This is a genomic window from Enterobacter sp. BIDMC 29 (genome assembly GCF_019378755.1).
Taxonomy (GTDB): domain Bacteria; phylum Pseudomonadota; class Gammaproteobacteria; order Enterobacterales; family Enterobacteriaceae; genus Enterobacter; species Enterobacter ludwigii.
Genome location: NZ_CP080000.1, coordinates 1,386,400 through 1,442,538, shown reverse-complemented (window position 1 = coordinate 1,442,538; position 56,139 = coordinate 1,386,400). Strand labels below are relative to the sequence as shown.

Annotated in this window: 57 protein-coding genes (1 of these 57 only partly in view); 24 read left to right on the top strand and 33 right to left on the bottom strand. The window is 55.1% G+C overall.

Annotated elements, in window-relative coordinates:
* A protein-coding gene (locus JTA15_RS06480; protein WP_219372993.1) for a PhzF family phenazine biosynthesis protein crosses the window boundary here: on the bottom strand, positions 1-513 show its 5' portion. Its footprint begins 288 nt before the window's first position; the window shows 513 of its 801 coding nt (coding positions 1-513); it begins with the start codon at positions 511-513; its stop codon lies off the left edge, out of view.
* Positions 514-540: 27 nt separating this feature from the next.
* A complete protein-coding gene (locus JTA15_RS06475; RefSeq protein ID WP_032681018.1) occupies positions 541-1,329 on the bottom strand; it encodes a PhzF family phenazine biosynthesis protein in 789 nt (262 codons plus the stop codon).
* A gap of 177 nt (positions 1,330-1,506) precedes the next feature.
* On the opposite strand from JTA15_RS06475, the gene JTA15_RS06470 reads away from it, so the two are divergent.
* A complete protein-coding gene (locus JTA15_RS06470; RefSeq protein ID WP_020884157.1) occupies positions 1,507-2,703 on the top strand; it encodes a sugar transporter in 1,197 nt (398 codons plus the stop codon).
* A 58-nt stretch (positions 2,704-2,761) separates the two neighbouring features.
* Here the strand turns inward: JTA15_RS06470 and JTA15_RS06465 are convergent, their stop codons facing one another.
* Positions 2,762-3,427 carry a MarC family NAAT transporter gene (locus tag JTA15_RS06465; protein WP_025204209.1) on the bottom strand — a complete coding sequence of 222 codons (666 nt, stop codon included), beginning with the start codon at positions 3,425-3,427 and terminating at the stop codon, positions 2,762-2,764.
* A gap of 256 nt (positions 3,428-3,683) precedes the next feature.
* On the opposite strand from JTA15_RS06465, the gene marR reads away from it, so the two are divergent.
* From marR to marB, 3 genes are read left to right on the top strand one after another with little or no spacing between them, the layout of a single operon-like run.
* The gene (gene marR / locus JTA15_RS06460) at positions 3,684-4,118 is read left to right on the top strand and encodes a multiple antibiotic resistance transcriptional regulator MarR (protein WP_020884159.1); all 435 of its coding nucleotides are present in this window, start codon (positions 3,684-3,686) and stop codon (positions 4,116-4,118) included.
* Between the two features lie 20 nt (positions 4,119-4,138).
* Positions 4,139-4,519, top strand: a complete 381-nt coding sequence (gene marA, locus JTA15_RS06455) for an MDR efflux pump AcrAB transcriptional activator MarA (RefSeq protein WP_008502237.1) — start codon at positions 4,139-4,141, stop codon at positions 4,517-4,519.
* A 32-nt stretch (positions 4,520-4,551) separates the two neighbouring features.
* Positions 4,552-4,770 (top strand): multiple antibiotic resistance protein MarB, encoded by a 219-nt coding sequence (gene marB, locus JTA15_RS06450; RefSeq protein ID WP_014170042.1) that lies wholly within the window; start codon positions 4,552-4,554, stop codon positions 4,768-4,770.
* A 37-nt stretch (positions 4,771-4,807) separates the two neighbouring features.
* On the opposite strand, the gene eamA is transcribed toward marB, so the two are convergent.
* On the bottom strand, positions 4,808-5,707 hold the full coding sequence (gene eamA / locus JTA15_RS06445; RefSeq protein ID WP_020884160.1) for an O-acetylserine/cysteine exporter: 900 nt from the start codon (positions 5,705-5,707) through the stop codon (positions 4,808-4,810).
* A 247-nt stretch (positions 5,708-5,954) separates the two neighbouring features.
* Here eamA and ydeE point away from each other — a divergent pair, with 247 nt between their 5' ends.
* Positions 5,955-7,148, top strand: coding sequence for an efflux MFS transporter YdeE (gene ydeE / locus JTA15_RS06440; protein ID WP_059305981.1), 1,194 nt, complete (start codon positions 5,955-5,957; stop codon positions 7,146-7,148).
* Positions 7,149-7,196: 48 nt separating this feature from the next.
* Here the strand turns inward: ydeE and zinT are convergent, their stop codons facing one another.
* The 8 genes from zinT to JTA15_RS06400 all read right to left on the bottom strand — a co-directional run bounded on the left by zinT (position 7,197) and on the right by JTA15_RS06400 (position 15,213).
* The gene (zinT, locus tag JTA15_RS06435; protein WP_025204211.1) at positions 7,197-7,835 is read right to left on the bottom strand and encodes a metal-binding protein ZinT; all 639 of its coding nucleotides are present in this window, start codon (positions 7,833-7,835) and stop codon (positions 7,197-7,199) included.
* Positions 7,836-7,887: 52 nt separating this feature from the next.
* Positions 7,888-8,586, bottom strand: a complete 699-nt coding sequence (urtE, locus tag JTA15_RS06430) for an urea ABC transporter ATP-binding subunit UrtE (protein ID WP_219372992.1) — start codon at positions 8,584-8,586, stop codon at positions 7,888-7,890.
* Positions 8,587-8,595: 9 nt separating this feature from the next.
* Positions 8,596-9,393, bottom strand: coding sequence for an urea ABC transporter ATP-binding protein UrtD (gene urtD / locus JTA15_RS06425; protein WP_014170037.1), 798 nt, complete (start codon positions 9,391-9,393; stop codon positions 8,596-8,598).
* Positions 9,393-10,466, bottom strand: coding sequence for an urea ABC transporter permease subunit UrtC (gene urtC, locus JTA15_RS06420; protein ID WP_193162110.1), 1,074 nt, complete (start codon positions 10,464-10,466; stop codon positions 9,393-9,395). The genes urtD and urtC overlap by 1 nt, the downstream gene beginning before the upstream one ends.
* On the bottom strand, positions 10,466-12,040 hold the full coding sequence (urtB, locus tag JTA15_RS06415) for an urea ABC transporter permease subunit UrtB (RefSeq protein ID WP_219372991.1): 1,575 nt from the start codon (positions 12,038-12,040) through the stop codon (positions 10,466-10,468). The genes urtC and urtB overlap by 1 nt, the downstream gene beginning before the upstream one ends.
* Before the next feature lie 24 nt (positions 12,041-12,064).
* Complete coding sequence (urtA, locus tag JTA15_RS06410; RefSeq protein ID WP_020884166.1) at positions 12,065-13,336, bottom strand: urea ABC transporter substrate-binding protein; 1,272 nt, start codon at positions 13,334-13,336, stop codon at positions 12,065-12,067.
* A gap of 203 nt (positions 13,337-13,539) precedes the next feature.
* Positions 13,540-14,643, bottom strand: a complete 1,104-nt coding sequence (locus JTA15_RS06405; RefSeq protein WP_040017460.1) for a cobalamin-independent methionine synthase II family protein — start codon at positions 14,641-14,643, stop codon at positions 13,540-13,542.
* Between the two features lie 156 nt (positions 14,644-14,799).
* Positions 14,800-15,213 (bottom strand): rhodanese-like domain-containing protein, encoded by a 414-nt coding sequence (locus JTA15_RS06400; protein ID WP_025204217.1) that lies wholly within the window; start codon positions 15,211-15,213, stop codon positions 14,800-14,802.
* Positions 15,214-15,286: 73 nt separating this feature from the next.
* Here JTA15_RS06400 and ftrA point away from each other — a divergent pair, with 73 nt between their 5' ends.
* Complete coding sequence (gene ftrA, locus JTA15_RS06395; RefSeq protein ID WP_032670382.1) at positions 15,287-16,288, top strand: transcriptional regulator FtrA; 1,002 nt, start codon at positions 15,287-15,289, stop codon at positions 16,286-16,288.
* Between the two features lie 158 nt (positions 16,289-16,446).
* Here the strand turns inward: ftrA and JTA15_RS06390 are convergent, their stop codons facing one another.
* Positions 16,447-16,809 carry a hypothetical protein gene (locus JTA15_RS06390; protein ID WP_020884170.1) on the bottom strand — a complete coding sequence of 121 codons (363 nt, stop codon included), beginning with the start codon at positions 16,807-16,809 and terminating at the stop codon, positions 16,447-16,449.
* A gap of 242 nt (positions 16,810-17,051) precedes the next feature.
* Here JTA15_RS06390 and JTA15_RS06385 point away from each other — a divergent pair, with 242 nt between their 5' ends.
* Positions 17,052-17,282, top strand: a complete 231-nt coding sequence (locus tag JTA15_RS06385; RefSeq protein ID WP_219373235.1) for a DUF2554 family protein — start codon at positions 17,052-17,054, stop codon at positions 17,280-17,282.
* Here JTA15_RS06385 and JTA15_RS06380 read toward each other — a convergent pair whose 3' ends face one another.
* Positions 17,283-19,247, bottom strand: coding sequence for a U32 family peptidase (locus JTA15_RS06380; protein ID WP_219372990.1), 1,965 nt, complete (start codon positions 19,245-19,247; stop codon positions 17,283-17,285).
* Positions 19,248-19,327: 80 nt separating this feature from the next.
* On the bottom strand, positions 19,328-19,855 hold the full coding sequence (locus JTA15_RS06375; RefSeq protein WP_014170026.1) for a helix-turn-helix domain-containing protein: 528 nt from the start codon (positions 19,853-19,855) through the stop codon (positions 19,328-19,330).
* A gap of 92 nt (positions 19,856-19,947) precedes the next feature.
* Here JTA15_RS06375 and JTA15_RS06370 point away from each other — a divergent pair, with 92 nt between their 5' ends.
* Positions 19,948-21,114: a benzoate/H(+) symporter BenE family transporter gene (locus JTA15_RS06370; protein ID WP_073396774.1), complete on the top strand. Its 1,167-nt coding sequence runs from the start codon at positions 19,948-19,950 to the stop codon at positions 21,112-21,114.
* On the opposite strand, the gene JTA15_RS06365 is transcribed toward JTA15_RS06370, so the two are convergent.
* Positions 21,094-21,966 (bottom strand): helix-turn-helix domain-containing protein, encoded by an 873-nt coding sequence (locus JTA15_RS06365; RefSeq protein ID WP_025204220.1) that lies wholly within the window; start codon positions 21,964-21,966, stop codon positions 21,094-21,096. The genes JTA15_RS06370 and JTA15_RS06365 overlap by 21 nt on opposite strands.
* 173 nt (positions 21,967-22,139) lie before the next feature.
* Between JTA15_RS06365 and JTA15_RS06360 the strand changes: the two genes are divergently transcribed.
* Positions 22,140-23,036 (top strand): DMT family transporter, encoded by an 897-nt coding sequence (locus JTA15_RS06360; protein ID WP_219372989.1) that lies wholly within the window; start codon positions 22,140-22,142, stop codon positions 23,034-23,036.
* Positions 23,037-23,069: 33 nt separating this feature from the next.
* Here JTA15_RS06360 and JTA15_RS06355 read toward each other — a convergent pair whose 3' ends face one another.
* Positions 23,070-23,744 carry a DUF3313 domain-containing protein gene (locus JTA15_RS06355; protein ID WP_020884175.1) on the bottom strand — a complete coding sequence of 225 codons (675 nt, stop codon included), beginning with the start codon at positions 23,742-23,744 and terminating at the stop codon, positions 23,070-23,072.
* 135 nt (positions 23,745-23,879) lie between these two features.
* Complete coding sequence (locus JTA15_RS06350) at positions 23,880-25,475, bottom strand: ABC transporter substrate-binding protein (RefSeq protein WP_219372988.1); 1,596 nt, start codon at positions 25,473-25,475, stop codon at positions 23,880-23,882.
* 111 nt (positions 25,476-25,586) lie between these two features.
* On the opposite strand from JTA15_RS06350, the gene pepT reads away from it, so the two are divergent.
* On the top strand, positions 25,587-26,816 hold the full coding sequence (gene pepT / locus JTA15_RS06345; RefSeq protein WP_020884177.1) for a peptidase T: 1,230 nt from the start codon (positions 25,587-25,589) through the stop codon (positions 26,814-26,816).
* On the opposite strand, the gene tehB is transcribed toward pepT, so the two are convergent.
* Both tehB and tehA read right to left on the bottom strand, forming a co-directional pair.
* The gene (gene tehB / locus JTA15_RS06340) at positions 26,813-27,406 is read right to left on the bottom strand and encodes a tellurite resistance methyltransferase TehB (RefSeq protein WP_219372987.1); all 594 of its coding nucleotides are present in this window, start codon (positions 27,404-27,406) and stop codon (positions 26,813-26,815) included. The two genes, pepT and tehB, sit on opposite strands and share 4 nt — an antisense overlap.
* Entirely contained in the window at positions 27,406-28,407 is a 1,002-nt protein-coding gene (gene tehA / locus JTA15_RS06335) for a dicarboxylate transporter/tellurite-resistance protein TehA (RefSeq protein WP_047366212.1), read from the bottom strand. The genes tehB and tehA overlap by 1 nt, the downstream gene beginning before the upstream one ends.
* A 122-nt stretch (positions 28,408-28,529) precedes the next feature.
* Between tehA and ydcK the strand changes: the two genes are divergently transcribed.
* On the top strand, positions 28,530-29,510 hold the full coding sequence (gene ydcK / locus JTA15_RS06330) for a YdcK family protein (protein ID WP_025204226.1): 981 nt from the start codon (positions 28,530-28,532) through the stop codon (positions 29,508-29,510).
* Here ydcK and rimL read toward each other — a convergent pair.
* The 4 genes from rimL to JTA15_RS06310 form a co-directional block, all read right to left on the bottom strand.
* A complete protein-coding gene (rimL, locus tag JTA15_RS06325; protein WP_063214482.1) occupies positions 29,505-30,053 on the bottom strand; it encodes a 50S ribosomal protein L7/L12-serine acetyltransferase in 549 nt (182 codons plus the stop codon). The two genes, ydcK and rimL, sit on opposite strands and share 6 nt — an antisense overlap.
* A gap of 47 nt (positions 30,054-30,100) precedes the next feature.
* Entirely contained in the window at positions 30,101-31,756 is a 1,656-nt protein-coding gene (locus tag JTA15_RS06320; protein ID WP_025204228.1) for a glucan biosynthesis protein D, read from the bottom strand.
* A 242-nt stretch (positions 31,757-31,998) separates the two neighbouring features.
* Entirely contained in the window at positions 31,999-32,772 is a 774-nt protein-coding gene (locus JTA15_RS06315; RefSeq protein ID WP_025204230.1) for a transporter substrate-binding domain-containing protein, read from the bottom strand.
* Positions 32,773-32,782: 10 nt separating this feature from the next.
* On the bottom strand, positions 32,783-33,952 hold the full coding sequence (locus tag JTA15_RS06310) for a pyridoxal phosphate-dependent aminotransferase (protein ID WP_063924965.1): 1,170 nt from the start codon (positions 33,950-33,952) through the stop codon (positions 32,783-32,785).
* Between the two features lie 113 nt (positions 33,953-34,065).
* Here JTA15_RS06310 and JTA15_RS06305 point away from each other — a divergent pair, with 113 nt between their 5' ends.
* Positions 34,066-34,923: a LysR family transcriptional regulator gene (locus JTA15_RS06305; protein WP_050736771.1), complete on the top strand. Its 858-nt coding sequence runs from the start codon at positions 34,066-34,068 to the stop codon at positions 34,921-34,923.
* On the opposite strand, the gene JTA15_RS06300 is transcribed toward JTA15_RS06305, so the two are convergent.
* The gene (locus JTA15_RS06300; protein ID WP_025204232.1) at positions 34,895-36,400 is read right to left on the bottom strand and encodes a carboxylesterase/lipase family protein; all 1,506 of its coding nucleotides are present in this window, start codon (positions 36,398-36,400) and stop codon (positions 34,895-34,897) included. The two genes, JTA15_RS06305 and JTA15_RS06300, sit on opposite strands and share 29 nt — an antisense overlap.
* Before the next feature lie 42 nt (positions 36,401-36,442).
* On the bottom strand, positions 36,443-37,786 hold the full coding sequence (locus JTA15_RS06295; RefSeq protein ID WP_014170009.1) for a VOC family protein: 1,344 nt from the start codon (positions 37,784-37,786) through the stop codon (positions 36,443-36,445).
* A 644-nt stretch (positions 37,787-38,430) separates the two neighbouring features.
* Between JTA15_RS06295 and JTA15_RS06290 the strand changes: the two genes are divergently transcribed.
* The 8 genes from JTA15_RS06290 (at position 38,431) to JTA15_RS06255 (ending at position 44,960) form a co-directional block, all read left to right on the top strand.
* The gene (locus tag JTA15_RS06290; protein ID WP_020884187.1) at positions 38,431-38,610 is read left to right on the top strand and encodes a general stress protein; all 180 of its coding nucleotides are present in this window, start codon (positions 38,431-38,433) and stop codon (positions 38,608-38,610) included.
* Between the two features lie 91 nt (positions 38,611-38,701).
* Positions 38,702-39,196 carry a ferritin-like domain-containing protein gene (locus JTA15_RS06285; protein ID WP_020884188.1) on the top strand — a complete coding sequence of 165 codons (495 nt, stop codon included), beginning with the start codon at positions 38,702-38,704 and terminating at the stop codon, positions 39,194-39,196.
* A gap of 23 nt (positions 39,197-39,219) precedes the next feature.
* A complete protein-coding gene (locus tag JTA15_RS06280; RefSeq protein WP_020884189.1) occupies positions 39,220-39,423 on the top strand; it encodes a hypothetical protein in 204 nt (67 codons plus the stop codon).
* Between the two features lie 25 nt (positions 39,424-39,448).
* Complete coding sequence (locus JTA15_RS06275; RefSeq protein WP_014170004.1) at positions 39,449-39,955, top strand: ferritin-like domain-containing protein; 507 nt, start codon at positions 39,449-39,451, stop codon at positions 39,953-39,955.
* 16 nt (positions 39,956-39,971) lie between these two features.
* Positions 39,972-40,844, top strand: coding sequence for a manganese catalase family protein (locus JTA15_RS06270; protein WP_020884190.1), 873 nt, complete (start codon positions 39,972-39,974; stop codon positions 40,842-40,844).
* A gap of 68 nt (positions 40,845-40,912) precedes the next feature.
* Positions 40,913-42,316 carry a cytochrome ubiquinol oxidase subunit I gene (locus JTA15_RS06265; protein WP_014170002.1) on the top strand — a complete coding sequence of 468 codons (1,404 nt, stop codon included), beginning with the start codon at positions 40,913-40,915 and terminating at the stop codon, positions 42,314-42,316.
* Positions 42,316-43,326, top strand: a complete 1,011-nt coding sequence (cydB, locus tag JTA15_RS06260; protein ID WP_032678126.1) for a cytochrome d ubiquinol oxidase subunit II — start codon at positions 42,316-42,318, stop codon at positions 43,324-43,326. Before JTA15_RS06265 ends, cydB begins: the two co-directional genes overlap by 1 nt.
* 44 nt (positions 43,327-43,370) lie before the next feature.
* Positions 43,371-44,960: an alpha-amylase family protein gene (locus tag JTA15_RS06255; protein WP_255580222.1), complete on the top strand. Its 1,590-nt coding sequence runs from the start codon at positions 43,371-43,373 to the stop codon at positions 44,958-44,960.
* Here the strand turns inward: JTA15_RS06255 and JTA15_RS06250 are convergent, their stop codons facing one another.
* From JTA15_RS06250 to JTA15_RS06235, 4 genes are read right to left on the bottom strand one after another with little or no spacing between them, the layout of a single operon-like run.
* Entirely contained in the window at positions 44,961-45,947 is a 987-nt protein-coding gene (locus tag JTA15_RS06250) for an SDR family oxidoreductase (protein ID WP_025204235.1), read from the bottom strand.
* Between the two features lie 17 nt (positions 45,948-45,964).
* On the bottom strand, positions 45,965-46,483 hold the full coding sequence (locus JTA15_RS06245) for a 2-oxo-tetronate isomerase (RefSeq protein WP_014169998.1): 519 nt from the start codon (positions 46,481-46,483) through the stop codon (positions 45,965-45,967).
* Positions 46,484-46,494: 11 nt separating this feature from the next.
* Complete coding sequence (locus JTA15_RS06240; protein ID WP_219372986.1) at positions 46,495-46,941, bottom strand: DUF421 domain-containing protein; 447 nt, start codon at positions 46,939-46,941, stop codon at positions 46,495-46,497.
* A gap of 9 nt (positions 46,942-46,950) precedes the next feature.
* Positions 46,951-47,454, bottom strand: coding sequence for a hypothetical protein (locus JTA15_RS06235; protein WP_219372985.1), 504 nt, complete (start codon positions 47,452-47,454; stop codon positions 46,951-46,953).
* Between the two features lie 138 nt (positions 47,455-47,592).
* Between JTA15_RS06235 and JTA15_RS06230 the strand changes: the two genes are divergently transcribed.
* The 4 genes from JTA15_RS06230 to JTA15_RS06215 all read left to right on the top strand — a co-directional run bounded on the left by JTA15_RS06230 (position 47,593) and on the right by JTA15_RS06215 (position 52,705).
* The gene (locus JTA15_RS06230) at positions 47,593-47,982 is read left to right on the top strand and encodes a YdeI family stress tolerance OB fold protein (protein ID WP_020884197.1); all 390 of its coding nucleotides are present in this window, start codon (positions 47,593-47,595) and stop codon (positions 47,980-47,982) included.
* A gap of 64 nt (positions 47,983-48,046) precedes the next feature.
* Positions 48,047-48,931, top strand: a complete 885-nt coding sequence (locus tag JTA15_RS06225) for an SDR family oxidoreductase (protein ID WP_014169994.1) — start codon at positions 48,047-48,049, stop codon at positions 48,929-48,931.
* Between the two features lie 186 nt (positions 48,932-49,117).
* Positions 49,118-50,041 (top strand): LysR substrate-binding domain-containing protein, encoded by a 924-nt coding sequence (locus JTA15_RS06220; RefSeq protein ID WP_014169993.1) that lies wholly within the window; start codon positions 49,118-49,120, stop codon positions 50,039-50,041.
* A gap of 282 nt (positions 50,042-50,323) precedes the next feature.
* On the top strand, positions 50,324-52,705 hold the full coding sequence (locus JTA15_RS06215; protein WP_219372984.1) for a glucose/quinate/shikimate family membrane-bound PQQ-dependent dehydrogenase: 2,382 nt from the start codon (positions 50,324-50,326) through the stop codon (positions 52,703-52,705).
* Positions 52,706-52,762: 57 nt separating this feature from the next.
* Here the strand turns inward: JTA15_RS06215 and JTA15_RS06210 are convergent, their stop codons facing one another.
* The 3 genes from JTA15_RS06210 to JTA15_RS06200 all read right to left on the bottom strand — a co-directional run bounded on the left by JTA15_RS06210 (position 52,763) and on the right by JTA15_RS06200 (position 56,043).
* A complete protein-coding gene (locus tag JTA15_RS06210; RefSeq protein ID WP_219372983.1) occupies positions 52,763-54,454 on the bottom strand; it encodes a methyl-accepting chemotaxis protein in 1,692 nt (563 codons plus the stop codon).
* Between the two features lie 161 nt (positions 54,455-54,615).
* The gene (locus tag JTA15_RS06205) at positions 54,616-55,734 is read right to left on the bottom strand and encodes an S-(hydroxymethyl)glutathione dehydrogenase/class III alcohol dehydrogenase (protein ID WP_014169990.1); all 1,119 of its coding nucleotides are present in this window, start codon (positions 55,732-55,734) and stop codon (positions 54,616-54,618) included.
* A gap of 33 nt (positions 55,735-55,767) precedes the next feature.
* The gene (locus JTA15_RS06200) at positions 55,768-56,043 is read right to left on the bottom strand and encodes a metal/formaldehyde-sensitive transcriptional repressor (protein ID WP_014169989.1); all 276 of its coding nucleotides are present in this window, start codon (positions 56,041-56,043) and stop codon (positions 55,768-55,770) included.
* Positions 56,044-56,139 lie beyond the last annotated feature (96 nt).

Sequence of the window (56,139 nt, the reverse complement as noted above, 5' to 3'; positions counted from 1 at the left end):
AATCATTGCCGAGATATCCGGCGTAAGGGCCTCTATCTGCTGCTGGTTCTCCAGCACCACCATGTAGTCGCGCCCGACACGCACCTCTTTTGCCCGCTCAATGCCCAGCGCGCTCAACAGCAGCGCTGGCGGATTGTCGACGACCGCCGTCGGCCAGGCCGGGAAGTTGAGCGTCAGCCAGTCACCGCTGCGTTTTACCGTCAGCTCGCCGACGAAACGGGTGGTGAAGGTGATTTCCGTGTGTGGATAATCAAGGTATTCGAAAATGACATGCGATGCCGCCAGTGTGGCATGTCCACACAGGTTAATTTCGTCAAGGGTAGTGAACCAGCGCAGCTCGAATCCGCCGTCAGTGCGTACGAAAAAGGCCGTCTCAGACTGATTGTGCTGTTGCGCCATGTTGAGCAGCGTCTCGTCCGGCAGCCACTCTTCCAGGGGGCAAACCGCCGCTGCGTTGCCGCCAAACGCCCTGTCGCTGAAGGCATCGACCAAATAGAAATCAATTTCCTGCATTGTCTCTTCCTCTTTTGTTATGGTTATTTAGCGCAGAAAGACGGTGCCTTTCAGATAAAGCGAGGCCTGCCCGCTCATCAGCACGCGTGAACCTTTCAGTTCGCAGCGCAGATCACCGCCACGAGCCGACACCTGGCGGGCAAACATCGCTGTTTTACCCAGTTTTTCACTCCAGTAGGGAATAAGCATTGTATGCGCGGATCCGGTGACCGGATCTTCCCAGACGGCAACTCCCGGTGAGAAAAAGCGGCTCACAAAATCATAATCCCCCTCTCCCCGCGCCGTCACGCTGACCTTATGTTCGCCAGGCGTCATTGCCGAGATATTCGGCGAGAGCGCCTCAACCTGCTGGCGGTTTTCCAGAACCACCACCCAGGCTCGCCCCTTACGGGCTTCTACGTAATGGCCGATCCCCAGCGCTGCAAGCATCGCCGGCGGGGGCGTCTCTTCCTGCGTCGGGCATGCCGGGAAGTCCAGCGTCATCCAGTCCCCTTCCCGGCTAACCGTCAGCTGGCCAGAGGCGGTATCAAAGTGGATACGCGGGTCAGGATAGTTGAGTTCATTAAACAGGACGTACGCGGCTGCCAGTGTGGCATGTCCGCAAAGGTTGACTTCGGTAAGGGTGGTAAACCAGCGTAACTCAATTCCCGCTTTACTGCAGACGAAAAACGCCGTTTCCGACTGATTATGCTGCTGTGCCATTCTGAGCAGTGTCTCATCAGGCAACCATGCGTCTAACGGGCACACGGCCGCCGGGTTTCCACCAAACGAGGCATTGCTGAACGCATCTACCAGATAAAAATCAATCTCCTGCATTGTCTTACCGCCTGTTTTTGTTGTGATGTTCTTTTATATTCAATGAAAACCATTCCCCCGGCTACCGCTTTTACCAGGTGAATTTTGAGATCTACATCACATAATGGTTGAGTTTTCGCCGGTTGACGTTTTAAGATCGTCTCCTCTTCTTTTCAGCAACGAATCTCCGACATCGCTATGACAACGAACACAGTTACCCGCAGAGTCGCGTGGCTACGCGTGGTCACGCTGGCAATTGCCGCGTTTATTTTTAATACCACAGAATTTGTTCCGGTTGGGCTGTTGTCTGACATCGCTGAAAGTTTCCAGATGGAAACCGCGCAGGTGGGCATTATGTTGACCATCTATGCCTGGGTGGTGGCACTGATGTCACTGCCGTTTATGCTGCTGACCAGCCAGATGGAACGGCGAAAGCTGCTGATCGGGCTGTTTGCCCTGTTTATCGTCAGCCACGTCCTGTCGTTTCTGGCGTGGAACTTTACGGTGCTGGTCATCAGCCGAGTCGGTATCGCCTTTGCCCATGCCGTATTCTGGTCGATCACCGCGTCACTGGCCATCCGCCTGGCACCTGCGGGAAAACGCGCGCAGGCGCTGAGCCTGATAGCCACCGGCACGGCACTGGCTATGGTCCTGGGCCTGCCGATTGGCCGTATCGTTGGGCAATACTTTGGCTGGCGAACCACGTTCTTCGCTATCGGCATGGGGGCAATGATCACCCTGGTCTGCCTGATTAAACTGCTGCCGAAGCTGCCAAGCGAACACTCCGGCTCGCTGAAAAGCCTGCCGCTGTTAATGCGTCGTCCGGCATTGCTGAGTATCTATCTGCTGACGGTCATTGTGGTCACGGCACATTACACCGCCTACAGCTATATCGAGCCGTTCGTTCAGGTCGTGGCCGGCTTTAGCGCCAACTTTGCCACCGTTCTGCTGTTGATCCTGGGGGGCGCGGGCATTATTGGCAGTATTCTGTTTGGTAAGCTCGGCAATCAGCACGCGTCGGCGCTGGTCAGCAGCGCCATTGGTTTACTGCTGGCGTGCCTGGTGTTACTCATGCCAGCAGCGGGCAGCGAGGGTCATCTGGCCGTCCTGAGCCTGTTCTGGGGAGTGGCGATCATGATTATCGGTCTGGGTATGCAGGTGAAGGTGCTGGCCCTCGCGCCGGACGCAACGGATGTGGCGATGTCACTGTTCTCGGGGATTTTCAATCTCGGTATTGGCGCGGGCGCGCTGCTGGGAAATCAGATTAGCCTTCACGTGTCGATGTCGGCGATTGGCTATCTGGGTGCCATTCCGGCACTGGTGGCGCTCATCTGGTCCCTGCTCATCTTCCGTAAATGGCCGGTCGCACTGGAAGAACAGGCCCATCACGGGTAGACCGCAGTCAACGTAAAACGGCAACCGAGGTTGCCGTTTTGCATTACCGGGCGGGTGATTAATGGTACGTCTTAATAATCTCCAGCACGCCGTTGATAATAAACTGCACGCCCATACACACCAGTAAGAAGCCCATCAGGCGGGAAATCGCCTCAATACCGCCCTTACCGACCCAGCGCATGATCGCGCCTGAACTGCGCAAGGATGCCCATACGATGATACCAATCAGTGCAAAAATCAGCGGGGGCGCAACCGTGATGACCCAGTCCGGGAAGGTCGAACCATCCCGCACCGTTGACGCGGAGCTGATGATCATCGCAATCGTTCCTGGCCCCGCCGTACTGGGCATCGCCAGCGGGACAAAAGCAATATTCGCGCTGGGCTCGGTTTCCAGCTCTTCGGATTTGCTTTTGGCCTCAGGTGACTCATGCGCTTTCTGCGCAGGGAACAGCATACGGAACCCGATGAAGGCAACAATCAGTCCGCCAGCAATACGCAGACCCGGGATGGAGATTCCGAAGGTGTTCATCACCAGCTGTCCGGCGTAGTAAGCCACCATCATGATGGCAAACACATAGACTGAAGCCATCATCGACTGATGGTTACGCTCGGCGCTGTTCATGTTCCCTGCCAGCCCCAGAAAGAGCGCAACCGTCGTTAGCGGGTTAGCCAACGGCAGCAATACCACCAGCCCCAGACTAATTGCTTTAATCAAATCCAACATAGTGCGTCGTTGTCCTTATCCATGTTTATCACCGCAATTATAGGGTGAAAGTGTGACGTTCAGCCATTCGCTCAACGTAACGATTATTTACGGTCATTAACGATAACCCTTCGTTATCTATTTGAATTGAAAGCATGCAAAAAAAGTTCATGAAACGTTTTAGCAATTCGTGGCATCCGCTGATCCATTCAGTTGACTTATACTTGCCTGAGCAATAATATCTGCCGTGACTAAACTACTTGCCAGGGCAACCATTGTGAAAAGCACCAGTGATCTCTTTAACGACATTATTCCGCTGGGTCGTCTTATTCATATGGTTAACCAGAAAAAAGATCGCCTGCTCAATGACTATCTGTCACCGCTGGATATCACCGCCACGCAGTTCAAAGTGCTGTGCTCCATTCGCTGCGAAGTGTGTATCACGCCGGTTGAGCTGAAAAAGGTGCTCTCTGTCGATCTGGGTGCGCTAACCCGCATGCTCGATCGTCTCGTTTGCAAAGGATGGATAGAACGAAGCCCTAACCCGAATGACAAACGCGGCGTCCTGGTGAAACTCACCAGCGATGGCGCGGCTATGTGCGAGCAATGTCATCAACTAGTAGGACAAACACTGCATCAGGAACTAACAAAAAACTTAACGGCAGATGAAGTGGCAACGCTTGAGCTTTTGCTTAAGAAAATACTGCCGTAAACAGAAAAAGAGGTATGACGATGTCCAGACGCAATACTGACGCTATTACTATTCATAGCATTTTGGACTGGATCGAAGATAACCTGGAATCGCCGCTCTCCCTTGAAAAAGTGTCAGAGCGTTCAGGTTACTCCAAATGGCACCTGCAACGGATGTTCAAAAAAGAGACCGGCCATTCATTAGGTCAATATATTCGCAGCCGCAAGCTGACGGAAATTGCCCAGAAGCTTAAAGAAAGCAATGAGCCGATCCTTTATCTGGCGGAACGTTACGGTTTTGAATCACAGCAAACCCTGACGCGTACGTTTAAGAACTACTTCGACGTGCCGCCTCACAAATACCGTATTACCAGCGTGCCGGGTGAATCCCGATACCTGTATCCACTAAAACATTGTAGTTAATCATCGCCTGTAAAGACGTAACCGAGGAAATCATGAAAGTTACAGCCTCCGCCGCCCTCGCCTTGCTGGTGCTGTTTTCCAGCCAGACCTTCGCGGAGCAAACCCCTCGTGCAACGCAGCAAAATAATCGTGACACGATGATTTTGCCGTCAGCACATGACCAGTCACCTTATGACTTCAACCACATGGGTGCTGGTAGTGACAAATCCGACGAGTTAGGCGTGCCTTATTATAATCAGCACAGCTTCTGATTCGTTTTTGCCCCGCGGATGCGGGGTTTTTTTATGCCTATCCTCTTGCCCGCGTTACCCGACGCACGCGCAAACCAAACACGTTGATGTACAGCCCGGCCATGATCAGCACGGCCCCCAGCAGCTGCAGCGCACTCAGCTTTTCATCGAGCAACAGCGCGGCGCTGGCCAACCCTACCACCGGAACCAGCAGGGATAACGGCGCCACGCGCCAGGTTTCGTAGCGACCCAGCAGCGATCCCCAGATCCCGTAACCAATAATGGTGGCCACAAACGCCAGGTAGATCAGCGATAAAATGGTGGTGAGATCGATTTCCACCAGGCTTTTCAGCATCACGTCCGGCCCATCAAAAATGAGCGCCGCAACCATAAACGGAACAATGGGGATCAAGGCGCTCCAGACCACCAGCGACATCACCTTCGGGCGCGCCTCATGCTGCATAATCAGCTTGTTGAAGATATTCCCGCAGGCCCAGCTCAGCCCCGCCGCCAGCGTTAACATAAAGCCCAGTAACGCCACGTGCTGCCCGTTCAGGCTGGCTTCTATCAGCACCAGCACGCCGAACACCGCAAGGGTGATCCCCGCCAGCTGTTTACCCTGCAGACGCTCGCCAAAGACAAACGCCCCGAGAATAATGGTAAAGAACGCCTGAGCCTGTAACACCAGAGAAGCCAGACCGGCGGGCATCCCGAACTTAATGGCGCAGAACAGAAACGCGAACTGGCCAAAGCTGATGGTCAGGCCGTATCCCAGTAAGAGTCTGAACGGAATTTTCGGGCGCGCGACAAAGAAGAGCGCCGGGAAGGCCACCAGCAGAAAACGCAAACCGGCCAGCATGAGTGGGGGCATGTTATGCAACCCAAGCTTGATGACCACAAAATTCAGACCCCATACGATGACCACCAGCAACGCCAGCAGCCCGTCTTTTCGCGTCATACTCTGCCCCTGAATGATTAAATTTTTGTAAACACTTCAAGGTAACGAAAAAAACATGCCACGAGAAGATCATTATTTCTGGCAGTCAACTGAAGCACTTACGGATAAATTAGGTGCTATACAAGCCCCTTATGTCGTGATACTCCTGATATATACCTAAAATAATACACGTTGCAGGATGGCGGCGAGCAAGCGCGGCCAGAATCTCTGCGGCTCAAAAAAACAAACGCAATTGTCAGGCAGGAATATGAAACCATCACTCAGGCGCTCAACCGCAGCGCTGCTGGCGTCGTCGTTATTATTAACCATTGGTCGTGGGGCAACGCTGCCGTTTATGACCATCTATCTCACGCGCGTATTTAATATGAGCGTTGAGAATATTGGTTATGCCCTGACCATTGCGCTTACCGTCGGTGTGGTATTCAGTATGGGGTTTGGCATCCTCGCCGATAAGTTTGATAAAAAGCGCTACATGCTGATTTCAATCGTCGCCTTTATTGCCGGGTTTGTTGCCATCCCGCTGGTGGATAACGTCACGCTGGTGGTGCTCTTCTTTTCCCTGATTAACTGCGCCTATTCGGTATTTTCAACGGTGCTGAAGGCCTGGTTTGCCGATGTGCTGACCTCGAGCCAAAAAGCGCGCGTTTTCTCACTAAACTATAGCTTCCTGAACATTGGCTGGACGATCGGGCCGCCGGTGGGCACCTTACTGGTGATGTACAGCCTGCAGCTGCCGTTCTGGCTGGCCGCTTTTTGTGCCGCACTGCCGCTCGGTTTTATCCATTTCTTCGTGCAAAAAAGCGTTGCGCTCGATGCCACCGAAGAGAAAATGCCGTGGCAACCGTCAGTACTGCTTAAAGACCGCGCGCTCTTCTGGTACACCCTTTCCGGCCTGCTGGCGTCGTATGTGGGCGGGTCATTCGCCAGCTGTATTTCGCAGTACGTGCTGGCTGCGAATGCCGACAGCAACTTTGCGCAAAACGTGGTCGCTGTGGTGCTGCCGGTGAATGCTGCGGTGGTCGTCACCCTGCAATACGTTATCGGTCGCAAGATCTCCGCCAGCAATATACGTCCGCTGATGACGGCGGGAACACTCTTCTTCGTCCTGGGTCTGGGCGGTTTTATGCTCTCCGGGGAAAACCTGGTCTACTGGGGCATTGCGGCAGCGGTGTTTACGCTGGGTGAGATTATCTATGCACCGGGCGAATATATGCTGATCGACAATATTGCCCCGCCGGGTATGAAAGCGAGTTACTTCTCTGCCCAGGCGCTGGGCTGGCTTGGGGCGGCGGCAAACCCGATGATCACCGGTATTATCCTTACCAACCTGCCGCACTGGTCATTGTTTGCGATCATGATGGTTGCCATCGTGATTGCCTGGCTGATGATTTTGCGTGGGATGAGCGTGAAGGCGTGGTGCGAAATGCCGAAAGTGGCTTAAGTCCTCAACGCCGGGCGGCATGACGCCCACCCGGCATCGGGCAGGCCATTAATGGTGCAGCATCTCGTCGACCACCTGCTGTTTGTACATTTCGTTCGGGTAGTACGTCGGCCAGTTATCCATCTCTTTTAGCAGCGCCTCGTGGGAGGTGTTGCCCATAAAGATATGAAAATGGGAAGAGGCTTTTGGGGCGATGGTATGGTCGCTGAACTGGACAAACTTCGGCGCCTTGCTGTCCGGATCTTTACACTCGAACAGATAGCGAACCCCTTTCTTACCTGATGCATAAGTCAGGATCTTATAGCCGCTGTAATCATACTGGCAGCGACCGATGGCCTTACCTTTGTGGAATTCCATCACGTTGTTTTCGATGCCGATAGCCTCAACGTCCGTCGCATACCCTGTGCGATAGTAAGCTTTCACCTCGTCGAAGGATTTTTTATCCTTCTGCGCTTTTTGTTTAAAAACCGGATCCAGCGCGCCATCGAGCAAAAACGGATAGACGGATTGCCATGTCCCATCCCAGTCAGACAGCTTTCTGTCTTTGACGTCTTTATCCTCAAAGACGCCGTTCGCCGCCTTCTGTTCCGCTTCCGTCATCTGATGACCATGCGAATGGGCAAACAGCTGACCGCTTACCAGCAGCGCCCCCAGAGTCATTGCAAATTTGCCAATATGTGCAGCCAAAACAAACTCCTCACTCCGTTTTATAAGAATGAGGATGTTATAATATAACATTTCAAATCGCAACCAGTCCGCGAACGCCCTCTTGTTCCATTGTATCGCCCCGTCCACGCTGAATGATGGTCCCGCGCGACATCAGCAGATAGCTGTCGGCAAGCTCAGCGGCGAAATCGTAAAACTGCTCTACGAGCAGGATTGCCATATCCCCTCTGTCCGCCAGCTTGCGGATAACCAGGCCTATCTCTTTGATCACCGACGGCTGAATACCTTCCGTGGGTTCATCGAGGATTAACAGCTGTGGCCGGCTCGCCAGGGCGCGACCAATCGCCAGCTGTTGCTGCTGACCGCCGGAGAGATCGCCTCCACGACGATGCTTCATCTCTTTAAGCACCGGGAACAACTGCCAGATATCCTCCGGGACGCGCTTTGCGTCGCGGGCGGGGAAGCGTGACAGCCCGAGCAACAGATTCTCCTCGACCGTTAAGCGTGGAAAAATCTCACGCCCCTGCGGAACATAGGCCACACCCGACTGCACGCGCTGGTGCGGTTTGCTGTGGGTGATTTTTTTTCCCTGCCAGATAATGTCTCCTGTTTTTACCGGGATCAGGCCCATCAGACACTTGAGCAGCGTGGTTTTCCCCACCCCGTTGCGGCCCAGCAGGCAGGTCACTTCACCGGCCGCCGCTTCAAAACTGACCCCGCGCAGAATATGACTGCCGCCGTAATACTGATTCAGTTCGTTCACCTGTAACATGACGGCTCCTTAGCGTCCCAGATAGACTTCTATGACCTGCTCATTGGCCTGCACCTGGCGAAGTGACCCCTCCGCCAGCACGCGTCCCTGGTGCAGCACCGTCACGTGATCGGCAATGGTTTCGACAAAGCCCATATCGTGCTCGACTACCATCAGGGAGTGTTTGCCCGCAAGGGTTCTGAACAGCTCAGCCGTATAGTCGGTCTCCGCGTCGGTCATTCCGGCCGCCGGTTCATCCAGCAACAGCAGATGCGGGTCCTGCACCAGCAGCATGCCAATCTCCAGAAACTGCTTTTGCCCGTGCGAAAGCAGCCCGGCGCGGCGATTGCGCTCACCGCCAAGCCGCAGCAAGAGCAGCATCTCGTCAATACGGTCCCGCTGCTCGCCGTTGAGTCTGGCCCGCAGGCTCGCCCAGACGGACTTGTCAGTTTTCATCGCAATCTCAAGATTTTCCCACACCGTGAGCGCTTCAAAGACCGTGGGCTTCTGGAACTTACGTCCGATGCCCTGGCGGGCAATCTCGGCGGGTTCGAGCGCCGTCAGGTCGATGGACTGATCGTACAGCGCTCTGCCGCTTTTAGGCCGCGTTTTGCCGGTAATCACGTCCATTAATGTCGTTTTTCCCGCACCGTTGGGGCCAATCACGCAACGCAATTCACCCACGCCAATGTTCAGTGAGAGGTCCGTCAGCGCCTGAAAACCATCGAAATTCACGTTGATGGCTTCAAGCTGCAGTACCGGATCGGTCTGGTCGCGATAGCGATCCCCGGGTAACTGGCGGGTAAATAATCCTTCGGCTGGCTGCATTAGTGTTCTCCCTTACGAAACAGACCGTAGACACCGCGCGGTAAAAACAGCGTCACGGCGATGAAAATCAGCCCCAGAAACAGCTGCCAGTATTCCGGCAGGGCGACGGTAAAGATGCTCTTCGCACCGTTCACCAGCGCCGCGCCTATTACCGGGCCGACCAGCGTGCCGCGCCCCCCCAGCGCAACCCAGATGGCCGCTTCAATTGAGTTGGTTGGCGACATTTCACCCGGGTTGATAATGCCCACCTGCGGCACATACAGTGCACCGGCCAGACCGCAGAGTACGGCTGAAAGTGTCCACACCAGCAGCTTGAAACCACGGGGATCGTACCCGCAAAACGTCAGGCGGTTTTCGGCGTCACGCACTGCGGTCAGAATGCGACCGAACTTACTTTTCGCCAGCGCGAAGCCTGTGCCCAGCGCTACCAACAACAGCATCACGGTAGCCAGAAACAGCGCAATACGGGTGGTGGTCGCGGTAACGGAAAACCCGAGCAGCGTGGTAAAACCGGTAAAGCCGTTATTCCCGCCAAAGCCGGTTTCATTGCGAAAGAACAGCAACATCCCCGCGTACGTCAGCGCCTGGGTCATGATCGAAAAATAGACCCCTTTGATTTTTGAGCGAAAGGCAAACCAGCCAAACACCAGCGCCAGCAGTCCTGGTACCATCACAATTAATACCAGAGCCCAGACAAAGTGCTGCGTCCCCCACCAGAACCATGGCAGTTCGCTCCAGGAGAGAAACGACATAAACGCGGGCAGCCCGTCACCCGCCGCCTGGCGCATCAGGTACATGCCCATCGCATAGCCGCCCAGCGCGAAGAAGATACCGTGCCCCAGGGAGAGCATTCCGGCATAGCCCCACACCAGATCGAGCGCCACGGCGACAATGGCATAGCAGAGGATCTTACCCGTGAGCGTGAGCATCCAGGTCGAGATCGCCAGCGGATGCGTTGCGGGCAGTAAGGCGAAAAACGGTAAAACCAGCAGGCAGGCCACGATCAGGCTACCGGCTATCTGCGTCGTGCGTGGCGCTTTGCGCGCCAGCGTTAAGGTAAGCGGCTGGCTCATCAGTCAGTAACCCTCCCTTTCAGTGCGAATAACCCCTGCGGACGTTTCTGAATAAACAGAATAATCGCCACCAGGATCAGGATCTTGCCCAATACCGCCCCCATTTGCGGTTCGAGAATTTTATTAAAGATCCCCAGCCCAAACGCCGCGGCCACGCTACCTGCCAGTTGACCCACCCCGCCAAGCACCACCACGAGGAACGAGTCGATGATGTAACCCTGGCCCAGTTCTGGCCCAACGTTGCCTAACTGCGATAACGCCACGCCCCCCAGACCCGCAATCCCCGAGCCAAGCCCAAAGGCCAGCATATCGACGCGACCTGTCGGTACCCCGCAGCAGGCTGCCATGCTGCGATTTTGCGTCACTGCGCGCACGTTCAGTCCAAGACGGGTTTTGTTCAGAATGAGCCACGTGAAGAACAGCACCAGCAGCACAAAACCCAGTACCACAATGCGGTTCCACGGCAGCGTCAGATTGGCAAACACCTGCACGCCACCGGACAGCCATGCCGGGTTTGCCACCTCCAGGTTCTGGGCGCCAAACGTCATGCGTACCAGCTGAATAATCATCAGGCTGATACCCCATGTCGCCAGCAGCGTTTCCAGCGGTCGGCCATACAAATGACGAATAACGGTACGCTCGAGCACCATCCCGATGCTGGCGGTCACAATAAACGCCACCGGCAGCGCAACGATCGGGTAGAGCGCCAGCCACTGTGGGGCGAGCCCGGCCATCACCTGCTGAACCATCCAGGTGGCGTACGCGCCCAGCATCAGCATCTCCCCGTGGGCCATGTTAATCACCCCCAGCAGGCCGTAGGTAATTGCCAGCCCCAGCGCGGCGAGCAACAGTACCGACCCCAGCGAGAGTCCCATAAACGCCTGCCCAAGCAGATCGCCCCACATCAGGCGATGCTCAATCAGTTTCAGACTTTCGGCAGCGGCAGCACGCACGCCGGCATCCGGCTCCGATCCTGCCTGCGTATACGGCATCAGCCGGGACTGAACGTCCGGATCGTCTGATTGCCCTAACAGCGCCACAGCGTTCAGGCGTACCGCAGCCTGCGGACTTGCCAGCTGGAGGTTCGCCAGCGCCAGCTTCAGCGACTGACGGGCCACATCATCCGTTTCGCTGCTCACCCGTTTTTGCAGGAAATCGAGCATTTCAGGCTGCGCATCCCGCTGGAGTTGACGAGCTGCCGCACGCCTTGCCGTGACACTGTCACTCACAAGTTGATGGGTTGCCATTGCCGTCGCCACCAGATTGCGCAGCCGGTTGGTCAGACGCACGGCTTTGGTTTGGCCTGCTGCGGCTTTTGTTTCACCCAGGGGAACCATTGCCCCCTGGCGTTGTGCAAACGCATGTTTCTGGCTGTCGGTGTAGAGATTTTCACTCTGCAGCGCCTGGAGCAGCGGCAACCGTGCCGCCTCCGGCGCGGTTGCCCACTGCGTCAACAGTTCTGCCTGCTGGCTGCGACTGGCGGCCACGAATTGGTCGGCATCCGATGCCTGCACCATCCCTGGCAGCAGTCCGGTAAGCCACACAATAGCGATGATCGTGCGTATGGCGTTCATGACTTTTCTCCCTGCGGTGATAACTTAGTTGCTGGCGGTTTTCATCGGCTGATCGGGCTTTTTGTCATTACCGGCAATGAAGGGACTCCACGGCTGAGCACGCACCGGCTGTTCCGTCTGCCAGACCACATTAAACTGGCCGTTACCTTCAATTTCGCCAATCATGACCGGCTTATGCAGATGGTGGTTGGTGGCATCCATGGTGAGCGTAAAGCCTGAAGGGGCCTTGAAGGACTGACCGGCCATTGCCGCCCGAACTTTATCGACGTCGGTGGTACCTGCTTTTTCAACCGCCTGCGCCCACATGTGGATCCCGACGTAGGTGGCTTCCATCGGGTCGTTGGTGACCACGGTGTCGGCGTTCGGCAATTTGTGTGCCCTGGCATACGCTTTGTAATCCGCCACAAACGCCTGGTTGGTCGGGTTATCAACGGACTCAAAGTAGTTCCACGCCGCCAGGTTGCCCACCAGCGGTTTGGTGTCGATCCCGCGCAGCTCCTCTTCTCCCACGGAGAAGGCCACAACCGGAACATCGGTAGCTTTCAGGCCCTGGTTAGCCAGCTCTTTATAGAACGGAACGTTGGAGTCGCCGTTGATGGTGGAAACCACCGCGGTTTTCCCTCCGGCAGAGAATTTTTTGATACTGGAAACGATTGTCTGGTAATCGCTGTGACCAAACGGGGTGTATACCTCTTCAATGTCTTTGTCTTCCACCCCTTTCGAATGCAGGAAAGCACGCAAGATTTTGTTCGTGGTGCGGGGATAAACGTAGTCGGTGCCTAACAGGAAGAAGCGTTTCGCGCTGCCTCCGTCTTCACTCATCAGGTACTCCACCGCCGGGATAGCCTGCTGGTTTGGCGCGGCACCGGTATAGAAGACGTTAGGTGACATCTCTTCACCCTCATACTGCACCGGGTAGAACAGCAGTCCGTTCAGCTCCTCAAACACCGGCAGCACCGATTTACGCGACACCGACGTCCAGCAACCAAATACCACCGCCACTTTGTCCTGGCTCAGCAGCTGGCGCGCTTTTTCGGCAAACAGCGGCCAGTTCGAGGCCGGGTCAACCACTACCGGTTCCAGCTTCTTACCCAGCACGCCCCCTTTGGCGTTGATCTCATCGATGGTCATCAGCGCAACATCTTTAAGCGGGGTTTCGGAAATCGCCATCGTGCCGGAAAGGGAATGCATGATCCCCACCTTGATGGTATCGGCCGCCTGAGCGCCAAAACTCATCCCCATAGCTACGACAGACGCGGACAATGCGAAGGCTTTTAATAAGGTACGACGGTGCATATTTTCACTCCTGAAAAAGAAAGCTGTGCAAAGGCGTCCGTTACGGCGTGGACGCAGAAAATAAAAACGTCAGCTTAGAGAGAGCAAAAAGGATGCCAGGATGGATAAAGCGCTATAACAGGAGAGGTAACGAAGGATGTAAAAAGAACGACTCAGAATGGTACAGCGCTGCACTTTTATAATGCAGCGCTGTGGCGGAAGGTTTACCAGACTTCGCTGGCGATCTGCGTCACCAGGCGGACTTTGTCCCACTGCTGGGTTTCACTCAGGCTGTTGCCCTCTTCGGTAGAGGCAAATCCGCACTGCGGGCTCAGGCAAATCTGCTCTTTAGCCACGTATTTCGCCGCCTCCTCCAGACGCGCCTTCACCCCTTCCGGGTTCTCCAGCTCGCCATTTTTAGTGGTGATAAGACCGAGCACCACCTGCTGCTTGCCCGGGCGAACAAAACGCAGTGGCGCAAAATCACCGCTCCGGTCATTGTCGTACTCAAGGAAAAAGGCATCCACGTTAACCGTCCCGAACAGCACTTCAGCCACCGGCTCATAGCCCCCTTCGGAAATCCAGGTTGAACGGAAGTTGCCGCGACAGACATGCAGCCCGATGGTGAGATCGTCCGGCTTGCCCTCCAGTGCCTTATTCAGAACGCGGGCATATATACGCGCCAGCTCGTCGGCATCGTCACCACGCTCGCGGATCTGACGACGTTGATCGTCCGAACAGAGATAGGCCCAGACGGTGTCATCCAGCTGCAGGTAACGGCAGCCCGCGTCGTAAAACGCCCGGATCGCGTCCCGCCAGGTGGTCGCCAGATCGTCAAAATAGTCCTTCAGATCCGGGTAGACCGTTGCATCAATGTCTTTGCGCCCACCGCGGAAATGCAGCACGCTCGGGCTGGGAATGGTCATCTTCGGCTGAGCATTGCCGCTAATGCTTTTCAGGTAGCGGAAATCCGCCAGCATCGGGTGATCGCCAAAGCCCAGCTTGCCGGTCACGCGCACGCCGTGGGCTTTAGTCTGAACACCGTTGAACTGAATACCCTGCTGAGAATCGTAACGCTCAACACCCTGCAGACCGTCGAAGAAATCAAAGTGCCACCAGGCACGACGAAATTCACCGTCAGTCACCACATGCAACCCACAGGCGCACTGCTGCTCGACAACATGGCGGATCGCCTCATCCTCAACCGCACGTAGCTGCCCGGCATCAATTTCGCCGCTGGCGAATTTCAGGCGAGCCTGTTTGATGGCATCCGGACGTAAAAAGCTGCCGACTACATCGGCGCGGTATGGGGCATGGTGTCGTTGCATGGAAATCTCCTTTATCTGCCGACAATAATTGCCTGCAGTGATAATTCATTATTTGAATCTTTAGACTTCTGGATGTCTAAATGTCCAAAAAAGATGTCATACCTGCCGCCAGCCGGCAAACGAGAAAATTTCACGGGTGTTGAAAAAAATTCATCTTCACAGTGCGGAGAGCGATTCCTGGCTCGCAAACTCAAACTTTTCATCTTCCCAGCCGGTGATCCCGCCGAGCATAATTTTCACCGGCAGCCCCAGACGCGCCAGCTTCAGCGCGGCTCTGTCCGCACCGTTGCAGTGAGGCCCGGCGCAATAGACCACAAACAGCGTGCCGTCAGGCCACTGGGCCATGCGTTCGGCGGTGATCTGACGCCACGGCATATGTAGCGCACCGGGAACGTGACGGCGGGCGAACTGCTGCGGGCTCCCGACGACGTGCAGCAGAACGAAATCCTGTTCGTGATTCGTGATGGCATGATGCACATCGGCGCAATCGGTCTCGACGCTCAGGCGGCGCAGAAAATGGGTAACGGCTTCCTGGGGTTCAGCAGCCGGAAATTCAGTAACATAACTCATGATCCTTCCTCATCTTTGGCGTTTGTGTTAACACTACTCTATCCACAAATTCAGCCCGTGAATGCGCTCGCTTATGCCAGAAAACAGCAAAAAGATGACAAACTTAAGACAGATTTCCCGCCCTCAGGTCATTGTGCTGGCGTATGACGGTTTGTGTACCTTTGAGTTTGGCGTGGCAGTGGAAATCTTTGGTCTGCCGCGTCCGGAGCTGGGAGACGAATGGTATCGTTTTGCCGTGGCGGGCGTAGACAGCGGTGAACTTCGGGCGACCGGCGGGATTCGCCTCATCACCGACGGCGATTTAACCCTGCTTGAGACGGCCGACCTGATCGTTGTGCCTGGCTGGCGAGGACTGGATTCACCGGTTCCGCCCGCGCTCTGCGCGGCATTACGTAAGGCCAATGCGCGGGGATGCCAGCTTTTGTCGATCTGTTCCGGCGTGTTTGTTCTTGCCGCTGCCGGGCTGCTGGATGGGCGTAAAGCCACAACGCACTGGCGCTATATTGAGGCGCTTAAGGCCCGTTACCCGGCCATTGAAGTAGTTGAAGATGTACTTTATCAGGACGACGGCGACATTCTCACCTCGGCGGGCAGCGCGGCAGGCATCGATTTATGTCTGCACGTAGTCCGGCGGGATTATGGGATGGAAATCGCCAACACCGTAGCGCGTCGTCTGGTCATTCCCCCGCACCGGGATGGCTCACAGCCGCAGCAGCTAAGCCGCCCGGTGGCGCAACTGCGCGAAAGTCAGCGTCTCGGTCAGCTGTTTGATTTTCTGCATACCCATCTTGCCGTATCGCACAGCGTTGATTCACTGGCGCGTCGGGTCGGCATGAGTCAACGCACCTTTCTGCGCCGCTTTCAGGATGCGACCGGCACCACGCCCGCGCGCTGGTTGCTCAATGAGCGCCTGCTGAGGGCAAAAGATTATCTGGAAAGCAGTCGCTTAAGTATCGACAGCATCGCGGAGCAGACCGGATTCGGTCAGGCATCGACCCTGCGTCACCATTTTCGGCAGCAGTTCGCCCTTTCACCGGCCCAGTATCGCAAACACTATTCGCGGCCTGCCCGCTAGTGGCCGGATTGCAGACAAAAAAAACCGCCATAATATGGCGGTAAATGCTTGCATGGATAGATTTGTATTTTGGTCTCTACGTCCCGACACTTCATGGCCGGGCAGCGGATCTCTTACAAACTAACATCCATAGTCTCAATGAAAGGTAAACAGCCTGATTAACCCGCTTTGGTATTGATTTGCAAATAACGCATCAGACCCTGCTCCGCGCTCTGTTTTGCATCATCATTGATGGCTTCCAGATAAAACGAACGCGACACACCATACGGTGCTTTTTCAGAGGGATAAACCGCGAACTCGAATGTTTTACCTCTTGCCTGATTGGTGCAGCCTAATTGCCAGCGCTGGTCATCAATTTTGGTGCTATTACAGGCCACGCGTCCGTAATCGCTGGTTAAATATGACCCAACACGCGCTTTCGCGGACTGAATATATTCTGGTTCGTCATTACTAATAGAGTAAATACCTGCACCCGCCCCAACAGCAACCACCAGCAGCGCAAGCGCTATCATTTTTTTCATTTAACAAGACCCATTCCTTAGCCAGAGTTTAACCATTATATAGGATTTATCCTTAAAGCTAGTGGCTAATTACGTACCAGAATTGGCGGTTAACAAACTTGATGCTAATTTTAGGAAAAGTCTCATCACAGCTGTCGCCGCACAGAATTTGACACTCTCTTTGCGCTAATTTTAATTTTTGAATAATTTCCCGACGAAATTATTGGCATGATAGTCCCGCGATGGCATTCAACGGTGAAATAATGATGAGAAAAGGGTTAACGCTGATATTGCTGGTGTGTGGATTATTTTCAGGTCAGCTGATGGCAGGACATAAAGGCCATGAATATGTGTGGGTAAAGAATGTGGAACATCAGCTCCGCCATGAAGCGGATAGCGATGAATTACGCAGCGTTGCCGAAGAGTCTGCGGAAGGTTTGCGCGAACACCACCTGTGGCAGAAATCGCGCAAACCGGACAAGTACTTTCGGTAATTAATTACCCTTACGCTTCGGCAGGGTTTTCATTAAATCGTCCGGGCTCACGGAGGCCACAACGCTACCCGGTGACGGCATTTTGAAAATATGATTTTTCATCTTGCCAATCACATGCATTTCGCACGGACGGCAGTCAAATTTCAGGGTCAGCACTTCGTCGCCATTCACCAGCTGCATCGGTGTTGCCTTCCAGCTTTTAATATTCCCTTTCGCCTGTTTCGGGCAGAGGTTGAAGGCGAAGCGCAGACAGTGCTTGGTGATCATCACCGGCACGTCACCCTTCTCTTCATGCGCTTCATAGGCTGCGTCAATCAGCTGTACGCCGTGACGGTGATAGAATTCACGCGCTTTGTGGTTATAGACGTTCGCCAGGAAGGACAAGTGCGTGTCAGGGTAAACCGGCGCAGGAACGGTTTCGGCCTTGCGGCTGCCGCGTGGATAGTTAGCCAGGCGGGCGGCATCCAGCATTTCTGCCGTCTCGCGGCGGAACTGGTTCAGCAGGCTGTTCGGAACAAACAGGGCATCCGGCAGGTTAACGTCGATATGACGCGCGTAGTAAATGGTCTGCCCCAGCTTCGCCACGCCATCCTTCAGGTTGTTAAGGGCTTTTTCCGCGTTGTTTGCCACCTCGAACAGACCATCAAGCGTGTGCGTTACGCTGATACCGTCTTCACAGGTCATGGTCAGGATCAGCTGCTCTTCCCAGCCGCCCAGTTCAATGTCCACCGCGATACGGCGTTCGCTCGAGGTTTTCAGTAGCGCCTGCTGCCAGTTGTGGTCAAGATTACGGTTCAGTGCCGCGTTAGGGCGCGCTTTGTAGAGATCCGCAGGCATCTCGTTTGGCCATACGCGATAGCGATTTTCACCGGTTTTTTCCACCGTATTCGCACGGAAGCCCACCACTTCACGCTTGATCATCACGTTCAGGCCATCGCCGTTGGCCAGCGGCTCGGTCACTTCCACGTCGAGGTGATCTTTTGCCACTTTCAGCACTTCACCCACCGGTAAACCTATAAACTTCGGTGAATCAAACGCACCGATATCCCCTTTACGGGCATTCACAAAGTAGTCAGTGCTGCCGCGGTGGAAAGTTTTGTCCGTTGACGGAATAAAGAAATGCTCGGTACGACCGGCCGACGCACGCGCCAGGTCACCGCGATCTTCAATGATGGCATCCAGCATCTGACGATAGTGAGCGGTGATGTTCTTCACGTAGCTCATGTCTTTATAACGCCCTTCAATCTTGAAGGAGCGCACGCCGGCGTCAATCAGCGCACCCAGGTTGGCGGTCTGATCGTTATCTTTCATCGAGAGCAGGTGTTTTTCGAACGCCACAACGCGGCCCTGATCGTCTTTCAGGGTATACGGCAGACGACAGGCCTGAGAGCAGTCGCCGCGGTTGGCGCTGCGCCCCGTCTGGGCGTGGGAAATATTGCACTGACCAGAATAGGCGACGCACAGCGCGCCGTGGATAAAGAATTCAATGGTTGCGTCGGTCGCCTGGTGAATATCGCGGATCTGGTTCAGGTTCAGCTCACGCGCCAGCACGATCTGGGAAAAACCCACGTCAGAAAGAAACTTCGCCTTCTCTACCGTGCGGATATCGCACTGGGTACTGGCATGCAGTTCAATGGGGGGAATATCCAGCTCCAGCACGCCCATATCCTGCACAATCAGGGCATCGACGCCGGTCTGGTAGAGATCGGTAATTAAACGTTGCGCAGGCTCCAGCTCATCATCATGCAGAATGGTGTTCAGGGTCACGAACACTTTCGCCCCAAAGCGATGGGCGAACGGCACCAGTTCAGCAATATCGCTCAGGCTGTTGCTGGCGTTATGGCGGGCACCAAAGCCAGGTCCACCAATGTAGACGGCATCAGCACCATGAAGGATCGCTTCACGGGCGATGGTGGCGTCGCGGGCCGGGCTTAAAAGTTCGAGATGATGGGATTGCAGGCGCATACTTCGTCGTTATCCGTTATGGTCAAAATGGCGGCTATTGTAGTCAGAAGTATGCGGCAGCGAAACAGTTTTGCGTCGCTTCAGCGGGGATAATGGATCAGGGAGTGAAAATGCACCGGCCGGTCGCTGCTGTTGCGGTAGGCGTGCGGTTTATCCCCGGCAAAACGCACCCCCGAATCGGCAGTAATGGTCTGCCACTCGCCATCGATGTTCATCTCCAGTTCGCCGCTGATCACCACCACGTGTTCAATCACGCCCGCCTCGTGGGGCGTGGATTCGCTCAGGGCGCCGGCAGCGAGGGTTATCGAAAAGTGGTCAAACTTTAGCGTCTCATCCCACGGGAATAACGGTTTCACCACCATCGCCTGCTGCTCCGGGTCGAATACCGCCTGCCTGTCAGCTGCCGGCGTGATGAAGGCAGAAAAAGGGATGTTCAGCCCCGTGGCGATTTTCCACAACGTGGATACCGTCGGGCTGGATTCATTGCGCTCGATTTGCCCGAGCATGGCCTTTGAAACGCCGGTCTCTTCCGCCAGTCTGGCGAGGCTCCAGCCACGCGCCTGACGCTCGGTTTTCAGTGTGTAAGCAAGATGTTGTGTGATGTCCATGTTCCCTCCTGATGCGACCGATCATACCACTTGTACGCTATAACGCACAGTGTTACCTTAGGGCGGACGTTATAACGCACAACGGAGTTTTTATGCGCCCTTCATCCTCACTCTTTCCTGCCGTTCTCGCCGGTTTTGTCGCCGTTCTGGTGGGATATGCCAGTTCCGCCGCCATTATCTGGCAAGCCGCTGCTGCCGCAGGCGCAAACGCGCAGCAGATCGCCGGCTGGATGACGGCCCTGGGGATAGGTATGGGGGTCAGCACGCTGGCGCTTTCCTGGTGGTATAAAGCCCCGGTGCTTACCGCCTGGTCTACACCCGGCGCGGCGCTGTTAGCCACCAGCCTGCACGGGGTAACGCTTGCCGAGACCATCGGGATTTTTATCTTTGCCAACGCGCTCATTCTGCTGTGCGGCGTAACCGGGTTGTTTGCTCGCCTGATGAAGCTTATCCCGCATTCCCTTGCCGCTGCTATGCTCGCCGGGGTGCTGCTCAGGTTTGGACTGCAGGCGTTCAGCAATCTTGAGGGGCATTTTTTGCTGTGCGGCAGCATGCTGGCGGCATGGCTGTTCGCCAAAGCGCTGGCCCCCCGCTACGCCATTGTCGCCACGTTGCTGGTGGGCAGTATGGTGGCCTGGGCGGGAGGTGACGTTGTCACAAAAGAGTTAACCCTTTCCGTGGTGATGCCCACGTTTATCGCGCCAACCTTTACGTTAACCAGTCTGATAAGCATTGGCGTGCCCTTCTTCCTGGTCACCATGGCGTCCCAGAATGCGCCGGGCTTCGCCACGATGCAGGCTTCCGGCTATCCTCTGGCCGTATCACCGCTGATGATCGTCACCGGAGGGCTGGCACTGGTGTTATCCCCGCTCGGCGTCTTTTCCATCTGTATCGCCGCGATCACCGCTGCGATTTGCCAGAGCCCGGATGCGCACCCGGATGCCAGCAAACGCTGGCTTGCCGCCGTGGCCGCAGGCGGGTTTTATCTGCTGGCGGGCATTTTTGGCGGATCCATTTCCGGGCTGATGGCCTCCCTTCCCCTGAGCTGGATCCAGATGCTCGCCGGCCTGGCGCTGCTGGGCACCATCAGCGGGAGCTTGTATCAGGCATTGAACAATGAAACGGAGCGCGACGCGGCAATTGTCACCTTTCTGATGACCGCCAGCGGCGTCACGATCCTGGGTATTGGCTCTGCGTTCTGGGGGCTGGTGTTGGGCGGCGTATGTTATACGGTCTTTTCACACCTTCGCCGCGCGTAGCTGCGAGGGCGTTATGCCCATCATGCTGCGAAAGCGGTTACTGAAATGGCTGGCGGAGTTAAACCCGCAGGCCAGCGCGATATCCGTGAGCGGTGTGGTTGTGTGCTGCACCAGCGCTTTGGCTTTCTCCATCCGACGCTGCATCACGTACTGATGTGGCGCCAGCCCCATGGACTGACGGAACATTCTGGCGAAATGATACTCGCTCAGCGCGGCCTGTTCGGCCAGTTCCGCCAGCGTCAGCGGCTGGGAAAGGTTCTCTTCGATAAACGCCAGCACGTTACGCAGCACAAACGGCGACAACCCGCCGGTCACCACCGGCAGCTTCCACTGCACGCTGGAGTAATTCTGTAACAGGTGGGTCATCAACAGCGTAGACGCGGTACTCAGGGTGAGCTGGTTAGCTTTTTGCTGCCAGTCGCAGCCGAGCAAAAACTGACGGTAAAGCGCGGTAATTTTCGGGTCGCTGCCGAAGATCTTTTCATCCAGCGTCAGGGACAGCGGGCGCTTGTCCCAGATTTTTTCCCCGACATCACGCAGATGCTCATCGGTGCAGTAGAGATGGACAAACGACAGGTCATCGCGAATATCCCACGTCGATTCACTCTCTTTTGGCATCAGACAGAAACGGTCCGGGCCGCCGCCGTTTTTCCAGCCGCCCGGCGTTTTTTGATAGCTCTCATAACCGTCCGCCACGTACAGGCTGAGGGTATGGTGATTACTTTTCACGGTTATCGTGTCGTGCTTGTTGTACCAGGCTGCCAGTTGAATACCGGAATTCAGCGCAACGGTTTCCCGCAGCACGGCGTTCTGCTGGCGTAGCGTTTCAAAGGTATCGTAAGCGCGAGACATAGCTATTAACGGGTGAGTAATCAGACTCTCAGTCTATGAAGTGTTGCGCCACGATGCCAGATCTGCAGCCACAAAAAAGCGCAAGAATATGCAAGTCCACCGCAAATCGGTGAAAGCAATGTCATGCCACTCGCGCCAGACTGCACTTTTCGCTGTGTGAGAAGAGAGCAACAATGAACGCATTACTCTATGGACTGGTGGTGGTGATATGGGGAACAACCTGGATTGCCATTTTCCTGCAACAGGGGCCAGTCGCAGCCCCGGTGTCAATTTTCTGGCGTTTTGCCGTGGCCTGCGCCACGATCATGATCGTCTTAATTGCCCTGCGTCGGCTTCGTAAGCTGGCCTTGCGGGATCATCTCTTTTGCATGCTGCAGGGATGCTGCGTTTTTTGCTTCAACTTCTGGTGTTTTTATACCGCCGCCGCGCACATTAATACCGGGCTGGAGTCGGTGATTTTCTCGATGGCCGTAATGTATAACGCCATCAACAGCTTTATTTTCTTCGGTCAACGCCCACCCGCACGCTTCTGGACGGCGGCGGCCCTGGGGCTTATCGGGATCATCACCCTCTTCTGGGACGACCTGCTGGCGAGCGGCTGGAGTGCCTCCCTGCTGACGGGGATTGGCCTTTCAGCACTGGGGACCTACGGGTTCTCGCTGGGCAATATGATCAGCATGCGCCACCAGCGAAAAGGGCTGGAGACCATGACCACCAACGCCTGGGCGATGTTTTACGGTACGGTCATTATGGGCTGCATTGCCCTGTTCCGGGGTGACAGTTTCATCCCCGAATGGACGGTGAGTTACATTGGCGCGCTGCTTTATCTCGCCATTTTTGGTTCGGTCATCGCTTTTGGTGCCTACTTCACGCTGGTGGGACGCATTGGCCCGGGCAAAGCGGCATACAGTACGCTGCTCTTCCCGCTGGTGGCGCTGTCTATCTCCACGGTATATGAAGGTTACGTGTGGAATCTCAATGGCATCATTGGATTACTGCTGATTCTGGGCGGGAATATGGTGATGTTTACGAAACCGGAAACCTGGTTCAGACGTTTGCGTATGGCATAAAAAAAAGGCCTGCAGCRMTGCAGGCCGTTTTGATTATTTCGCAGTTTTCTTAACATCAAACATGGTGGCATCCGTCGCCATGTCATCCACAACCTGTTTTAACGTTGCGAAGCCCATTGGCGTGTTTTCGTTCGCCAGCTCTTTACCTTCGCCTTTACGCACGACCTTCATGACCGGCTTATTCGTCGCCGAATCAATCAGCTCGCCTTCGAAGAAGAGATGGGTATCCATAGTGCGGTGCCCCGTTGCCATCTGCGTACCTGCAACCACTAACGCGACGGGCACTACTTCATAGAACTGCAGACCTTCTTTCTGTGAACTCACACCGGTAATCGCACCGCGGAAAATCAGGCTGTGTTTACCTGGTGTCGTAACAACAGGTTTACGCTGGCTGATTGCCGCTTTCATTTTGGTGTTGGTATAAGCCAGAAGCTCATCAAGCGTTTTTTGACCAATTTGGGTCGTTGGTTTTGGCGCTGGATAATAGGTGATTGGCGTCCATAAAATACTGTCGTAATTTGCCTCGTTATACGACGGGTCGACCCAACGCAGCGTCGGTTTACCCGTTGCGGACGTTGTTTGCTGCAATCCAGAATAATCTTTTAAAAAGCCTGAATATTGTTCGGGGGCGGCGACTTTAGACGAACAGCCCGCTAACGCCAACAGACCAGAAAGCACTGCAACTTTAAAAAAAGTGTGAGTACGCATGATGGTATTCCATGTTATCTGCAAGTATGCATTTGAAGTTATAGCAAAAGTCTGGCGGGTTTGTTGTGACAAAAAATGATGTAAGCAGCACAAATTGCGAAAAGATTGCCCGACTGCACACCGGGCAGAGAAAAACTACTGATTAATATCAACCTGCCAGAACAAATGCTTGCCAAACGGATCGATTTCATAGCCCGTGACTTCCTTGCGCACCGGTTCAAAAATCGTCGAATGGGCAATCATTACTGCCGGTATCTGGTCATGCATCATCTGCTGGGCCTCTTTATACAGCGCCACGCGTTTATCATGATCGGTTATCGATTTCGCTTCAGCGGTAATTTTATCAAATGGTTTGTAGCACCATTTGGCGGAATTAGATCCACCGTTAGCCGAAGTACAGGTAAATAACGGACCAAAGAAGTTATCCGGGTCGCCGGTTGCGGTGGTCCAGCCCATCAGCGCGGCCTGATGTTCACCGCCCTTCACCCGCTTAAGATACTCGCCCCATTCATAGGTGACGATTTTGGTCTGGACGCCAACCTTCGCCCAGTCGGCCTGAATCATCTCCGCCATCCGTTTTGCGTTCGGATTGTAGGGACGCTGAACCGGCATCGCCCATAAATCGATGCTGATGCCGTTTGCAAAACCAGCCTCCTTCAACAACGCTTTCGCTTTTTCAGGATCGTAGTCGTAATCCTTCAGTTCGCTGTCGGCGCTCCAGACGCCGGGTGGCAGCAGGTTTTTCGCCGCCGTGCCGGTGCCGTGGAATACCGCGTCAATGATGGCCGGCTTATTGATGGCCATTGCCAGCGCCTGGCGGACCTTCACGTTATCCAGCGGAGGTTTTTGCGTATTGAAGGCCAGAAAACCGGTATTCAGCCCGGCTTTACTCATCAGATTAATGTCTTTGTTAGCCTTCATGCGCGGCAGGTCCGCCGGGTTTGGAAACGGCATCACCTGACATTCGTTCTTCTCGATTTTGGCAAAACGCACCGAGGCATCGGGCGTGATGCTAAACACCAGTCGATCCAGCTTCGATTTGCCCTGCCAGTACTCCGGAAACGCAGTGAACAGGATGCGCGAATCTTTCTGGTACTGCGCCAGCTTAAACGGCCCGGTGCCAATCGGGTCCATATCCACCTTTTCCGGCGTGCCGGCTTTCAGCATCGCGTCGGCATACTCCGCCGACAGGATCGAGGCGAAATACCACGCCAGATCGGCGACAAACGGCGCTTCCGGATGGGCGAGCGTAAAGCGCACGGTGTGGTCATCGACTTTATCAATGGCCGTGATCAGGCTACCGAACTCAAGGCTCTCGAAGTTGGAATAGCTGCCGTTAGAGACGTTGTGATAGGGATGGTTAACATCCTTCTGGCGCATAAACGAGAAAATCACGTCGTCGGCGTTAAAGTCGCGCGTCGGCCTGAACGATTTATTACTCTGGAATTTCACCCCTTTACGCAGATGGAAGGTATAAACCTTGCCGTCATCGCTCACCTCCCAGCGTTCCGCGAGGCTCGGGACCAGTTCCGTTGTACCCGCCCTGAAATCGACCAGCCGGTTATAGACCGGCACGGCACTGGCATCCACGCTGGTTCCCGACGTGTATAACTGAGGATTAAAGTTTTCCGGCGATCCTTCAGAGCAATACACCAGCGTTTTTGCCGCGACGGTGGAACTGACCGTGAGCGCAGCAAGTGCCAGAGTTAACATTGTGAGTTTGCTTTTCATCATTTATTCCTGTCTTTTTAATTCGACGGCTAATTAATTCTTTTGCCATTTCATAAATATCATTAAAGTGATGTAGCAAACACCTGAAAAATAAATACAGAAGGAATCACTATGGGCTCGGCACTCTCCAGACAATTAACGCACCGCTTCTTCCGCTATCTCGCCATCACCAGCCAGAGCGATCCCAGAGTGAACACCCTTCCCTCTACGCCGGGCCAGCACGACATGGCGCGTGAGTTGGCCCAGGAACTGGCGCAGCTGGGTTTAGACGATATTGTGATTGATGAATACGCGACGGTTACTGCGGTTAAAAAAGGTAATGTAGCCGGGGCGCCACGCATCGGTTTTATTACCCATATTGATACCGTCGATGTCGGTTTATCACCGGATATTCATCCACAAATATTAAAATTTACGGGTGAAGACCTCTGTTTGAATAAAGAGAAATCAATCTGGTTACGCGTAAAAGAGCATCCGGAAATTCTGGCTTACCCGGGTGAAGAGATTATTTTCAGCGACGGGACCAGCGTATTAGGCGCAGATAATAAAGCCGCCGTCACCGTGGTCATGACGCTGCTGGAAAATCTGACGCCAGAACATCAGCATGGCGACATTGTGGTCGCGTTTGTGCCGGATGAGGAGATCGGCCTGTGTGGCGCGAAGGCGCTGGATCTAAACCGTTTTGACGTTGATTTTGCCTGGACCATCGACTGCTGTGAGCTGGGTGAGATTGTTTACGAGAACTTCAACGCCGCGGCGGCAGAAATTCGCTTTACCGGCGTAACGGCTCACCCCATGTCCGCCAAAGGCGTGCTGGTTAACCCACTGCTGATGGCGACAGACTTCATCAGCCATTTTGACCGCCAGCAAACCCCGGAATGCACCGAGGGGCGTGAAGGCTATATCTGGTTTAACGGCATTCAGGCGGGGCAAAACGAGGCCGTCTTAAAAGCGAATATCCGTGATTTCGATAAAGCACAGTTTGCCGCCCGCAAGCAGCAGATTGCCGATGTCGCGGCGTTGATTGCCGGGCAGCATCCTACGGCAAAGGTGGAGTATCGCATTGAAGATACCTACAGCAATATCAGCAATGCGATTGGTGAGGATCGTCGCGCTATCGACCTGATGTTTGAGGCCATGGAATCCCTTGGGATCACGCCCAAACCGACGCCAATGCGCGGCGGTACTGACGGCGCAGCGCTCTCGGCAAAAGGCCTGCTCACGCCAAACTTCTTCACCGGCGCGCATAACTTCCACTCGAAGTTTGAGTTTTTGCCGCTGTCGTCGTTCGAGGCCTCATACAACACGGCCCTGCAGCTCTGCCTGCTGGCCGCCCGTTAAGCGGGCTTGCGCGCCAGCAGCGTGGCAAAACGCAGTTTGATGCGGTTACCGTTCTCGTCTGTGCGGTGCAGTTCGCCCACCTCTTCGTTGTACTTGAGCAACGCCCAGCCCTCGTAGTAGTTGCTCAGTTCACCGCTTTTGAACGCAAACGGGAAGCCGACGGTGCACGGGTAATCCGCCGTGTCCATCGCGGCAACAATCAGGTTATAACCGCCGGGTCTGGTGCAGCGCTGCATATTGCCGATCAGGCCCGGAATGGTTTTCGCTTCCAGGAACATCAGCACCACGGTAGAGAGAATAAAATCGTATTCGCCCTCAAAGCTCAGGTTGTTCAGATCTTTGATTGCCGTCTGCAGGTTTACGATGCCTTCTTCCGCTTTGATACGCTCAATATTCTCGATACTCAGGGGATTTTTATCCCACGCGGTCACGTCGTAACCGTTGGCTGCCAGATAGAGGCTGTTACGCCCGTTACCACAGCCCAGATCCAGCGTTTTACCCGGTTTCACAATGCCCACGCTGTACAGCACTTCTGAGTGCGTACGGGTTAAGCCATATTTCTCTGTGAAGTAATTTTCATCAACAGCCATTATTTTTCCTCAGATTGCATAAGCAGCGCTTTATCAGTGCGCACCAGAAGTTTGCCCTGTATCAGCAAGATAAACGTTCGTACCAGCAGCATCCCGATGATGACATTGGTAAAGATAAACAGTGGGACGGCAATGGCGTGGAAAAAGCCCGACGGACTGCTCTGCCCAAGATGAAGCCCCGTGGTGGCCAGGGCCGACACGCCAAACGAGAAGCTCCAGAACGAGGCGTTAAACGGCTGGGACAAATACCATGGCATCAGCCGTAACATAAACAGCAGTTGCAACAGGCCGTAGCCGAACAGCATTTTGGCGAATGTATCCGCCTCGCCGCCATTGACGCTAAACCAGGCGCTGCAGGCCACCAGCGCGGGAGCCAGCTGAATACCCAGCGAGGTTCGCAGCGCGGAAGGCAACTCCCCGGCGCTACGAAGTCGTTGCAAAATCACAGGCTCAAGGCTGAGCCAGGAAAAAACGCCCGCCCCGAGAAACACCAGCCCGGCATCGTTAAACCCCAGCGCGCCGCACGCCATGGCGCTGATAAAGTTGTTTGCCACCGTGGGCAGGTATAACCCCGGCGTGGTGGCCTCTTGCGGATGGTTACCGCGCCATAATCCGGCGCTTTGCCAGGCAGCATAAGCCAGCTGTATCACCACCCCGACGCCAAATAACACCAGTGACACCGGACGCAGCCAGGGCACAAAACCGATGGCGACCAGCATCGTTGTGGCGGGAAAAAGGCTGACAAAACTGCTCATCACCGGGTGGCGCATCTCGGCCAGCACACTTCGCGGGAAACGGATCGCCCGGGTGATAAACGCCACCGTCAGCAAAAACCAAATCACAATCGCAAGGGCCACCAGGCTCTCACCAGGCCAGCGCGTCACGGGCCAGAGCGTGCTGGCGTATCGCCAGGCGAACCCCATCCCAATGATGCCAAGCACCATACCGAAGTAACCCGCGGGCAGGTTAAGCACTTGTTGAGCGTTGTTATTTTTATTCATTAATTTGAATTTTTAAAATGTATTTTAAATGCCATTTTAAGGGGTTTCCGCGACGGATGCCAGCACTACGAAACGCCGAAAGTTTGCTACGTTTAGTGGAGACGCTTACCCGAGACTCCATGATGAAAAAGTACAGGCTCAGCGAGGACACCCGCCTCTGGCAATGGAAAAACGGCGAGACAACGCACACGACGTCGTTACGACAGATTATTGCCACGGCGAATTTTAACGACATCGTGAGCGGCACGAAAGGCGGCTGGGTTGAAGATGAGAGCGCCCTCGCGCACGAAGGCGACTGCTGGATCTACGATGAAAACAGCGTCGTCTTTGCCGGTGCGACGGTGTCCGGCAACGCGCGCCTTACCCTGCCTTGCATCGTCAGTCATGACGCGCAGATTGGCGACAACTGCTGGCTGGACGGCGCAGAGGTCAGTCACGGTGCGCGCATAAGTGACAACGTCACGATACAACAATCCTGCGTGCGCGGCGAATGCCATATTTTCGGCGAGGCGCGGGTGCTTCATAACAGCGTGGTGATTGCTGCCAAAGGGCTTACGCCGGACCATGAGCAGATCCTGAAAATTTATGACAAGGCGACGGTGAGCCAGTCACGCATTGTGCATCAGGCGCAAATCTACGGCGAAGCAATGGTTAATTATGCCTTCGTTGAACACCGGGCGGAAGTTTTCGACAGCGCCATCCTCGAAGGCAACGATCTCAATAACGTCTGGGTATGTGACTGCGCAAAAGTGTACGGTAACGCCCGCGTCATTGCCGGTTTTGACGACGATGCCATCCCTACCGTCCGCTACAGCTCTCAGGTGGCAGAGAACGCGGTGGTGGAAGGAAATTGTGTCATTAAACACCACGTCCTGATTGGCGGTCAGGCCTGGCTGCGCGGCGGCCCTATCCTGCTTGACGATAAGGTCGTGATCCAGGGACGGGCGCGCATCAGCGGCGATGTGCTTATTGAGCATCGGGTTGAAATCACCGACGATGCGGTGATTGAGGCTTTTGCCGGTGAGAACATCCATCTGCGCGGAGAAAAGGTGATTAACGGCGACCAGCGCATCACCCGTACGCCTCTGTTGGGGGCGTTATAGCGGGTAAATTTTGCCGTAGAGATTCACATCGTCAAAACGGCCATTCAGAAACTCCGCTTCCCGCAGGCACCCCTCCAGCGTAAAACCGTTGCGCAGGGCAACGTTGTTGCTGGGTTTATTCGCTACCCGACACTTAATGACAAAACGGCGGATCTCGCCTCGCTCGACGTAATAGCGCATAAATGCCTGCAGCGCCTGCGACAGAATGCCCTGTCCCTGATGCGCCTCGTCCAGCCAGTAACCGATGTATCCGGCTTTGTTGGCGGGTTCAATCGCATTAAACGACAGCACGCCGACCAGGTCCTCATCCTTGAAAATCAGAAACATTTTGGCGTAGCCGCGCTGGTGCAGCATCTGATTACTCAGCACATTACGACGGGTGTCATCTTCGGTGCCCACATGCTGCGCCCAGTCAAAGGCGGTTTGCAGCCAGGCTTTGTTTCTGATGACCATGTTGTGCAAATCGGCAGTATAGCGCTCTTCGACGGCGCGAAGCTCGAGATGGTCAGTCACCGGGATAATTTCAGATTCAGTGGCGGTCATGGTCCCTTCCCGTCACCCTCTCCCCGCCGGGGAGAGGGAATAAATGGTCAACGCATGATGCGATCGTCAACGTAGTTACGTTTGTCCGGCGCAGGCGGGAAATACTGATACAGCCAGGTCTCACTGATCGCATCCCCCTGACAGCGCAGGAACAGGCGCATATCCACCGGTTCGGTCGAATCCGAGGTAGGATACCAGTCGAACAGAATGCGATAGCCGTCAAACGGCTCAACGTAGAGGATCTCAACCTGCTTCGCTTCGCCGCTGGAGAGGGTAATGACCGGCTCAATGCCTTTTGGCGCGGCAGCTTTCAGATCGCCCCCGACGAAGTCGATAGCAAAGCGACGGGCCCACACTTTCGGGTAGTTTTCGCCCGGCGCCCAGCCTTCCGGGAACCCACCCATACCGGTGCGGGTCGCGAAGACATTCGCCAGTGGGGAACGGACCGGCGGCATGGCGCTCCAGTAAAGACGGTATTTAAAGTCCAGCTCATCGCCCGCTTTCACCGGTTTTTCTGGCTGCCAGAAGCAGACCACGTTATCCAGTGTTTCACCCGTTGTCGGGATCTCCATCAGGCCAACCGCACCTTTACCCCAGTCGTTACGCGGCTCCACCCAGAGGCCTGGGCGTTTGTTATACCAGCCCATGACATCCTGATAATGCGAGAAATCGCGATCGAGCTGAAGCAAGCCGAACCCTTTCGGGTTTTTGTCCACAAACGCATTGAACTGCAGCTTCTGCGGGTTGTTCAGCGGACGGCAAATCCACTCCCCGTTACCGCGCCACATGGCGAGACGGTCGGAGTCATGAATTTGCGGGTGGATGGTATCGCACATGCGGCGTTCGTTTGTACCGCAGCTGAACATACTGGTCATCGGCGCAATGCCGAGCTGTTTAATGTCTTTACGCGCATAGAGATGGTTTTCCACCTCCATGATCACCTGGCTCTTCTCGCAGTGGATCACGAACTTATATGCACCGGTGATGCTTGGGCTGTCCAGCAGCGTATAGACGGTAAAGGTAGTGTCGCCCGGTTTGACGGTTTCAAACCAGAACGCGGTGAAGTCAGGGAACTCTTCCGGCGTGTCGGTAAAGGTATCCACCGCCAGACCCCGCGCGGAAAGACCATACTGATAGGTATCATCAACCGCACGGAAATAGCTCGCCCCCAGGAATGAGACGATATCACGACGCGCCAGTTCCGGTGCCTTGAAGGCGCGGAAACCGGCAAACCCAAGATCGCTTTGCCCTTCCAGCTGCTTCGTATCAACACCGGTTTCACCGTAACTGAACAGCTCAGGACGGAAGTGGATTTCGCGCGCCTGTGACGTTGACTGATCCAGCGAGAACATGCGCACGCGGCGACGGAAACCCATGCCCATATGGAAGAACTGCACGTCCAGCTGACGGCCTTCAATGTTATTCCACAGTGACTGTTTTTCATCGTAACGGATGGCGTTATAGGCCTGCGGCGTCATGGTCGCCAGCGTGTCCGGTAACGGTCGCGGTGCTCCGCCCCACGGGGTTTTCGCCAGGTCATGGGCCATGGATTGCAGTACGGAGAAGTCAAAACGACGGCTCTGACCGTCAGCAATGTCAGAGTCAGCAGCGTAAGCCGCTTTGGAAAACAGGGAAGCAAGGCCAGTTGTGCCGCTCAGGGCTGCCATTGCCAGCGAGCCTTTTAGAAAACGTCTGCGATTCATGCCTGGAAAAACGTCCTTATGGTCGTGTGAATGTGTTTCGCACTCGGCGAAATGACGGCAAGAAAGAACGCACAGCCTAAACAAAAATGGTTAAGAATCCAATTGTTGGGCGGCGATTATCTGTACAAAGTGCGAAATATTTTCTGTCGACCAGAACGACCCGAAAAAGGTGTAAAGAAAGGTATAAAGACGTGTATAAAAATGCCCCGGCTGGACATCGTCAGTCGGGGCAAATGAGGCGGTTATTTTACGCTGACATCGATACCTGGGAAGTACTTATCAGCGAGTTTAGCGATCGTGCCATCGGCACGCACTTTATCAATTGCGGCATCAAGTTGCTTTTTGGTGGCCTCGTCCCCTTTACGCAACCCAAAGCCGATCCCACTGCCGAGGATAGTGTCGTCCGACACCGGTTTGCCGATAAAGCCAAACCCTTTCCCCTGCGGCTTGCTGAGGAAACCTGCCTGCCCGGCCGCGGACATGACCAGCGAGGCGTCGATACGGCCATTCAGCAGATCGCCCCAGGCCATATTCTGATCTTTATAAGACACCACGGTGACACCCTGCTTTTCCCAGTGCTCTTTCGCGTAGGTTTCCTGAATAGAGCCCTGCAGGACACCGATGGTTTTGCCCTTAAGCCCCGCGGGCGTTGCCTCTACCGCGGTACCGGCCTTGCCAACGAGCTGCGATGGGATGCGGTAAATCGGCTGGGTAAAATCAATACTTTTACGTCGCTGTTCGGTGATGTTCATCGCCGAGTTAATCGCATCAAATTTCTTCGCCACCAGGCCCGGTATTAACGCATCAAAAGAGGTTTCAACCCAGGTGCATTTCAGCGCTGCGGCTTTGCAGATGGCATTGCCCAGCTCAACGTCAAACCCTTCCAGTTCGCCGGCAGCATTTCGGCTTTCAAACGGCGGATATTCCGCCTCCAGCCCGTACCGCAGTTCGGTAGCCGCGAATGACGAAAACGTACACAGCAATCCCATGCCGACAACTAACGCGCGTAATTTCATCTCCAACTCCTTAGCGTGGTTTAACCCGACACAGGGCCTGGGCACCTGCCCGTAACGTCGCCTCATCTTTCGCAAAAGAGAGACGAATCAATTTATTATCCGTACCATCCGCATAAAACGCCGACAGCGGAATGGTGGCCACTCCATACTCAACGATCAGCCGTTTCACCAGTTCACTGTCGCGCTCATCGCTAAACTGGCTGTAGTCGGCCAGCAGGAAAAACGAACCGGCGCTCGGCAAGAGTCTGAACGGTGATGCTTCCAGCAAACTTTGCAGCAGATCGCGTTTGCGCTGATAAAACGCCGCCAGCGACAGCCAGGTTTGCGGGTCAATCATGTGCTCTGCAAACGCATGCTGCATTGGCGTATCGGCAGAAAACATCAGAAATTGATGGACTTTACAAATCTCATCCATCAGTACCGCCGGAGCAACACAGTAACCCACGCGCCAGCCGGTCACGTGATAGGTTTTTCCGAAGGAAGAGATAATGACGCTACGCTCCGCCAGCTGCGGATGTGTCGCCATACCGTGGTGCGGTTCACCATCAAAGACGACGTGTTCGTACACTTCGTCAGACAAAATAATGATATCGGTATTGCGGGTCACCGCCACCAGCTGCTGCAGGTCCTCTGCTGAGAAGACCTGCCCGCTCGGGTTGTGCGGGGTATTGATGATAATCATGCGCGTGCGCGGAGTGATCGCCGCACGGACTTCATCCCAGTTGACGGCAAAATCCGGCACCGTCAGTTTAATGGCAACCGGCGTGGCCCCCTGCAGGCGAACAATCGGGGCATAACTGTCAAACGACGGTTCAAAGTAGATCACTTCGTCGCCCGGGTGCACCAGCCCGCTGATCGCCGAATAGAGTCCTTCACTGGCACTGGCGGTGACCAGCACTTCGCTGGCCGGGTCATAGCGCGTGCCGTAGAGGGTGGCAATTTTATCCGCAATACGCTCTTTAAGCGGCTGCAGGCCGGTCATTGCCGCGTACTGGTTGTGCCCTGCCTCCATCGCCCGGGTCACCCCGGCGACCAGTTTGGGATCGCAGGAAAAATTGGGTGCACCCTGAGAAAGATTGATGGCGTTATGCCGGGCGGAGAGCTGGCCGATAACGGTAAAAATCGTGGTTCCCACATCGGGTAATTTGGAACGGGTGTGCACCGGAGTGTGTAACGTCATCCTCTTTCCTTTCTCATGATGAATGCATAACTATTCAAACAACAAGTCAGTTGTCGGGACAATCGAATTGTTGTCATAATAGCCATGAGAAAAACGCATACCTGAGGTGGTTAATGTCGCGCCGTTCGCTCCCGCTTAATGCCATCGATGCCTTTTTAGTCACCGCGCGTCATCTGAATCTGACCCATGCCGCAACAGAACTCTGTCTGACGCAGGGAGCCGTAAGTCGCAAAATCGCCACCCTTGAAGCGTGGTTCGGCTTTCCGCTGTTCGAGCGCCATGCGCGCGGCCTGCGCCTCTCCCCACAGGGCAGCGCCCTGCTTCCGGAATTGCAATCCACTTTTGAAACGCTGCTGACCCTGGCCGATCGGGCCCGTACCCAGCAAACCGTGATCCGACTCAAAGCACCCACCTGCGCCATGCGCTGGCTGGTGCCTCGTCTGCTGGAGGTGGAGCGCGAGCAGCCGGATATGCAGATCGCATTGACCACCACTACCGACCATAACGTCAATTTCAAAACGGAATCTTACGACGCGGCCATTGTATTTGGCACCCATATGAGCGCGGGCGATCTGCTGTTTGAAGAGGCGTTAACCCCGGTAATGAGCCCCCTGCGAGCAGGTTGCGAACTGGGTGCGTTAACCTTCCTTCACCCGACACGGGATAAGACAGACTGGTCATTGTGGCTGGCGAAGCAGGAAGGCCCGGGGGTTGTTATGCACAAAAATCAACACTTCGACACGATGGACCTTGCCATCACGGCCGCCATTCAGGGGCTGGGGGTTGCCATTGCCGACGAAACGCTGGTGGAAGAAGATGTCCGCGCCGGAAGGCTGGCGCGGCCTTTTGAGAGCAGCATTAAAACGGGTGCGAGCTACAGACTGGTTCTGCGCGAATCGCCTGGCCAGGAAAATGGGCTGGCGGCGTTTCGCGCCTGCCTGCTCAGTCGAGGCTCACATGGTGTTTCATGACGCGCTTAAAGAGGCTCATGCGCGCGCGCATAAAGCGGTTTTCAAGCCTGAAACCTGCATGTTTATTCACGCCGATACGTAGCAGCACGTCCCTTCCTTTTCGACAGGCCGGCCAGTGCGTCGGGCCAGGAAGACTTTCCCGGTGACCGGCGTCACGCGCAAAACTCACCCAATAATCTGCAACCTGCGCTGCGAATTGCCGGTCTCGCGCGTTAACGTAGTGGCAGGAAGGCTCAATCTCACCAAGGGTGTCAAACACGTACGGCACCTCATTACCGTGCCAGGCACCGTTGATATAGGTTGCGTGTTCTGCTTCCGCCACATAGTCGAACCAGTAACGCCAGCACAAGCCGCCCACGCGCTGCTGGGCCTGCATCACCACATATCCCATGGTGGTAAAAGCCATATCCCGGCACACCTGCCTGCCAAGCTCCACATCCCCTTTCACACCCGGATAGAGCAGTTTGATCAGCCCCAGTCCAAAGCGACGTTCACGGCGAAGCTTCTGGATCTGACCGGCGAGATCGATACCAAATACCGCCATCACGCTGGCTTCGTCACTGTTCGACCCAATCATTACCGGAACAGGATGCTGACGCGCGGCAAAGAACACATCGAGCATTGATTCCGGCAGAACACAGTCTCCGACGATGGGTGCCGGGGCGATGTTCAGCGGCGCGGCCAGCGGCCAGAACGCTTCGGGGGGAATGGCACGTAACTGTTCTGCTGACGCCTTCTCAAGGCCAAAATGCGCCGCCAGCGCTTCCCCTTTTTGCAAGGCCTGTTCCCGCGGCGTATCCGGCAGGGTGTATCCGCTTTGCACAATCGCCTTGTGGAAGAGTCCCTTCGCCAGCGGAGACGCCAGCAGCGACAGCACGCTGCGCGCGCCGGCGGATTCGCCAAACAGGGTGACGTTGTCAGGATCGCCACCGAAAGCGGCAATATTCTCCCGAACCCATTCAAGGGCGGCAATCTGATCCAGCAGCGCAAAGTTATGCACCACCCGGTCTTCTTCTCCTTCCAGCGCGGGATGGGCAAAGAAGCCAAGGTGACCAAGACGGTAATTGATCGTCACAACCACCACGCCGCGCGTTGCCAGCGCCTTACCGTTATAGGGCGGCAGGCCACCCGCGCCAATGGTAAACCCCCCGCCGTGCAGCCAGACCATGACGGGAAGCGGCGCCGGCCGCTCGACGGGTGACCAGACGTTAAGATACAGACAATCTTCTGAGAACCGGCCGGGATCGCCGCCGCCTAACGCCTGGCAATACTCACTGTTCTGCCAGCTTGAGGGCGAAAAAGCGGTGGCCAGACGCAGCCCCTCCCAGCGTTCAGGCGGCCGTGGCGAACGCCAGCGCCAGTTGCCAACGGGAGGCGCCGCATAGGGAATACCACACCAGAGATGAACGTTTTCATCCGTTAAACCAGACAGTGCGCCCTGGCGCGTTTCAATCACAGGGGCGGAGGGATTTTGCATAACAACCTTCTGTTTCCATCACACCCCAGAAGAGTAACGATTTCAGAGCAAACCGCAACGCTGTTTGCTGCGGATTTCAGCCTCCTGATAGAGCATGAACTCATCGTACACCGGGCAACCCAGCGCCGCTTCGAACGCGTCGCGACTGGCGTTACCGTGGCTACGCGCCTGGGTTTCATTGCCCAGATTCGACTGGAAAATCCCTGCGGCACTGACCGGGAGGAAATCTTCATAGGTAATCGGCTGAGCGACAACCCACCCGCGCTCAATTAACGGCTGTGGATCGTCTCCCGGACGAAACGCATGTCGATGCGCTTCCCCGGATGGCGTCAGGCGATAGCGGAAATAGGCCAGCTCCTGACGGCGCATCAACAATTCACTGTCCGGGAAGGCGCTGAAGATCTCGCGCAAATGGAGCTGGTGCGTCATGTTATCTTTACCGGTACCGGCCTCTGCAAGCAGGCTGTCATAAAGCGCACGACCTTTTGGCGTCAGCGCCACGCCGCGCTGTTCAATTTCGCCAAAGCGCGCGGTATGCGTTCCTGTATGCTCCCCGGCAAACAGCACCGGCTCTTCCAGCGCTTTAAAGCTGGTCTGGCGCAGTAATACGGGAACCTCGCGGCGCGGTGGTCCTTCAATCAGAATTTTAGGTTCAATCCCGTACTTCGGCATCAGCTCCTGCACCCGGTCAATATCCAGCGTACGTGGCGTGAGGTGGTTGATATGGCACCCCGGGAAACAGACCACATCCGCAATCAGTCGGTGCTCGTTATGCAATGCCAGATAGGTCTCCTGGTCGACCGTCGCATGACGATGCCAGCGGAAGGTTTCTAACGCCTCCTGTACAAATGCCTGCGCCTGCGCATCCGTAAAGTGCCCTTCTGCCTCATGCAGCGCGATAAGTTCCAGACAACGCGGGGTAAAGATATTGCGGTGAGACAGGATCTCCGCGGCACGCTCACGCAGGACGACGTTGTCAATCAATTCGAGGCGCAGCAGCGAGGTAAAGATACGAAACGGATTTCGGCACAGCGCCGCATCATCGACCGGGCGGAACGCCGTGGAATGGACGGGCACGCCCGCCTGAGAGAGGTCATAATAGCTGACCGGGTACATCCCCATAATGGCAAACATACGACGCAAGGTCGAAAGCTCTTGCGCGGTACCCACGCGGATCGCCCCGTGACGCTCCACATTCAGGCGCGCCAGTTCATCCGCGTTCGCCAGTTGTTCATGTAATAGTGGGTTATTTTCCAGAACCGCCAGGTTTACGTCCGCAACCAGGTCGAGCAAGGTGCCGTACTGCGGAACTTCCTGCTGGTACATCGCCGACATAGCCTGCGAAAAGTGTTCCCGAATATCATCAGCCGTGATGGTGTTCGCCATGATGTCATGCCTCCAGTGAATATTACCTGGAGTGTAGAGAAACCCGTTCTCTCTGGGGGGAAGAATTTCCGATTTGTGATCTTAAGACAGGAGTGGTTAAAGCGTGTGCTGGCCTGCCCTGACACCCATATGACCTGGCAGATTCACCTTCTCTAAATGTAGATTCACCTTCTCTAAATAAAGCGCTTTCTGATCAAACTGTATTATTAATAACCTCATCGCTTAACCATTAAGAGGTAATAAATAGCATTATCTTAAGAGGTAATATCTCATTAAAAGCAAATATCAGTGGCATATATCTTATTTCGTTAACGCAACAAGCGGATTTTCAATATTTCTCCTTAAGATTAATCTGTAATTTTTAGACTGCCGCACGCGCTTCAGGCATAAACAATGCAAGAAAAACAGTTATCCCCTGCGGCTGGCGGATTAACTCCATGAAGACAGGCAGTTAACCGCAAGCCATCCAGGATATATTCATATTAAACGAAGCGTTAACCATCAGAAATATCTCAGCAACGAAGCGATGGTTTACAAAACATATTTGACGAATATGAAACACCGACTAAAGTTATTATTCGAACGACGAGTGATACGGAATATTTTCGTATCTTAACTGACATAACCAATATATGAGGTTTAATATGGCAGAGCATCGTGGTGGTTCCGGTAATTTCGCACAAGACCGTGAAAAAGCATCAGAAGCTGGACGTAAAGGTGGCCAGCACAGCGGCGGTAATTTTAAAAACGATCCGCAACGCGCATCTGAAGCAGGTAAGAAAGGAGGAGAAAACAGCCACGGTGGTGGCCGTAAAAACTCCTGATCTGATGTAAATCTCTTTTATTTAAAACAGAGAGCATGCTGCGGGCCTCCAGGCTCGCAGTACCCCTTCTTTATTTTACCGGAGCGTAATGATGAATATGAAAAGTGTCGAAGATGTGTTTATTCACCTCCTGTCTGATACCTACAGCGCTGAGAAGCAGCTGACCCGCGCGCTCGGCAAACTGGCTCGTGCTGCCTCCAGTGAAAAACTGAGCGCAGCCTTTAGTGCACACCTTGAAGAGACGCAGGGACAGATTGAGCGTATCGACCAGATTATCGAGCAAGAATCTGGCCTTAAGCTCAAACGTATGAAGTGCGTAGCAATGGAAGGCCTGATTGAAGAGGCCAATGAGGTCATCGAGAGCACCGAGAAAAATGAGGTGCGTGACGCCGCATTAATTGCCGCAGCACAAAAAGTGGAGCATTACGAAATTGCCAGTTACGGTACCCTCGCCACATTAGCAGAACAACTGGGCTATAAAAAAGCCGTTAAACTTCTGGCAGAAACGCTGGAAGAAGAGAAAGAAACCGATCTTAAACTTACCGACCTGGCCGTAGGCAATATTAACCAAAAAGCGCAAAAATGACGCTATAGCAAAGGTTAAATAAAATGAGCATCAGTCCCAGGACTATTAAACGGTGCCATTTAACGGCAGCAATAATATGGTTCATACTCGCTATCCCTTCCGTTTTATGGTGGAAGAGCAGCGTGCTATGGGTCATTATCATCAGTATCTACGCCAATATTGTCGGCCATTTATCTGGCTACAGTGCTGCGCGTGCCGATCAGGCTGCTGAGAGTGAGACCAAATAAGCGACACCATAATGAGGACATTATAATGAATCACGTAGAACACTACCATGACTGGCTACGCGATGCCCATGCGATGGAAAAGCAAGCCGAATCTATGCTGGAATCCATGGCCAGCCGTATCGATAATTATCCCGATGTTCGCGCCAGAATTGAGCAGCATATTAGTGAAACGAAGCGACAAATTACCTTACTGGAAGAGATCCTCGACCGTAATGATATTTCGCGTTCGGTTTTAAAAGATTCGATGAGTAAAATGGCGGCGCTCGGACAGTCCATTGGCGGGATGTTCCCCTCTGATGAGATCGTCAAAGGGTCTATCAGCGGCTATGTTTTCGAACAGTTTGAAATAGCCTGCTACACCTCCCTGCTGGCCGCGGCCAAAAAAGCGGGCGACATGGCTTCCGTGCCCGCCATCGAAAGTATCCTGGCGGAAGAGCGCGAGATGGCCGACTGGCTGATTCGCCACATTCCACAGACCACCGAACAGTTCCTGCTGCGTTCAGACGCATCCGGTGTCGAAGCAAAAAAATAACCTCAGGAGAGAAGACATGTTTCGACACGTCAAACAATTACAATATACGGTTCGGGTTGCCGAACCGAATCCCGGCCTTGCCAATTTATTACTGGAACAATTCGGCGGCCCTCAGGGCGAGCTGGCCGCCGCCTGCCGTTACTTTACTCAGGGGTTGAGTGATGACGACCCGGGTCGTAAAGATATGCTAATGGATATCGCGACCGAAGAGTTAAGCCACCTTGAAATTATCGGTACCCTGGTGGGTATGCTTAATAAAGGGGCTAAAGGCGCACTGGCGGAGGGCGTGGAAAATGAAGCCGAGCTGTATCGGTCCATGACCGAAAACGGTAATGACAGCCATATCACCTCCCTGCTTTACGGTGGCGGTACTCCGTTGACCAACTCCGCCGGGGTGCCGTGGACGGCGGCTTATGTCGACACCATTGGCGAGCCGACCGCCGATCTGCGCTCAAATGTGGCAGCCGAGGCCCGAGCGAAGATCATCTATGAACGGCTGATTAACGTCACGGACGATCCAGGCGTGAAGGATGCGCTGGCGTTTCTGATGACGCGTGAGGCAGCGCATCAGCTCTCCTTTGAGAAGGCGCTTCAGTCCATTCGTAATAATTTCCCTCCGGGAAAACTGCCGCCAATCGAGGAATACACCAACAAGTACTACAATATGTCTGAAGGTGGAGAGGTTCGCGGAAGCTGGAACAGCGATAAACATTTCGACTACGTTGAATCCCCCCAACCTGCCGTTGACGGCGGTGACGGGAGTGCAAGCGTGACGCTGACGACCGAACAGGCCACGCTGGTCAAAGCGATGTCGGCCCGCACGAAGTCCGATCCACATTCCGACCCGCTGACCGGCGCCGAACTGGGTGCCGGGAAGAAAAAACCGTAACCGATTTTGCCAGGCAGCCCCGGACTGCCTGGCAATCCTCGTGCGCAACAGTTCCAGAGGTACGGACCATGTTCGAACTCGACGCATTTCACCTCGCCAGAATCCAGTTCGCTTTTACCGTCTCGTTCCATATTCTCTTCCCGGCGATCACCATCGGTCTTGCCAGCTATCTGGTGGTGCTCGAAGGGATGTGGCTTCGCACCAAAAATGAGGTGTGGCGCTCGCTGTATCATTTCTGGCTAAAGATATTTGCCGTTAACTTCGGCATGGGGGTCGTTTCCGGTCTGGTCATGGCCTATCAGTTCGGCACTAACTGGAGCGGATTCTCACAGTTTGCCGGCAGTATCACCGGCCCTCTCCTGACCTATGAAGTCTTAACCGCCTTCTTCCTCGAAGCCGGATTTCTTGGCGTGATGCTGTTCGGCTGGAACAAGGTCGGCCCGGGCCTGCACTTCTTCTCGACCTGTATGGTCGCGCTGGGTACGCTGATGTCCACCTTCTGGATCCTCGCCTCCAACAGCTGGATGCACACGCCCCAGGGGTTCAGTATTCAGAACGGTCAGGTTATTCCGGAGGACTGGCTGGCCATCATTTTTAACCCCTCCTTCCCTTACCGTCTCATTCACATGGCTATCGCCGCGTTCCTGAGCAGCGCGCTGTTTGTGGGGGCGTCGGGCGCATGGCATCTGCTGCGCGGCAACGACACGCCCGCGATACGCACCATGTTTTCCATGGCAATGTGGATGGCCCTGCTGGTCGCGCCCATTCAGGCCATCGTCGGTGATATGCATGGCCTGAATACCCTCGAACATCAGCCAGCCAAAATTGCCGCCATCGAAGGTCACTGGGAGAACCCGCCAGGCGAAGCGACACCGCTGCTGCTGTTTGGCCTGCCGGATATGGAGCAGGAGCGCACCCGCTACGCGCTGGAAATTCCTGCCCTTGGCAGTCTGATTCTGACCCACAGCCTGGATAAACAGGTCCCGGCACTGAAAGACTTCCCGAAAGAAGATCGTCCGAACTCACCGATTGTTTTCTGGTCATTCCGCATTATGGTCGGCATGGGTCTACTGATGATCACGCTGGGTCTGGTCAGCGTCTGGCTACGCTATCGCCATCGACTCTACCAGTCGCGGCCCTTCCACTGGTTCGCGCTGTGCATGGGACCGGCGGGCCTACTGGCGCTGCTGGCTGGCTGGGTCACCACCGAAGTGGGTCGTCAGCCGTGGGTGGTGTATGGCTATCTGCGCACAATCGACGCGGTCTCGCTGCACAGCACGCTGCAGATGAGCATCAGCCTGCTGGCCTTCTTTGTGGTCTATTCGTCGGTGTTTGGCGTGGGCTACGTCTACCTGATTCGGCTTATCAAGAAAGGTCCGCAGCCCGTTGATACCTTGACGTCAAATACCTCGGGCACCCCTGCCCGTCCGCTGTCTGCCGCTGAGTCTGTTCCGGAACAGGAGAGAAACTGATGGGCGTCGATATCTCAGTTATCTGGTTTGCCATCATCGTGTTCGCCACGCTGATGTATATCATCATGGATGGCTTTGATTTGGGCATCGGGCTGCTCTTTAACTTCGTGGGCGATGCCAGAGAGCGTGACGTAATGGTCAACAGCGTGGCGCCGGTGTGGGACGGCAACGAGACCTGGCTGGTGCTCGGCGGTGCGGGGTTGTTCGGCGCGTTTCCGCTGGCCTATGCGGTGATTATCGATGCGCTGACCATCCCTCTTACCGCCATGTTAATTGGCCTTATCTTTCGCGGCGTGGCCTTTGAGTTCCGCTTTAAGGCAACGCCTTCGCACCGCAAATTCTGGGACTACGCCTTCGCCGGCGGCTCTTTGCTTGCCACCTTCAGCCAGGGGGTGGTGGTGGGAGCAGTGATTAACGGCTTTGACGTTGAGGGCCGGCGCTTTGTCGGCTCCGCCCTTGACTGGTTAACGCCCTTCAATCTTTTCTGCGGCATCGGGCTGGTAGTGGCCTACACCCTGCTCGGTACCACGTGGCTTATCATGAAAAGTGAAGGCGCGTTGCAAAACCGCATGCGTGAACTGACCCGGCACGTGCTGCTGGCGCTGGTGGTGGTGATCGCGGTGGTGAGTATCTGGACGCCGCTCGGCTGGCAGTACGTTGCCGACCGCTGGTTTACCTTCCCCAACTTCATCTGGTTCCTTCCGGTTCCCCTGCTGGTAGGCGTGTTTAGCCTGTGGATCTGGCGACTGACGCACAACCCGGCCAGCCACTCGCGTCCCTTCCTGTTGACCCTTGGGCTGATCTTCCTCGGATTTAGCGGTCTGGGCATTAGCCTGTGGCCTAACATTATTCCGCCGCGCATTACCCTGTGGGAGGCTGCGGCACCACCGGCCAGCCAGCTGTTTATGCTGGTCGGAACGTTACTGATTATTCCGGTGATTCTGGTGTACACCGCCTGGAGCTACTACGTTTTCCGGGGCAAAGTTTCCGACACGGAAGGTTATCACTGAGGTGAACTATGGCAGACTGGCATACCCGAGCCATTATTTATTAGATTGATACTGCACTCTTTTATGATTTAAACGGCGATGGCTGCGGGGACATCGCCGGGATTGGCGCAAAGCTGCGCTACATTCGCCGCATGGGGGCGACGGTTATCTGGATCACCCCTTTCTACCTCACCCCGTTTCTGGATGAAGGCTACGACGTCAGCGACCATCTGCAGGTTGATCCTCGCTTCGGAAAGCTGGCCGACATTATCGCCTTTATTGAACAGGCCCGGGAGCTGGGTATGCAGGTCATTATTGAGCTGTTGATTCAGCACACCTCGGACGCCCATCCCTGGTTTCAGCAGGCTCGCCGCAACCCAACTTCACCTTTTCGTGACTACTACATCTGGTCGGATAATAACGAGGACGATACCTCCCCGATGTTTCCCGGCGTGGAAGAGAGCGTCTGGACATGGGATGACGAGGCCGGGCAATACTACCGACATATGTTCTATCACCACGAGCCCGACCTGAATCTGACCTGCCCCGCGCTGCTCAACGAGATCGAAAATATTATCCTCTTCTGGCTCAAGCTCGGGGTGTCGGGATTTCGCCTCGATGCCGCAACGCACCTGACCGCGCAGGCAGGCGGCGGTGACGAGAAAAAGGGGTTATGGATCCTGGAGCATATGCGCCGCCTTATTGAAGCACGTAATCCGGAAGCGATCCTGCTCGGTGAGGTGGACGTCGACGTGGAGGCGTATAAAGACTATTTCGGCGAAAATAACCGTCTGAATCTGGTGCTAAATTTCTGGCTCAATAAGTATTTCTACGTCAGCCTTGCCAGGAAAAGCGCCCGACCGCTGCGCAATGCCATAAAGAAGATGATTGTCCCGCCTGACTCGTGCTGCTTTGCCAACTGGCTGCGCAACCACGATGAGTTGGATCTGGAAGGGATCGGTAAAAAAGAGAAACAGATTGTGGTCGACACCTTCGCCCCTGACGAAGAGATGAACGTCTACCAGCGCGGGATACGACGCCGTCTGGCACCGATGTTAAAGGGCGATCAAAAACGGCTGGCGTTCTGCCACGCGGTGCTCTTCTCACTCCCGGGCGTGCCGGTCATGCGCTACGGCGATGAGATTGGCATGGGTGACGATCTGACGCTGGAAGAGCGCTATGCCGTGCGAACGCCAATGCAGTGGGCGGGGTCAGAAGGCGGTGGCTTTTCAGCAGCGGATCCTGAGCGGTTTATCGCCCCGATCATCGATCGCGGTCCCTGGCGTTATCAGAAAATCAACGTGGCCGATTCCCTGCTGCACCGCAATTCCCTGCTGCACCGGATCATCGACATGGCCAATACGCGCTCTGAATTTCCGGAGATTGCTGTCGCACCGTTTCGTCTCATCAATATTGATGATGACGCGGTACTGGGCATTTATTACGAGGCCGAAGCGCGCAGTATCCTGACCTTCGTTAACTTTAGCGACAAGCCGGTCCAGTTTATCGCCCGCGGGATCCGTCACGCCACCTGGACCGCCTGCCTGGCGGATAAACGCTATGACGACGCGCTGATCTGTGGCAAAACCGTCCAGCTTACCCTCAGCGGCTACGGCTATCGCTGGTTCTGGACTAACCGTAGCGCGCTGCGCTGATTACCTTTTACGCCGGGTCATCAGCCGCGTCAGCACAACGCCCGCCACCGCGAGGGAGCCTAACAGGACTTTCCCGGGCACACCTGACGTGATCGCCGTGGCGCGGTTTTTCGCTTCCGGGGTAAAACGCCCATGGATTTTGTGCAGGTCGTTGACCGGCTGGTCGAGATAATCCTGGCGATCCCGGTCATTCAGATCGTCAGTCATCTGACCTTCCCAGGCCTTCTTCACCATTAGTCGGTCCAGGAAACCCGGGAAGAGGAATTGTCCGACGATCGACTGAATGGTACTGCTGCCCACCCACAGTTCGCGCACCGGTTTTTGCGCGACCTTAAAAATCGCACTCGCGGCGACTTCAGGCTCAAACACCGGCGGAACCGGACGCATAGCCCAGGCGAATTTGTTTCTTGCCCAGTCAAACTGCGGTGTATTCAGCCCCGGCATCTGCACCATTGAAAGCTGCACCCGGCTGTTCTCATGCATCAGTTCCGTGCGCACCGCATCGGTGAATCCCCGAATCGCCGCTTTGGCGCCGCAGTAGGCCGATTGCAACGGGATCGAGCGGTAGGCCAGCGCGGACCCGACCTGAATAATCACGCCGCGATCGCGTGGCACCATCAATTCCAGCGCGGCGCGGGTTCCGTTTACGAAGCCAAGATAGGTCACGTCAGTGACGCGGCGAAATTCATCCGGCGTCAGGGTACGAAACGGTGCCAGCACCGCACCCATCGCATTGTTAACCCACACATCAATCGCGCCGAGGCGATATTCAATCTCGTTTGCCGCGTCCACCACCGCCTGGCTGTCGGCGACATCCGCCTGTACCGCACAGGCTTTGACGCCAAAACGCGTTAACTCCTCCTGGGTCGAGTGCAGGCTTGTCTCATCGCGGGCAATAATGCCCACATCGTAGCCTGCCTTTGCGAAGTGCAGCGCCGTTGCCTTTCCCACACCCGCCGTACCGCCGGTAATGACAATCACAGCCATAGAACCTCCGCGTTAATTTACTCGTTATCCCAGCCGGATAATCTGGTCACTAATTCAGACAATGAATACTGCACCGCCTTCTCTACCACATCCTGGCAGTCGCCGGAAAACAGGACGGTACGGGTTTCCGTGTGTCCGCGAAGGTTCCAGGCGAAGCAAACGGTCCCTGCCGCCGTGCCATCGTCACCCCCTTCTGGCCCGGCATAACCGCTGATGGCAATACTGACATCCGCCTGGGCAATCTCCAGGATCCGGGCGGCCATTTCGGTCACCGTCTGTTCACTCACGGCCGTATACCGTTCAAGGGTCTCAGGACGCACGCCCAGAATGCGCTCTTTTGCGCCGTCACTGAACACGACCAGGCCGACATCATAAAATTCGGCCGTGTTCTCTTCAGCACAAAGGGCGACGGAGAGTTTTCCGCCGGTGCAGGATTCTGCCGTGGTTAAGCGAAGCCCTAAGTCTGTCAATTTGCTCGCCACTTTTTTGGTCAGTTCGGCGACGGTATAATTGTTATCATGGTGAAGGTTGCTCATTTCGTGGCCTCTTACTTCTCAAAAGGAATGATTGAAATATGACCATTGCGCTCAAGAATGGCATATTTAATTTCACTCAGCTGCGTAACGCCATTATTCTGGCGTGCTGATACCAAAATATCATCACAGGAAACGTCGACTTTTTTGAGTTTATCTGCTAGCAGCACGCCGTTCTCAACCAATATCACCGGAGTGCCATCAAGAATATTTTCTACCGGTGAGAAATATTTTTTCATTATCCCAAAGATAATATCCACTACCACCAGCGTGGTAATGGTAATCATTGCGCCGGTGACCGAAAAATCTTCCCCGAGCAGCGCCTGTTGCGTCGCCTCACTGATAATTAACAGGAGAATCAGATCAAAGCTGGTCATCTGCAGCAAAGCGCGCCGTCCGGCAACTTTAAATACCACGACGAGGAACAGGTAAATAGCCAGCGCACGAAAGACCATATCCATATCAGCCTCCTACGGGTAAATAAATTGCCAGAAAGGGATTTCCGGCTCGTCGTTTATGCGAACGACATTGTCCCATTTACCTGCGCGTGCAGGGGTCGTGAAAAGTAAGACAGAGAAGTTGTCGGACATTTTCAGGTTGTTATAAACAAAAAAGAGCGTATTCCCGCGACTGAACATGCTGTCCGGTTGCGGCCAAACGCTTCCTGGCTCGTAAACATCGTTGCTCTCGCTGGTCACACTCAGGGTGTATTTCCCTTCTGTTCTGACCGGGAATGAAAGGTGGATCTTCGACTCAGTCTGGCGTCGGCCAAAGCGCTCGTAGTTGATGGTCAGCGACTTTGCCAAGTTTGTTCTTTGCGTATCACTCACCACTCCGCTTGAAAAGAAGCCCGCTATCGCCGCAACGATAATGGCCAGCAGGACAATAAAACCCACCTGACGAAATCCATATTCAAACGTCAGCAATCGGTAATTCTCATCTATCCCAGGTAACTTATCACTTTGATGCTTCATGGCGGCTATCACCGTTTCGCTTATTAACCGATATTTTTGATTTCAAAAGCGAATGTTTTTAAGACTTATCACATTTGCCACATAAAGGAATAGCAACAATACTTAATAAGTCAAGACACACAAAATGAAGGATATCAGATGAAATTATCGCTTATTTCCGCTTTTTTGATATTTCTGGTACCGGCCGCATGGGCAGATAATAACGGCGGGTTACAAAAAGGTGAAGCACCGCCACCGCCGCACGCACTGGATAGCGGTTATCGTGGAACCGATGACGCACGAATTATGACCATCGATCATGCAAAAGAAATGCATGATGGTGCGACTATTTCATTACGCGGAAACCTTATTGACGGTAGCGGCGATAAGTTTGTATTCCAGGATAAAACCGGAAAAATAGACGTTATTATTCCCCAGGCAGTATTCGACGGCAGAACAGTAAAACCCGATCAGATGATCAGTATCAACGGATCGCTTGATAAGAAATCATCGCCGCCTGTCGTGCGCGTCGATCATTTGCAGAAATAATTCAGCGAAGCGTTAACGCTGCAACTATCCATCAAATCTCACCCCTTGGCTTAAGGAGTCAGCTATGAGTGATACTACACAACGTCAGAACGCTTACCCGCAACCCCCTTTCCCGGAGCAACCGCAAACGCCGCCGGGACTGGCATCAGAAATGCAACCCGTACCCGACCACGGGGAAACGAGCTATAAAGGGCATGGCCGCCTTGCCGGCAAGAAAGCATTGATCACCGGAGGTGACTCCGGTATTGGTCGCGCAGTCGCGATCGCTTACGCCCGTGAAGGGGCTGACGTCGCAATTAACTATCTGCCTGAAGAAGAGAAAGACGCGGTTGACGTCATTGAGCTTATCAAAGCGGAAGGACGCATTGCCGTCGCGCTGCCGGGTGACATACGTGACGAGACGTTCTGCCAGAATCTGGTAGAAGAGGCGGTGGCCAAACTGGGGGGACTGGACATTCTGGTGAATAACGCTGGTCGTCAGCAATACCGTGAATCCCTTGAAGAGCTTACCACGGAAGATTTTGACGCGACCTTCAAAACCAATGTCTATGCGCCTTTCTGGATAACCAAAGCGGCGCTGCGCCATCTGAAACCGTCGGCCTCTATCATTAATACTTCCTCGGTCCAGGCGGTTAAGCCCAGCCCTGTGCTGCTGGATTATGCCCAGACAAAAGCCTGTCTGGCGGTATTCACCAAATCCTTAGCGAAACAGCTTGGGCCAAAAGGAATACGCGTCAACGCGGTTGCCCCGGGTCCTTACTGGACGGTGCTGCAGTCCAGCGGCGGCCAGCCGATGGAAAAAGTGAAAGAGTTTGGCGGTGATACCCCGCTGGGGCGTCCGGGTCAACCTGTTGAGATCGCACCGCTCTATGTCACGCTGGCCTCGGATGAATGTTCATTTACCTCCGGTCAGGTATGGTGCTCTGACGGCGGTGATGGCGTGATTTAACCCGGCTATACACTGACGTAACGCTCTCAATGTGCACGAAAAGAACAAGGACGTTCTTCCTCTCCCCCCTGCCAAAAAACATGTTGTAACTCAAACAGATCAAATGTTAAAAATATTTTGCTATCAAGTTATCAAAATTAAACAACTTAGCTTGTCACCCGCATCGCTCTGTTTTTAACATCGCCTATGGAAAAAAATGGTCTGTTCAGTCAGCGCATACGCTTGCGCCATTTGCATACATTTGTGGCCGTCGCTCAACAGGGAACGCTGGGGCGAGCGGCTGAAACTCTCAACCTAAGCCAGCCTGCGCTCTCCAAAACGCTGAACGAGCTGGAACAACTCACCGGAACCCGTCTCTTCGACCGCGGTCGGCTGGGGGCACAACTCACCCTCGTGGGTGAACAATTTCTTACGCACGCCGTCAAGGTTCTCGATGCGCTGAATACTGCCGGACAGTCGCTCAACCGCAAAGAGGAGCACGCCACGGAGATTGTGCGCGTGGGTGCCCTGCCAACGGCGGCACTCGGCATTCTGCCTCCGGTCATTGGGCAGTTCCACAAACATCAGCGGCATACCACTATTCAGGTTGCCACCATGAATAACACCATGCTGCTCGCCGGGCTAAAATCCGGCGAACTGGATCTCGGTATCGGGCGCATGTCCGACCCCGAGCTTATGGGCGGGCTTAACTACGAGCTGTTGTTCCTGGAATCCCTGAAGCTGGTCGTGCGTCCCGGTCACCCTCTGCTGCAGGATACGGTGACGTTAAGCCGCGTGATGGAGTGGCCGGTGGTAGTATCCCCAAAAGGCACCGTTCCGCGTCAGAACGCTGAGACACTGCTGCAGATGCAGGGCTGCTCACTGCCTTCAGGTTGCATCGAAACGCTGTCGGCCTCGCTTTCGCGCCAGCTTACGGTGGATTATGACTACGTCTGGTTCGTTCCCTCCGGCGCGGTGAAAGATGATCTCCGCCAGGGCACGCTTACCGCACTGCCGGTGACGTCGCCAGGTGCGGGCGAACCTATCGGTATATTAACCCGCGTGGATACCCCGCTCTCCCCGGGTGCGCAGACGCTGCTCAGCGCCATCCGCAAATCCATGCCTGCCTGAGACGCCTTTACAACCTCAACCACTAACCCGTCCTGTCGACGGGTTTTTTGTTTCTGTGGTCAAAAAATGCGAAATCATCCATTAACAATTGCGTAAAACAATTTAACAGTTTTATCATAGCCGCGAATTCACCAAATGGTTCGCATGCTATTTGTTAAACAGGAATTCAACCGCAAATGATGCGGGTAAACCGTATAAAACCTCATCCCCTTCCGCGATTATTACCCAATTGGTACATATTCGGCACCGTTCCGCAACGCGGGGGATTTAAAGGAGACAGAAATGGCATTTGGCAGCGCGCCACGTGGGATACCCCGTATCCTGCAGTGGCTCCTTGCCGGACTGATGACGCTCATCGGTCTGGCTGTTGGCGGCTTAGGTTTAAAGCTTGTTACCGTAGGCGGAAGTGGGTACTTCCTGATCATGGGCGTGGCGATGGTGATTGCCGCCGTCCTGATTTTCATCAACCGCGCCAGCGGGATCGTCCTCTATGGCATCGCGTTTATCGCCTCGCTGTTCTGGGCCGTCAGCGATGCCGGATGGGATTTCTGGCCGCTCTTCTCGCGCCTCTTTACGTTTGCCGTGCTGGCCTTCCTCTGTGCCATCGTCTGGCCGTTTATGCGCGCAGCAAACCACAACGCCCCGAACAAAGCACCGGCGTTTGGCGTCGCGGCCGTTCTGGCGGTCGTGATGCTGGTGAGCCTTGGCTGGATGTTCAAGCCGCAAACGCTGGTGGCGGCGAATGAGCCGGTACCGGTAAAACCGGTCGCACCGGGTCAGGAGCAGAAAAACTGGGCGCACTGGGGCAATACCACCCACGGTGACCGCTTCGCCGCCCTCGATCAAATTAACAAACAAAACGTGAACGAGCTGAAGGTGGCCTGGGTTGCCCACACGGGGGATATTCCTCAGAGCAACGGCTCCGGTGCGGAAGATCAGAACACCCCATTGCAAATTGGCGACACGCTGTATGTCTGTACGCCGTACAGTAAAGTCCTGGCGCTGGACGTCGACTCCGGTAAAGAAAAATGGCGTTACGACGCGAAAGCCTCAGCACCGAACTGGCAGCGTTGTCGCGGTCTGGGCTACTTTGAAGACCATAGCAGCGTGACAACGTCACAGGCAGATGCACAGCCTGCGGCATGCCCTCGTCGTCTGTTCCTGCCGACCACCGATGCGCGACTGATTGCTATCAATGCAGATAACGGCAAGGTCTGTGAAGACTTTGGCGATCGTGGCACCGTTGACCTGAGCATCGGGATGGGGGAAATCAAGCCGGGTTACTATCAGCAGACCTCCACGCCGCTGGTCGCGGGGAATGTGGTGGTGGTTGGCGGTCGTATCGCGGATAACTTCTCCACCGGCGAACCGCCGGGCGTCGTGCGTGCGTATGACGTTCATACCGGCAAGCTGGCATGGGCATGGGATCCAGGTAATCCGCAGCTGACCGGCCTTCCACCGGAAGGACAGACCTATACACGCGGCACGCCGAACGTCTGGTCTGCCATGTCTTACGATGCAAAACTGAACCTGATCTATCTGCCAACCGGCAACGCCACGCCAGATTTCTGGGCGGGTGAGCGTACGGCGCTGGATGACAAGTACAGCTCTTCCATCGTGGCGGTGGACGCCGCCACCGGTCAGGTGCGCTGGCATTTCCAGACCACCCACCACGACCTGTGGGACTTTGATCTCCCTTCCCAGCCGCTGCTGTACGATTTACCCGACGGTAAAGGTGGCACCACGCCGGTGCTGGTGCAGACCAGCAAACAGGGCATGATCTTTATGCTCAACCGCGAAACCGGCAAGCCCGTGGCGAAAGTGGAAGAGCGCCCGGTACCGGCCGGTAACGTTGAAGGTGAACGTTACTCCCCGACCCAACCGTACTCTGTTGGCATGCCGATGATTGGCAACCAGACGCTGACCGAATCGGATATGTGGGGGGCGACGCCAGTAGACCTGCTGCTGTGCCGCATTCAGTTTAAAGAGATGCGTCACCAGGGCGTCTTCACCCCACCGGGTCTCGACCGTTCCCTGCAGTTCCCGGGCTCCCTTGGCGGGATGAACTGGGGCAGCGTCTCAATCGACCCGAACAACAGCCTGATGTTCGTTAACGATATGCGCCTGGGCCTGGCAAACTACATGGTACCGCGTGCCAACGTGGCGAAAAACGCAAGCGGCATCGAGATGGGTATTGTGCCAATGGACGGTACGCCGTTCGGGGCTATGCGTGAACGCTTCCTGTCGCCGTTGGGCATTCCGTGTCAGAAGCCACCGTTTGGCACCATGTCAGCCGTTGACCTGAAATCAGGCAAGCTGGTGTGGCAGGTTCCGGTCGGTACGGTGGAAGATACCGGCCCGCTTGGCATTCGCATGCATATGCCGATCCCAATCGGTATGCCGACCCTGGGCGCGTCCCTCGCAACCCAGTCCGGTCTGCTGTTCTTTGCCGGCACCCAGGATTTCTACCTGCGCGCGTTTGATACCGCCACCGGGAAAGAGATCTGGAAAGACCGTCTGCCGGTCGGTAGCCAGTCCGGACCGATGACCTATGTTTCACCGAAAACCGGTAAACAGTACATCATCATCAACGCGGGGGGTGCCCGTCAGTCGCCGGATCGCGGTGATTACGTGATTGCCTACGCGCTGCCGGATAAGCAGTAACGCAATAAAAAAGGGACCTGACGGTCCCTTTTTTTTCACCCGTTTACCCCGGACGACTCAGAACGTTTCCCAGTTATCACCCGACACCGCAGGCGCAGGACGTAAAGGTGCGTTTTTCGCCGCTGGCGCAGACGAGACTGAACGGCCAGGCTTTGCGCCACTCAGACGAAATGCCCCGACTGCCTCGGTCAGACGCGCGCCCTGTTCTTCCAGGGAAGCCGCCGCCGCAGAGGCTTCTTCCACCAGCGAGGCGTTCTGCTGCGTCACTTTGTCCATCTCCGAAATCGCCTGGCTGACCTGCTCGATACCGCGGCTCTGTTCGTCGGAGGCGGCGGCAATTTCCAGCATAATATCGGTGACGCGTTTCACCGCATCGACGATGTCGTTCATGGTGTTGCCCGCGGCGACCACTTCACCGGAACCCTGATCGATCAGGGAAACCGACTCGTTGATCAGGCTTTCAATCTCTTTCGCGGCATTTGCACTTCGGCTCGCCAGGGTGCGCACTTCGCTCGCCACCACCGCAAAGCCGCGTCCTTGTTCACCCGCACGCGCTGCCTCTACTGCCGCATTGAGCGCCAGGATATTGGTCTGGAACGCAATGCTGTTAATTACCGCAGTAATCTCAGAGATCTTCTTCGAACTGGTGGAGATATTGCTCATCGTTTTCACCACGCCGGAGACCATCTGGCCGCCACGACTGGCTTTACCGGAGGCATCTTCCGCCAGCTTGCTGGCATGGTGCGCGTTATCGGCATTCTGTTTCACCGTCGCGGTCAGCTGTTCCATACTTGCGGCAGTCTGCTCAATGGCGGCCGCCTGCTGTTCGGTACGGGATGAGAGATCGGTGTTGCCAGCCGAGATTTCACTGGTTCCGCGATAGATCTCTTCCGCCCCCTGGCGTACGGTGCCGACCGTGGTCTCCAGCGAGTGCTGCATGGTTTGCAGGTCGCGCGTCAGTCGGCCAATTTCGCTGCGCCCGGCGACATCATCCGGCATCGTCAGGTCGCCTTTCGCAATGTTCTCGATTCGGGTGGCAGCACGCTGAAGCGGATTGATGACCGTGCGGCGCAGCACGATAAAGGTCAGCGCGGTCAACACCAGGGCCAGGGCAAACGCCCCGACCATAAACATCAGGCCCAGCTGCGTGCGGCTGTGCGCCTGCGCCGTCAGGGCATTGGCCCGGTCGGTACGGATCTTAATCGCCTTCAGCAGGACGGCGTTATAGGCGTCATCCAGCGGGCGCGCGGATTCGTTTTCATGGTTAATGATCGCTTCAAACATGCCGTTTTTGGCAAATTTAACCATCGGCTGAAGACCCGCGATATAGGCGTCAAAGCGTGTTTTCAGTTCGGCATCCAGCGCTTCATCCTCCGCCGTACGAACGGGGCGGTTCATGTACGCATTAAAGCCATCCTGAGACTGCTTAATACGTTTTTCCGCCTCGCTGATGTTCTGCTTCATTGCATCCATCTCGGCGATACGGCTGGCCGCGCCAGCGTGGATCATATTGATACGCGCGGTGCGAAGATGGTTAGAACTGTTCGACAGCCCCATACGCACCTGAATTTCTGATGTGACATCCTGCTGATCGGCGTCTGCCTGCAGCAGGAAATAGCCCGCCAGACCTGAGCTCAAGGCGAACAGCAAAATAATGCCACCGAGAATGGAGGAAAACAGCGGAACCAGCCTGATATGATGCAAAAAGCTCAGCGTGCGCTGCGCCTGCATCGTTGTTGTGTTGTCCATGACCGTCGACTCTCTTGTAGGTAAGATGCGTAAAAACACGCCTGTAAAATAGTCATCGGCACGGCTGGAGATTAGCTTACGGCTAAAAGCGCAAGGCAGGTCACACTTTAGAGAAGATTATGCAGGAAACGCCAGCGGCAAAAAAACCGCTGGCAGAAGAGTTACTTGTCGCCGAAGTGAATCACGGTACGGATGGACTTACCTTCGTGCATCAAATCGAACGCGTCGTTGATTTGCTCCAGCGGCAGGCGATGGGTAATGAACGGGTCGAGCTGAATTTTCCCGACCATTGCATCTTCCACCATGCCCGGAAGCTGGGTGCGCCCTTTCACGCCGCCAAACGCTGAACCACGCCACACACGGCCGGTCACCAGCTGGAATGGACGGGTTTTGATCTCCTGGCCCGCACCGGCAACGCCAATGATGATGCTCTCACCCCAGCCTTTGTGGCAGCATTCAAGCGCGGAGCGCATCACGTTAACGTTACCGATACATTCGAAGCTGAAGTCAACGCCGCCATCGGTCATCTCAACGATCACATCCTGAACCGGCTTATCGTAGTCTTTCGGGTTCACGAAATCAGTGGCACCCATTTCGCCTGCCAGGGTGAATTTCTCCGGGTTAGTATCGACAGCGATAATACGACCCGCCTTCGCCTGCACCGCCCCCTGGATTACCGCCAGACCGATACCGCCCAGACCGAACACCGCAACGGTGTCGCCCTCTTTCACTTTTGCGGTGTTATGCACCGCGCCAATCCCGGTGGTTACGCCGCAGCCCAGCAGGCAAACCTTATCCAGCGGCGCCTGTGGGTTCACTTTCGCCAGCGAAATTTCCGCGCACACGGTGTATTCGCTGAAGGTACTGGTGCCCATGTAGTGATAGATCGGCTCACCGTTATAGGAGAAGCGAGTGGTACCGTCTGGCATCAGACCTTTACCCTGAGTAGCGCGAACCGCCTGGCAGAGGTTAGTTTTGCCGGATTTACAGAACTTACACTCACCACATTCTGCCGTGTACAGCGGAATCACATGGTCACCCGGTTTCAGGCTGGTCACGCCCTCGCCGACTTCCACCACAATCCCGCCGCCTTCGTGGCCGAGTACCGCCGGGAACACGCCTTCAGGATCGTCACCCGAAAGGGTAAACGCATCGGTATGACACACGCCGGTATGGGTAATTTTGATCAGGACTTCGCCTTTCTTCGGCGGAGCCACGTCGATTTCAACGATTTTGAGCGGCTGGCCGGGGCCAAATGCGACAGCAGCGCGAGATTTCATAATGTCTCTTCCCTTATTGTGAGGTCTGTGGGTTTATTTTAGATAAGAGCGCAGCAAATGGCCGACTTCTGCCATGCGAACGGCCCGCTGGTCCGGCGTTGTCTCCCCGGTCACCAGCTCATCTTTGAGGTGAATTTCAACCATTTCGCCCATCAGCCCATTCGCAGCACCGCGCACGGCGGCAATTTGCTGCAGGATGGCCAGACAGGGGTCGCCCGATTCCAGTGCACGCTCAAGAGCATCAACCTGCCCTCGAATGCGGCGGACGCGCGTCAGAATACGTTTTTTATCTGCGGGTGAATGCGGCATACGCCCTCCTGATACTATAGGGGGGTATTGTATATTTTAAAACAGCTTTATGTAAACATTAGGTTTGACGTGGTTATCGTGTAGTTAGCTGAGGGG

Excerpts from the sequence above, each read along its gene's own strand:
- JTA15_RS06290 (WP_020884187.1), top strand. The coding sequence starts at position 38,431 with ATGGCAGAGCATCGTGGTGGTTCCGGTAATTTCGCACAAGACCGTGAA.
- JTA15_RS06470 (WP_020884157.1), top strand. The coding sequence starts at position 1,507 with ATGACAACGAACACAGTTACCCGCAGAGTCGCGTGGCTACGCGTGGTC.
- JTA15_RS06475 (WP_032681018.1), bottom strand. The coding sequence starts at position 1,329 with ATGCAGGAGATTGATTTTTATCTGGTAGATGCGTTCAGCAATGCCTCG.
- JTA15_RS06235 (WP_219372985.1), bottom strand. The coding sequence starts at position 47,454 with ATGAAGCATCAAAGTGATAAGTTACCTGGGATAGATGAGAATTACCGA.
- JTA15_RS06360 (WP_219372989.1), top strand. The coding sequence starts at position 22,140 with ATGAACGCATTACTCTATGGACTGGTGGTGGTGATATGGGGAACAACC.
- JTA15_RS06220 (WP_014169993.1), top strand. The coding sequence starts at position 49,118 with ATGGAAAAAAATGGTCTGTTCAGTCAGCGCATACGCTTGCGCCATTTG.
- JTA15_RS06200 (WP_014169989.1), bottom strand. The coding sequence starts at position 56,043 with ATGCCGCATTCACCCGCAGATAAAAAACGTATTCTGACGCGCGTCCGC.
- JTA15_RS06305 (WP_050736771.1), top strand. The coding sequence starts at position 34,066 with ATGTCGCGCCGTTCGCTCCCGCTTAATGCCATCGATGCCTTTTTAGTC.
- JTA15_RS06215 (WP_219372984.1), top strand. The coding sequence starts at position 50,324 with ATGGCATTTGGCAGCGCGCCACGTGGGATACCCCGTATCCTGCAGTGG.
- JTA15_RS06400 (WP_025204217.1), bottom strand. The coding sequence starts at position 15,213 with ATGAGTTATGTTACTGAATTTCCGGCTGCTGAACCCCAGGAAGCCGTT.
- ftrA (WP_032670382.1), top strand. The coding sequence starts at position 15,287 with ATGCCAGAAAACAGCAAAAAGATGACAAACTTAAGACAGATTTCCCGC.
- JTA15_RS06300 (WP_025204232.1), bottom strand. The coding sequence starts at position 36,400 with ATGCAAAATCCCTCCGCCCCTGTGATTGAAACGCGCCAGGGCGCACTG.
- JTA15_RS06365 (WP_025204220.1), bottom strand. The coding sequence starts at position 21,966 with ATGTCTCGCGCTTACGATACCTTTGAAACGCTACGCCAGCAGAACGCC.
- JTA15_RS06405 (WP_040017460.1), bottom strand. The coding sequence starts at position 14,643 with ATGCAACGACACCATGCCCCATACCGCGCCGATGTAGTCGGCAGCTTT.
- urtC (WP_193162110.1), bottom strand. The coding sequence starts at position 10,466 with ATGAGCCAGCCGCTTACCTTAACGCTGGCGCGCAAAGCGCCACGCACG.
- JTA15_RS06210 (WP_219372983.1), bottom strand. The coding sequence starts at position 54,454 with ATGGACAACACAACAACGATGCAGGCGCAGCGCACGCTGAGCTTTTTG.
- JTA15_RS06205 (WP_014169990.1), bottom strand. The coding sequence starts at position 55,734 with ATGAAATCTCGCGCTGCTGTCGCATTTGGCCCCGGCCAGCCGCTCAAA.
- JTA15_RS06225 (WP_014169994.1), top strand. The coding sequence starts at position 48,047 with ATGAGTGATACTACACAACGTCAGAACGCTTACCCGCAACCCCCTTTC.
- JTA15_RS06270 (WP_020884190.1), top strand. The coding sequence starts at position 39,972 with ATGTTTCGACACGTCAAACAATTACAATATACGGTTCGGGTTGCCGAA.
- urtB (WP_219372991.1), bottom strand. The coding sequence starts at position 12,040 with ATGAACGCCATACGCACGATCATCGCTATTGTGTGGCTTACCGGACTG.
- JTA15_RS06385 (WP_219373235.1), top strand. The coding sequence starts at position 17,052 with ATGATGAGAAAAGGGTTAACGCTGATATTGCTGGTGTGTGGATTATTT.
- eamA (WP_020884160.1), bottom strand. The coding sequence starts at position 5,707 with ATGACGCGAAAAGACGGGCTGCTGGCGTTGCTGGTGGTCATCGTATGG.
- JTA15_RS06310 (WP_063924965.1), bottom strand. The coding sequence starts at position 33,952 with ATGACGTTACACACTCCGGTGCACACCCGTTCCAAATTACCCGATGTG.
- JTA15_RS06380 (WP_219372990.1), bottom strand. The coding sequence starts at position 19,247 with ATGCGCCTGCAATCCCATCATCTCGAACTTTTAAGCCCGGCCCGCGAC.
- marA (WP_008502237.1), top strand. The coding sequence starts at position 4,139 with ATGTCCAGACGCAATACTGACGCTATTACTATTCATAGCATTTTGGAC.
- JTA15_RS06240 (WP_219372986.1), bottom strand. The coding sequence starts at position 46,941 with ATGGATATGGTCTTTCGTGCGCTGGCTATTTACCTGTTCCTCGTCGTG.
- urtE (WP_219372992.1), bottom strand. The coding sequence starts at position 8,586 with ATGTTACAGGTGAACGAACTGAATCAGTATTACGGCGGCAGTCATATT.
- JTA15_RS06285 (WP_020884188.1), top strand. The coding sequence starts at position 38,702 with ATGAATATGAAAAGTGTCGAAGATGTGTTTATTCACCTCCTGTCTGAT.
- JTA15_RS06245 (WP_014169998.1), bottom strand. The coding sequence starts at position 46,483 with ATGAGCAACCTTCACCATGATAACAATTATACCGTCGCCGAACTGACC.
- JTA15_RS06320 (WP_025204228.1), bottom strand. The coding sequence starts at position 31,756 with ATGAATCGCAGACGTTTTCTAAAAGGCTCGCTGGCAATGGCAGCCCTG.
- urtD (WP_014170037.1), bottom strand. The coding sequence starts at position 9,393 with ATGCAGCCAGCCGAAGGATTATTTACCCGCCAGTTACCCGGGGATCGC.
- JTA15_RS06315 (WP_025204230.1), bottom strand. The coding sequence starts at position 32,772 with ATGAAATTACGCGCGTTAGTTGTCGGCATGGGATTGCTGTGTACGTTT.
- cydB (WP_032678126.1), top strand. The coding sequence starts at position 42,316 with ATGGGCGTCGATATCTCAGTTATCTGGTTTGCCATCATCGTGTTCGCC.
- marB (WP_014170042.1), top strand. The coding sequence starts at position 4,552 with ATGAAAGTTACAGCCTCCGCCGCCCTCGCCTTGCTGGTGCTGTTTTCC.
- rimL (WP_063214482.1), bottom strand. The coding sequence starts at position 30,053 with ATGACCGCCACTGAATCTGAAATTATCCCGGTGACTGACCATCTCGAG.
- JTA15_RS06355 (WP_020884175.1), bottom strand. The coding sequence starts at position 23,744 with ATGCGTACTCACACTTTTTTTAAAGTTGCAGTGCTTTCTGGTCTGTTG.
- JTA15_RS06275 (WP_014170004.1), top strand. The coding sequence starts at position 39,449 with ATGAATCACGTAGAACACTACCATGACTGGCTACGCGATGCCCATGCG.
- JTA15_RS06280 (WP_020884189.1), top strand. The coding sequence starts at position 39,220 with ATGAGCATCAGTCCCAGGACTATTAAACGGTGCCATTTAACGGCAGCA.
- tehA (WP_047366212.1), bottom strand. The coding sequence starts at position 28,407 with ATGAATAAAAATAACAACGCTCAACAAGTGCTTAACCTGCCCGCGGGT.
- JTA15_RS06370 (WP_073396774.1), top strand. The coding sequence starts at position 19,948 with ATGCGCCCTTCATCCTCACTCTTTCCTGCCGTTCTCGCCGGTTTTGTC.
- urtA (WP_020884166.1), bottom strand. The coding sequence starts at position 13,336 with ATGCACCGTCGTACCTTATTAAAAGCCTTCGCATTGTCCGCGTCTGTC.
- ydcK (WP_025204226.1), top strand. The coding sequence starts at position 28,530 with ATGAAAAAGTACAGGCTCAGCGAGGACACCCGCCTCTGGCAATGGAAA.
- tehB (WP_219372987.1), bottom strand. The coding sequence starts at position 27,406 with ATGGCTGTTGATGAAAATTACTTCACAGAGAAATATGGCTTAACCCGT.
- JTA15_RS06390 (WP_020884170.1), bottom strand. The coding sequence starts at position 16,809 with ATGAAAAAAATGATAGCGCTTGCGCTGCTGGTGGTTGCTGTTGGGGCG.
- ydeE (WP_059305981.1), top strand. The coding sequence starts at position 5,955 with ATGAAACCATCACTCAGGCGCTCAACCGCAGCGCTGCTGGCGTCGTCG.
- JTA15_RS06465 (WP_025204209.1), bottom strand. The coding sequence starts at position 3,427 with ATGTTGGATTTGATTAAAGCAATTAGTCTGGGGCTGGTGGTATTGCTG.
- JTA15_RS06265 (WP_014170002.1), top strand. The coding sequence starts at position 40,913 with ATGTTCGAACTCGACGCATTTCACCTCGCCAGAATCCAGTTCGCTTTT.
- JTA15_RS06230 (WP_020884197.1), top strand. The coding sequence starts at position 47,593 with ATGAAATTATCGCTTATTTCCGCTTTTTTGATATTTCTGGTACCGGCC.
- JTA15_RS06375 (WP_014170026.1), bottom strand. The coding sequence starts at position 19,855 with ATGGACATCACACAACATCTTGCTTACACACTGAAAACCGAGCGTCAG.
- JTA15_RS06295 (WP_014170009.1), bottom strand. The coding sequence starts at position 37,786 with ATGGCGAACACCATCACGGCTGATGATATTCGGGAACACTTTTCGCAG.
- JTA15_RS06350 (WP_219372988.1), bottom strand. The coding sequence starts at position 25,475 with ATGAAAAGCAAACTCACAATGTTAACTCTGGCACTTGCTGCGCTCACG.
- JTA15_RS06250 (WP_025204235.1), bottom strand. The coding sequence starts at position 45,947 with ATGGCTGTGATTGTCATTACCGGCGGTACGGCGGGTGTGGGAAAGGCA.
- pepT (WP_020884177.1), top strand. The coding sequence starts at position 25,587 with ATGGGCTCGGCACTCTCCAGACAATTAACGCACCGCTTCTTCCGCTAT.